Source organism: Aminobacter sp. DSM 101952 (assembly GCF_001424795.1).
GTDB lineage: Bacteria > Pseudomonadota > Alphaproteobacteria > Rhizobiales > Rhizobiaceae > Aminobacter > Aminobacter aganoensis.
On sequence record NZ_LMCL01000001.1, the window covers coordinates 224,832 to 280,164 of the forward strand.

Sequence of the window (55,333 nt, forward strand, 5' to 3'; positions counted from 1 at the left end):
GCGAGTTCGGCGCCATCATCTTCATCGCCGGCAACCAGCCGATGGAAACCGAGATCACCGCCCTCCTGGCCTTCATCCGGCTCGAGGAATACGACTACCAGGCTGCCGCAGCCATTGCCTCGGTGCTGCTCATTGCCGCCTTCCTGATGCTCGCCGTCACCAACATCCTGCAGGCGCGTGCCCTGCGCTACACGGCAAGAGGCTGAGATGAGCGCTCCCGTCAAAGGCCGCCCGCCCCGCGTCGGCGACGCTCCAGGCTTCCGCCGCGCCCTGATCGGCGTCGTGCTGACCTTGGTGGCGATCGTCATCATCGCGCCATTGGCGGTCATCGGCTACCAGGCCTTTTCGCAAGGACTGCAGGTCTATGCCGCGGCAATCGCTCATCCCGACACGCTGCACGCCATCGGGCTGACGGTGATCACCGCCCTGATCGCTGTGCCCATCAACACCGCCTTCGGCGTCGCCGCCGCCTGGGCGATCACGAAATTCGACTTCCGGGGCCGCCGCTTCCTGCTGGTCGTCATCGAAATCCCGTTCTCGATCTCGCCCATCGTCGCCGGCGTCGCCTATCTCTTCGTCTACGGCCTGCAGGGCCTGTTCGGCCCGGCGCTTGAATCGGCGGACATCAAGATCCTGTTCGCCCTGCCCGGCATCGTGCTCGCCTCGATGTTCGTCACCGCCCCTTTCGTCGCCCGCGAACTCATCCCGCTGATGCAGGCGCAGGGACGCGACCTCGAGGAAGCCGCCACCTCGCTCGGCGCTTCCGGCTGGCGCACCTTCTTCTCGGTCACGCTGCCCAACATCCGCTGGGCGCTGCTCTACGGCGTGGTGCTGTGCAATGCCCGCGTCATGGGGGAGTTCGGTGCCGTCTCGGTCGTATCGGGCAACATCCGCGGCCAGACCAACACGCTGCCGCTGCACATCGAACTGCTGTACCACGACTACCAGACCGCAGGCGCTTTCGCCGCCGCATCCATCCTCGCCCTGCTCGCCGTCGTCACCCTGGTGGCCAAGGTCCTGCTCGAACGCCAGGGCGCCGGGCGCGCGCGCCGCGGCCCGGCACTCGCGGCCCCGGCTGCCGCTCCCAAAACCGCTTCCGCAGAGGTTTCGTCATGAAAATCCGCCTCGACAACGTCGTGAAGACCTTCGAGACCTTCCGTGCCGTCCATGGCGTCTCGCTCGAAATCGAAAGCGGCGAACTGGTAGCCCTGCTCGGGCCCTCCGGCTCGGGCAAGACCACCATCCTGCGCATGGTCGCCGGCCTCGAATATGCCGATGCCGGCCACATCTATTTCGGCGCGGAAGATGCCACCGACATTCCGGTGCGCGACCGAGGCGTCGGTTTCGTCTTCCAGCACTATGCGCTATTCCCGCACATGACGGTGGCCGAAAACATCGCGTTCGGCATGAAGGTGTCGAAGGTCCGCCGCGACAAAGGCGCGATCGACACGCGCGTTGCCGAACTGCTGCGCCTCGTCCAGCTCGATGGCCTGGGCGAGCGCTTTCCCGGACAGATCTCCGGCGGCCAGCGTCAGCGCGTGGCTCTTGCGCGCGCGCTCGCCGTCGACCCCAAGGTCCTGCTGCTCGACGAACCGTTCGGCGCGCTCGATGCCAATGTCCGCCGCGACCTGCGCCGCTGGCTGCGCGAGATCCATCAGGAACTCGGCATCACCACCTTATTCGTCACCCACGACCAGGAAGAAGCGCTCGACCTCGCCGACCGCGTTGTCATCCTCGACAAGGGCCGTATCGTCCAGCAAGGCACCCCCGAAGAGGTCTGCCGCAACCCGGCATCCGCCTTCGTCATGAACTTCCTGGGCGACACCAACCGCTTTTCCGCCGCGGTCTCCGGCGGCGTCGCACGGCTCGGCGACGCCAGGATCCCCGCCCCCGGTTTTGCCGACGGACCGGTCGACATCTTCCTGCGCCCCAGCGATCTCGGCTGGAGCCAGTCGGGCGAAGGCATCGCGGCAACCGTCGCGCGCGTCATCGACAGGCCGGCCGGACGGCGCATCCTGGCACTGACGGCGACAGGCGAAGCGGTCGAACTCGACGTCGCCCCGGAGACGGTGGTCAGCGCCCAGCAGAAGGGCGTCATCACCATCGAGCGGGCCAAGGTCTACGCCACGGCTTGATTCTGGCCCAGAACACGCGAAACTTACGGAAAATCAACGCGTTTCGGCTTGTATATCAAGTCGCTGGAATTTATCTCTGACGAGAGCCGGAATGCGATGGGGACGAATCGTTATCCTCGGCATGCAACCCCATGCTGCGACAGGCAGCGGAAGCCGATGACACGCGTTCGCCATGCTGACTAAAAAAGGCAAATACGGGCTCAAGGCCCTCGTCCATCTGTCCCAACTCCCCGCAGGCCAGCTCGCCTTCGTCGGCGACATAGCCACCACCAACAAGATCCCGAAGAAATTTCTCGACGCCATTCTGGGCGAGTTGCGAAATGCCGGTTTCGTCCAGAGCCGCAAGGGCAAGGACGGCGGCTACCGGCTTGCCAGGCCGGCGACTGAGATCAAGATCGGCCATGTCGTGCGCGTGCTCGACGGCCCCCTGGCACCCATTCCCTGCGCCAGCCGGACCCAGTACCAGCCGTGCGACGACTGCGACGAGGCCACCTGCCAGATCAGGCACATGATGCTTGAGGTGCGCCAGGCGATTGCCGGCGTGCTCGACAACCGCAGCCTCGCGCAGGTCCGGGATGCCGCCAATGACGACATCCTGGCCGAGGCCCTGCACCACGCCTGAGGGTCAGACCACCTGGCGCAGCGCCACGGGCCGCTTGCGCGGGCTCGCCGGCGTCGGCCGCCTGAACACCTTGCGCACAACCGCCATGACCTGATGTCCGAACGAAGCAATAGCGTCGGCATCGTCGAGGCCGTGGACGATGAAGTCGCTGACGCCGAGTTCGACGAATCTTGCCAGCACCGCCACGGCTTGCTCCGGCACGATGCCGAGTTGCCAGGCCTGATCGCCTTCTCCGGCAAGCACAGGCAGCGAAAGGCGAATGCGCCGTGTCCGGCCGAATGGCTCGGCCGCCGCCCTCAGGCGCTCGATCAGCCGCCGCGTTTCGTCGAAGCTGCCAGCCGCCAGCTCGAACCGGTCAGCATGCCGGCCGGCGATCTTGAGCGCGGTGCCCGACAATCCGCCGAGTTGCAGCGAAATGGCGGCGCCATCTGCCGCCTTCATCGGCACGAAGCCACCATGGATGCGATAGAACAGGCCCTCGTGCTCGAAGGGTTGCGCATTGCTCCAGAGCCGCTTGAGCAGCGTCAGGTATTCGTCCGTCCGCCCCAGCGTGGCGACCAGGCTGCTATCGTCGTTGGTTTCGCGCAGGTCGCGGCTTGGCGGCACGCGCAGTGCCAGTCGGCCGGGCCCAAGCTGGTCGAGAGCCGCAAATTGCCGGGCCGCCACCACCGGCGCGACGATGCCCGGCCAGTGGGACACCAGGACGCCGATCGATTGCGTGCTGCGCAACGCCAGCGAAGCCAGGTCCATATTGGCGAGCAGGCCGCCGGCATCGTCGATCAGAACACCGCTGAAGCCCGCCTTTTCAAGCTGCCGCAGTCTCTGCACGGCCAGTGCCGTGTCGGAAAAGAAGGAAGGGTGAAGTTCGTCCTTGTCGGCAACGCCGCCCGGGCAATGGGTGAAGTCGATCTGCATTGCAAACTCCTTCATCTTGTCAGGAACAGTCTTTGGCGCCGCCCGCGCCGGTTCACGCGCTACTCGGATAACTTCATCACCGGGGTTGAGGATTGCGTCCGCCTCCGGACGCGCATTTGGGGTAGCCTAGTGGACCAGGCCAACCACGACGGCTGCGGTGAAGCCGAACGAAACCGCAAAGACAAGGTAGGAACCGAACCTGGCAAATGCTGCAGGCCGTGCGGTCGAGGCCGCGGCCTGCGCAGCGCGGCCGTTCGAGAGATACTGGGTCTGTGCCATCGCAATCTCCATCATGACCTTAGTCTATAAAATTAATAGACTTTGTCGATTGCTAATTTTGGCAAGATTGTGGAACGGCATTGCCGCGACATGCACTCCGCAGAGCATATTTTCCCGTCAGGCCAGCCACCGGCGAAGCGCGAAGAGATCGAAGATGCGGCTGATCACCTGATCTATTGCTAAAAAAGTCAAGTAATTACAGATAGATAAATTATCGCCACCATTGCCTTCACGCTGGTACGATCACGGGCCGCGGCCAAAAAACGATGTCCCGAAGGCGCATCGGCACCCTCGGGACATCGTGCATGAAAGATAGTCGGCTCAGTAATAGCCGCGCGGGCATTCCGCGAGATAGGTGCGGCCATAGCGGTCGCGATAGCGGCAGCGATTCGGCTCGTTCGCCCGACCGATCAGGGCACCGGCCACGGCACCCACGGCACCGCCGACAAGAGCACCTTCGGCGCGGTTTCCAGGCGCAGCAACGGCACTGCCGATCGCCGCGCCGCCGAGACCGCCGATCGCAGCCCCCTGTTCCGTCTGCGAGCAGGCCGCCAACGGCACCAACAGTGCCAGACACATCACCAGTTTCTTCATCACCATCACTCCGAAAAGGTTTAAACGCCCGTCCGAATCTAACAATGCGCAACGAGCGGAATCGATCCATCGCCTTCTGGACGGCGGATCGCACGAATCCCTTCAACTCCTGAGATGCATACGCACTGCGGCAGCAATCGGGCGACGTTGCCCCTATGTCGGTGAGCCGGTGCTCATCGGCCTATGCGGCCTTGCTCTTCTTTCGGGCCTGCGACGGACGCCGCACCTTCCTTTTGGCGGCTTTGAGGGGGACTGCGGGCGCATCGGTCAGGGCGCCGATCGCAGCACCAGTCATGCCGAACGCGGCAAAATCGGCGTTGAGGTCACCGGCCAGCTTCCCGGCATCCCCGCCAGCGGCATCGGTCCACAACACGACCCCGACCCTCAGCGACGGCTTGGCGCGCTTCAGGCGCCGCACCAGGAAGCGGCCATGGTTCAGCGAATCGGCGTTCAGGAACCCCACCACGGCCGTCTGGACGCCTTCGAGCGGCAGGCTCCTGATGTTGGACGGCTCCATGTCGGCATGGCTCGCCGTCGTTGCTGCCGCCCCCTGTACTGTCAGGACCTGTGCCAGCATGGCGGCAGCCGCATTGTCGAGTTCGCCGCGGCCGCCGATGCAGAGCACCGATTTTCCAGCCCCGTCCGGCAGTTCCTCTTCCTCCTCGCCATCGGCTTGAGCCGCGTCGTCCGAAGCATCGTCATCGTCTTCGTCGGCCTCTTCGTCGGCGATCTCGTTCAGATTGGCCACCAGCGTCACGGCGCTTGCCGCAACGCGTGTCCGCTGCTCGTCGGTCAAGGCACCTCGCGCCCGGTCCAGTTCGCCCAGCAGCAAGGCAGGAATGGCGACCTTGCCGTAGAAGTCGACCAGATATTCGGTCTCGAGCATCTCCTCGGCATGATCGGTCGCCTCGTCCGGATCGCCCGCCAGCAGGCGCTGGTACAGCCGCTCCTTGGGGTCGAGCACCGGTTCGTTGCCGAACAGCACCTCCAGGAACTCGAACTGCGGCACATGCTTGCCGAGCACCACGAGGCACACGGTCAGCGGCGTCGACAGCACCAGGCCCACCGGTCCCCACAGCCACGTCCAGAAGATCGCGGCAACGATGATGGCGAGCGGCGAGAGCCCGGTCCGCGAACCGTATAGCCAGGGCTCGATGACATTGTTGATGACGAGTTCCATGGCGATGAACAGCGCCGCCGCCCACAGCACCAGCGACCAGCCAGGCGCCACGGCAAGTGCCAGAAACAGCGGCAGGATCATCGCGATCGCCGGGCCGATATAGGGCACGAAGCGCAACACGATGGCCAGCAGGCCCCACAGGATCGCGTTGGGTATCCCCAGTAGCCAGAGGCCCATGCCGATGGGAACGCCATAGGCCACGTTCACCACCAGCTGCATCAGCAAGTACTGCCCCACCCTTCGGCCGGCATCCTGCAGCGCTTCGGTCGTTCGGTGCAGGTCGCCATAGCCGACAAGGCGGATGAACCGGTCGCGCAGGTCCTCGCGCTCCAGAAGCATGAAGATGACGACGACAATGACCAGGCCTGCCGTGGCGAGCGGCCCGATCAACGGTCCGATCAGGTTTTTCAACGTCTCGATCGGCCTCTGCGGCGTGAATATCTCGACCAGCAGCGGGTCGGGACGCGATGGCTGCGCTGCGGGCACTGTCGCCGATTCAGGCTTTTCGATCTCCTGGCCGACGCGTTCGATGACGCCGCTCAGCCTGTCGATGATTCCGCCGCCGCTGCCGCTTTCCTTGAGAGAGCGCACCTTCTCCAGGATGTTGGCCTGGTAGGTCGGTACGTTGCGGGCAACCTCGCCGACCTGGGAAACGACGACAAAACTGAACACCGCGACCACGCCGAACGCGGCCAGCACGCAGGCAATCACCGAGACCAGCCTGGGAACGCCGATCCGCCTCAACCAGGCGACGATGGGCGCCAGGGCGAAAGTCAGCAGCACGGCGATCGCCAGTGGCAGGAATACGTCGCGGGCGAAGTAGAGGATCGCGACCACCGCCGCGGTGGCGGCAAATGTCGGCAAGGCCGTCCTGGAATGCGGTTGCAGCGACAGCTGGTTGCCGGAACTCAGGCTTCGGCCCTTCGAAATTGCCTCGACCACCCGCGACCTCCTGCCCTGAATTGCCGCGTGCCGACGACGCGCACTCCATAGTCGCGGAAGAGCGGCGGCTTTTGCAATGGGCAAGCCTAACCGTTGAAGGTTTGCTGCCTGTCAGACGCAGCCGGAAGCCGCGGCAGAAGCCTAAAACGTGACGGATCAGGCTGGTTTCGGCGAAAAGATCGACCAGTTCATCCTTTTGGTCAGTTGCTCCAGCGCGATCGAGCCAAGCATCGAATTGCCGCGCGCATTCAGCCCCGGCGACCAGACGGCGATCGACGCGACACCGGGCACGATCGCCAGGATGCCGCCGCCGACACCGCTCTTCCCCGGAATGCCGACACGGAAGGCAAACTCGCCCGAACCGTCATAGTGGCCGCAGGTCAGCATCAGCGCATTGATGCGCTTGGCCCGTTCGCTCGAAATGACCGTGTGCCCCGACGAGGGAACGCGCCCGGCGTTGGCCAGGAACCGGCCGGCATTGGCCAGTTGCTGGCAGTTCATCGCGATGGCGCAATGATGGAAATAGACGCCCAGGGTCAATTCCGGCGCATGATTGAGGTTGCCAAAGCCCTTGAGGTAATTTGCCAGGGCAAAGTTGCGGTAGCCTGTGACGCGCTCGGAACCGGCGACATCGCCATCGACCACGATCGTGTCGTCATCGGCCAGCGAGCGCACGAAACTCACGATCTCGCCGATCGCTTCGCGCGGCTGATGGCCTGCCAGGAGCACGTCGGAAACGACGATTGCACCGGCATTGATGAACGGGTTGCGCGGGATGCCCTCCTCCCGCTCCAACTGGACGATGGAATTGAAAGGTGTGCCGGACGGCTCCCTGCCGACACGCTTCCACAAGGTGTCGCCGACACGGCCCAGCGCCAGGGCCAGGGTGAACACCTTGGAGATGCTCTGGATCGAAAACGGTTCGTCGGCGTCGCCCGCGACCAGCACCTCGCCATTGGTCAAGGTGACGGCGATGCCGAACTTGTTCGGATCGATCTTGCCGAGTTGGGGAATGTAGGATGCGACTGCGCCGCGGTCCGAATGTCCTGCCATCTCCGCGACGATCTCGTCGAGGACATCTCTCAAACTAGGCATATTTTATCCCGAAATCTTCCCGGCCCGAATCGCGCTTGCGTTCGACAATCGGCGCTCCGCTAAAGCAAGACAAGCTTACCGGCGCCAGCCGGCCGGACAGGAAACGCGTTTGCGACGATGGAAAAGACAGAGGCTCTTGCCGGAAGCCGGCACCAGAATTTCGTATCATCTTGCATGAAGAATTCAGCGGAAGTCTTTGAGAAGACTTGGTGGGTGCGACAGGGATCGAACCTGTGACCCGCTGATTAAGAGTCAGCTGCTCTACCAACTGAGCTACGCACCCACTCGACCGGTAAACCGACCGTGGCCGGCATATAGCCAAGCCATTTTGCGCTGTCCACCCCACCAGTCGTTTTTTCTTCAAGTCGGCAAAAATTCCTTCGCTTCAGACCAAGAGAACGCCTTCTGCGGTCCTCACGGCATGCCCGCCGATGCGCGCGGCGACGAGATTTCCACCCGAGACGTCCAGTTCGAGCCTGATTCTCGACGGCCGGCCCATTTCGATTCCCTGTTCGATCCAGAATCGCTGCCCGCCATCGGTCGGCCTGTCGAAGTTCATGATCGCACCGGCAAAGGCGGCCGCCGCCGAACCCGTGGCCGGATCTTCGTAAGACGGGCTGCCCGGCACCATCATGCGGGCATGGAAGGCGCTGGTGTGGTCGATCGTCTCGCGGCAGTAGACATAGGCGCTGGCGACAGCGAATTCGCTCTTCTTCGGCGAAAACTCGAACCAGGCCTCGTTGTTGAACCGGATCTTCGATGCAGCCTGAAGGTCGGCGACCGGCACCGTGATGTAGGGTACGCCCGCCGACCACAGCGACACGCGATGGTTCTCGAAGCCGATTTCATGCGGCCCGAGCCCGAGTGCCGCCCCGATCGCCTCGGCATCGGCCGACAGCGGCAGTTGTTCCGGCAGCTTCGGCAGGTCGAATTCGGCGAACAGTCCGGAACCGACCTTGTCGACCGCGCATCGCACCAGGCCGATGTTCTCTTCGAGCACGAAAATGCCGGCGAGATCGCCACTCTTCTCCATCTCCGACAAGGCGATGGCCGTGCCGACCGTCGGATGGCCGGCAAAGGGCATCTCGTAGTCGGGCGTGAAGATGCGTACCCGCGCCTTGTGCTTGGGATTGTCGGGCGGCAGAACGAACGCCGTTTCCGACAGGTTGAATTGCCGGGCGATCGCCTGCATCCCAGCCGAATCGAGCCCCTTCGAATCGACGACGACGGCCAGCGGGTTGCCCGCAAGCCTGTCCTGGGTGAAGACGTCGTAAATAAAATACTTGCGTCCGATCGTCATGTTTGCTCCTTCTGCTGCCGGCAACATGAGCGAAATTTAATTTGAATTCCGGGACAACACGGCCGATCTGTGATCCTAGAGCATGACCCCGAACGGTGGGAAACGGTTTCGGAAAGATCATGCTCGAGCAACAGGCTCTAAGTGGGTTTTCTCGAGCCATCAAAGGGGTCTGGCTTGGACCAGTTGGTAAATCGTCAGGATCAGGCGAGCACGCCATCCATCGAGACGGCACTCGGCCTCGATGGCAATGGCCGCACAACGCGTCGGCGCAAGGGCTGGCTCTGGCTGATTCTGGCTGTGATTGTCGTCGCCTTGGCCTATGCCGCCTTCTCCTGGCTCGGCACACCTTCCGAGCGCATCGTCTACACCAGCCAGCCGGCCGAGGTCGGCGACATCACCGTCGAGGTCTCCGCGACAGGTAACCTGCAGCCCCTGACCCAGGTCGACATTTCGAGCGAACTTTCGGGCGTCGTCCGTTCGGTCGCCGTCGTCGAAAACCAGCAGGTCAGGAAAGGCGACGTGCTGGCCGCGCTCGACACCACCCGGCTTTCCGCCCAGATCGAACGTGCCCAGGCTTCGGCAAAGGCGGCTGCCGCCAAGGTCGAGGATACGCGCACGACATTGTCGCAGAATGCGCAGGCCTTGACCCGGGCGCAGGAACTGACACGCCGCGGCATGGCCACCACCCAGGCGCTCGAAGCAGCCACCGCCGAACGCGACCGCGCCCAGAGCGCGCTCGACATGGCGGAGGCCAACCTCGCCATCGCCGAGGCCGACCTCAAGCTGCAGCAGGCCGACCTTGCCAAGAGCAGCATCTATGCCCCCATCGACGGTGTCGTGCTGACGCGTTCGGTCAACCCGGGCCAGACAGTCGCCTCCTCCATGCAGGCGCCGGTGCTGTTCGTGCTCGCCGCCGACCTGTCCAAGATGGAGCTCAAGGCGGCGGTCGATGAGGCCGACATCGGCACGGTCGCCAAGGGTCAGCACGCGCGCTTCACCGTAGATGCCTTCCCCGACCGCAGTTTCGACGCCTCGATCCGCGACATCGCCTATGCCTCGGTCACCACCGATGGCGTGGTCACCTACAATGCGTGGCTCGATGTCGACAATGACGAACTGTTGCTGCGCCCGGGCATGACCGCCACCGTCTCGATCGTCACGCGCGAGGCCAAGGACGTCCTCACGGTGCCGGCGACGGCATTCCGCTACCGACCCACCCCCGCCGCACGCAACTCCGGCTTCAGCCTGCAGAACGTGTTCCTGGGCCGGCCATCGCGCGGACCGACCGATCGCAGCCGTCCAGCCTCGACCCCTGCCGACGGCTCGCGCACGCTCTATGTCCTCAAGGACGGCGCACCGGTTGCGGTCCGGGTCAAGACCGGGGCCACCGACGGCGACCGCACGGAGATCGTCTCCGGCCTCAATGCCGGCGACCAGGTCGTCACCGCCTCGAATTCGTCGCGGGCGAATTGAGAACCGACATGAGCCCGGCTCCGCTCATCGTCTTCGACAAGGTCTGGAAGACCTACGGCCAGGGCGAGGCTGAGGTGCGCGCGCTTGCCGGCATCGATCTTGCCATCGGCCAGGGCGAGTTCGTCGCCATCATGGGTCCGTCCGGCTCGGGCAAGTCGACGGCGATGAACATCGTCGGCTGCCTCGATACCCCGACCTCCGGGCGCTACGGCTTCATGGGCGTCGACGCCGGCCGGCTCGATCGCAACCGGCGTGCGGAACTGCGCAATCTCTACATCGGCTTTGTCTTCCAGGGCTACAATCTGCTGCCGCGCACCACGGCGGTGGAAAATGTCGAGCTGCCGCTGATCTATCGCGGCGTTCCGGCCCAGGACCGGCGCGCTTTGGCCATGAAGGCACTGGCCGAAGTCGGCCTCGAGGACCGCGAACACCACACCCCGGCCGAACTGTCCGGCGGCCAGCAGCAGCGCGTCGCGATCGCGCGTGCCATCGTCACGCGGCCGACGCTGCTCGTCGCCGACGAACCCACCGGCAATCTCGACACCGCCCGCAGCCACGAGATCATGCAACTGCTCACCCGCCTCAACGAGGAGTACGGGCTGACCATCGTCATGGTCACGCACGAATCCGACATCGCCGCCTATGCCGGCCGGACCATCGCCTTCCGCGACGGCCACGTCGCCTCCGACACCAAGAAGCTCGAGGCGGCATAGGCGATGATCTGGGAAACCGTCCGCCTTGCCCTTCGCTCGGTCCGCCGCAACGCGCTGCGCTCGTTTCTGACCCTGCTCGGCATCGTCATCGGCGTCGCGGCCGTCATCGCCATGCTGACCATCGGCAGCGGCACGACGCAGAAGGTGAAGGCGGACATCTCGCAACTCGGCAGCAACCTGCTCATCGTCCGCTCCGGCCGCCCCGCCGCCCCCGGTTCGGGGCCGCAGCAGACGATCCGGCCGCTCGGCGAAAAGGAAGTCGCCGCCCTGGCGGCCCATCTCGAAGGCGCCCGCGCGGTCTCGCCGGCGTCGCAGAAGCAGGTGCGCGTCGTGTTCGGTACCGAGAGCCTGACCTCCTCGATCACCGGCACCGACAACGCCTATCTCGACGCGCGTGACTGGAAGGTCACCTCGGGCCGTTCGTTCAGCGAATCGGAAGTGCGCGGCGGCATCAATGCCTGCCTGATCGGTGAAACCGTGCGCCGGCAGTTTTTCGGCGCCGGCGACCCCGACGGCGCCAGCATCCGCATCGGCCGCATGAGCTGCAAGGTCGTCGGCCTGCTCGAACCCAAGGGTTATTCCGGTTTCGGCCAGGACCAGGACAATGTCGTGTTGATGCCGCTGTCGGCCTTCCAGCGCCGCATCGCCGGCAATCGCGACATCGAAACGATCTATGTCGCTGCCGACGACGCCACGCCGACCCAGGTGGTGCAGACCCGCATCGAAGACATCATGCGCGACGTCAGGCGCGTCACCGCCGACCGCGAGGACGATTTCTCGGTGCGCGACATGACCCAGATTGCCGACGCCATGGCCAGCGCCACCGCCACGATGACCGGCATGCTCGGTGCCGTGGCCGGGGTAAGCCTGCTCGTCGGCGGCATCGGCATCATGAACATCATGCTGGTGTCGGTCACCGAGCGTACGCGCGAGATCGGCATCAGGCTGGCCATCGGCGCGCATGAAAAGCACATCTTGATCCAGTTCCTGGTCGAAGCGACGGTGCTGTCGCTGCTCGGCGGGCTGATCGGCATCGCCATCGGCCTGGCACTGGCAGGTGCCGCGTCGCTGGCGCTGTCGATCCCGTTCGTGCCCAGCCTGGCCGTGGTGCTGCTCGCCGTCGGCTTCTCCGCGCTGATCGGAATGGTGTTCGGCTTCTTCCCGGCATTGCGAGGCGCCCGCCTCGATCCGATCGAGGCCCTGCGCCACGAATAGGGCTACTGCTTCAGCACCGTGTTGGACGTGCCTTCCTCGACCTGGTCGATGACGAGCAACTGGACTGGCTCCGCGCCGACATTCGCGCCCTGGTGCCACTCGCCGATCATTTCGACGATGAAGTCGCCCTTCTTGTAGCTGGTGCTCTTGCCGGTCTCGACGTTCGTGACCTCGAGGTTCCCGGCCAGCACGTAGGCGTAGCGCGCGGACGGGTGCTCATGCACGGGCAGCTTGGCGCCTGGCGGTATCTCGAAGGATGACACCAGCACCTGCACGTTCTTCTGCGGCAGCACGATCGGCTGTCCGCTCGCCGTCGTGGTCACCGACGCCAATGGCGTCACGACGACCTTTGCGCCTGGATTGCCGCTGTCGAGCGCTTGCAACCCGCTGCTGGACAACAGCATCGCCGTCGAAACCACGATCGCCGCGTAGCCGCTGCGAAGCATCGATGTGACCATGAAATCCCCCCTTGGAATATCACCGACAGTGCGCCTGGCGCGCACCGTCAGCAAGAGGGTGTGGGTGAGACGGCTAGCGCCGGGAGAAATGCCATTCCACCAGAGGGCGCATATGCGGCATCAGGCCCTCGGGCAGGTCGTCCATGCCGCGAATGATCACCGGCCCTTCGATCTCGGGGGCGGGATCGTCGGCAACGAACCTGGCTATCTGCGCCGCCACCTCGTCGGCCGTTGCCGCCAGGCGGTAGCAACGCACGATGGCCGTGCCGCTTTCCACCGAAAGCGCATGGCAGCGTTCCTCACGGCTGGCCGTGCCAAGGTCGAGGCCGGTCTCCTCGCGCACCTCGCGCGCCATGTTGTAGTCGAGGTCGACGAGGCCGTCGCGAAAGTCCTCCGGCTCAAAGGAGCCAGCGGCAAAGTACACCTTGCCGGCATTGGCCGTATGCGCGCCCATGCGGATCGCCACCAGCTTATCGTCGCTCGAAATCAGCATGGCATGCGCGAAAGCGTGCTCGGCGCTCGTCACCGGCTTCAGTCTGCGCCACAGCATGAAGGTCGAGTAGCGGATGGCATGGCATCGGCCGGTCAGCCGGTTGTCGCCGTAGGCGAGTTCCGACAGGAGCACCACCGTGCCGTCGAAAAGCGCTGGCCGCGCCGCTTTCTCCGCCGCCCAGTTTGCGGCGATGGCTTCGGCATTGTCGCGCTCGAAGGGATGCGGCTCCGCATCGAGGCGCACGTCGACCACGTCGACCGGCAGGATCTGGTTGCGCGGAATGTCGAATGCCAAGGCTTGGCCTCTCAGGTGATGTCGAGGGTCACGGCCACCGGACAGTGGTCGGAGGCCTTGGGCCTGTCCCAGCCGGCGCGCGGATAACGTTCCACCTCCTGCCCCGGCGGGAAGATGGTGCGCCAGGGCTGTCCGCGTCTGACGATGTCGGGTACGGCTTGGCCGTTTGCCTTCGCCAGCGCCGGCGACAACAGGATGTAGTCGAGCTGGCACAGGTGCCGCTCGAGCGGCCCGCGCGTATGGTAGAGCGTCCAGCGCTCCATCTCGGGTCGTCTCTCGACGACATTTTCGGCAAAACCGTCGGCCAGGAACACGTCGAGGCATGAGGTGGTCTCTTGGACCGGCGTGAAACTGTAGCCCTGATAGGCATCGCCGCTGATGACCACCCGCTCGCGGTAGTCGTTCATGTCGCCGCAGATCACCCAGCGCCGCTCGCCGACATGGTCCTTGCCGAAGCGGTCCTCGATGATCCGCCGCACCGCCTTGGCCTCGGCGATGCGGATCGGCATCGTCGCATCACGGCCGTTCAGCCCGTTTCGCGGCGAGCCCATCGACTTGAAGTGCACCGAATAGATGGTCAGCGGCTTGCCGCCGATCTTGACGTCGATCTCGAGGCAATCGCGCCGGAAGATGCGCTCGAACGGCTCCTGCCCGAGTGCTGCGAGCTCAGGCGTATGCAGCCCGAACTGCTCAAAGGTGACATGGGCGTGGCTGGTCATGCGCACGAATTCGATCGGCTGGCCGTGCGCCGTTTCGGCCCGCATCATCACCGCCACGTCGATGCCGCGCGAATCATTGCCCGAGGTGGTGTATTTGTGCTGGTAGCCCTGCCCCACCATCTTGAAGAGATAGCCGTACTCGAACGCCTTCAGCGCTTCGATGTTGTCGACCTCCTGCAGGCAGATGATGTCGGCGCGGGTCTCGGCGATCGCGAGCGCCGTCAGCTGGCGCATGTCGTCGGCGTGCGCGATGGCCCGCGCCTGCTCCAGCAACCGGTACTCGGCCTCGCTGCGGATCTCGAACAGCGCAAGCGTTCGATCCTCGTTGAGCTGGTTGCGGTAGCCGGAATAATCGAACCTGTTCATCAGGTTCTCGACATTGAAGGTGGCAAGGCGCAGCGACATGGCGCGAGCATTGCCTTCATGTCGGCCCAAACACAAGAGCGCAAACAACGGGACGGCGGGAACCCTCGCCGTTCATTGCACGTTCAGGCTGAGAAGCCGAACATGTGTGATCTCCATCGAAGATTGGGGGCATGGGGCCTTTGACATTCGAACGTCAGGAGACGACGAAAATGAAACTCTCATCCTTCTTGCGCTCAGGTATGCTCGCATTCGGCCTTGTTGCCGGCCTGCCGCTGGCAGCGTCGGCCGGTCCGATTGGTCTTGGTCAGCTGCCGGCGGCTCCCCGGGCGGCCACGAACATCATCCCCGTCGCCAGTCAGCTCTGCGAAATCCGTGGTGACTGCCGTCGCTATGGCCGCCGCGACGGCTGGCGTGGCGACAATTGGCGCCACAACAACTGGCGCGGTGATCGCTGGCGCGACGACCGGCGCTGGCGGCATCGTCCGCACCGGCGTAATTGGGGCGGCACCGGGATCTATCTGAATTTCGGCATCCCGGCCTACCGCTACGACGAGCCGCGCTACTACCAGCCGCGCTACGTGCAGCCTCGCCGTGTCTATCGCGGCGGCCTGTCGTCGGTGCATGTCAGGTGGTGCTACGACCGCTATCGCTCGTACCGCGCCTGGGACAACACGTTCCAGCCCTACAACGGGCCGCGCCAACAGTGCTGGTCGCCCTATAGCTGACGCTCAGGCGGCGCCGGCAAGGTGGGCGCCGCCCCAAAAACCTCGTGTTTACATGTCCACGCTAGGACCCTCCGCAGCGTGCGGTCGTTTGCCTGCACGCGCATGGACCGAGCGAATGAGCGACGACGCAGAAATCAACAACCGGCGCGAGCACCGCAATCGCGTGCTCAAGGGCGCCACCATCATCACCGGTGTCGCCAATTCGGAAATCAGCGTCACGGTGCGCAACATGCACCAGAACGGCGCCGAGCTGCGCGTCAGCGCCGACGCGCGCGTGCCCGAGCGCTTCCTGCTCTATGTTCCGGTCGATGGCATCGGCTACCGCTGCGTCGTGCGCTGGCGCAAGAACGACCGCGTCGGCGTGCAGTTCGAAGGCACCGAGCCGAAACCGGCCTGGCACTACGGCTGATCCCCCCGCAACGACAAAGGCCGACGGACTGCCCCGCCGGCCTTTTTTGAGTCTGGCGCCGAACGCCATGGAAATCCGGAGCAATTCGCCACTGCCGCGCTGAAGGCTGCGGCAGGAGCGAATTGAGACGGGCTTCTTAGTTCTTGGTCTTGTCGACCAGCTGGTTCTTGGCGATCCAGGGCATCATCGCGCGCAGCTTGGCGCCGACTTCCTCGATCTGGTGGCTGTCGTTGTTGCGGCGGATGCCCTTGAAGCGGGCCGCACCCGAACGGTACTCCTGCATCCAGTCCGAGGTGAACTTGCCGGTCTGGATGTCCTTGAGGACGCGCTTCATCTCGGCCTTGGTCTCGTCGGTGATGATGCGCGGACCGGTCACGTACTCGCCCCACTCGGCGGTGTTCGAGATCGAGTAGTTCATGTTGGCGATGCCGCCCTCATAGATCAGGTCGACGATCAGCTTCACTTCGTGCAGGCATTCGAAATAGGCCATTTCGGGGGCATAGCCGCCCTCGACGAGCGTCTCGAAGCCGGCGCGGATCAGCTCGACCAGGCCGCCGCAAAGCACGACCTGCTCGCCAAACAGATCGGTTTCGCACTCTTCCTTGAAGTTGGTCTCGATGATGCCCGAACGGCCGCCGCCAACGCCGCAGGCGTAGGACAGGCCGAGATCGAGCGCGTTGCCCGAGGCGTCCTGGTGAACGGCGACCAGGCACGGCACGCCGCCGCCCTTCTGGTACTCGCCGCGCACGGTGTGGCCCGGGCCCTTCGGCGCAACCATCAGCACGTCGACGGTCTTCTTCGGCTCGATCAGGCCGAAATGCACGTTGAGGCCGTGCGCGAAAGCGATGGCGGCGCCGTCGCGGATGTTCGGAGCGATCTCGTCGCGATAGATGTCGGCCTGCAGTTCGTCAGGCGTCGCCATCATCATCAGGTCGGCCCACTTGGCAGCTTCCGCAACCGTCATGACCTTGAGGCCGTCGGCTTCGACCTTCTTGGCGGTCGCCGAGCCGGCCTTGAGGCCAACGACGAGTTCCTTGGCGCCCGAATCCTTGAGGTTCAGCGCGTGCGCGCGGCCCTGGCTGCCGTAGCCGATGATGGCAACCTTCTTGCCCTTGATCAGGTTGAGATCGGCATCACGATCGTAATAGACACGCATTGGTGGGTTCCTTCCCGGTTTAGATTAGAGGGCCCTGGGCCCGGTTTTCGCTCCGTGGAGAGCAAGAAACTGCTGCGTTGCACGCGCGGCATCGCCGTCGATCCCCGCAGCAGTCAATTCCAGCCGGTCGCCGAGCAGCAGACGTATCTGCACGTCCCGCGCGACCAGCCCGAAAAAGGTTCGGAACGCCTCCTCGGCGTCGTCGAATTCGAGAAGCCCCGCCTCGCGGCCCGCTTCCAGCACCGGCTTGAGCCTGCGGCCGAGAGCAAAACGGCCACGCTCGAGCACGATAGCGCCAAGGTCGCGTTTGTCCGAGCCGGCATGCACGACCCCCACGCGGTTGAGCGCGATCGACGTGTCGCTTGAGATCACCCTAAGCCAATCGGAGGCGAAGCGCTCGAGAATTGCCGTCAGCGAGACCAGGTCCAGTCCCTTGCGGTCGACCGGTGGCACCCGCACCTTCGAGGCCTGCCACTGCACAGTGGCCGTCAGCAAGCCGTCGCGGTCGCCGAACCATTTGTACAGCGTCTCCTTGGAGCAGCTGGCGCGCCGGGCAACGGCGGTCATGGTCAGCCGGTCACCTTCTTCGACGAGCAGGCGCAGCACCGCGTCAAGCACGTCCTGCTGACGCGCCGTCGGCCCCTCGCCTTCCATCATCTCGGTGACTGCCTGCAGCATCTTCGCCTGCCGTGGATCGTGGCCCGGCGCGCCCTGCGGCACCGTACCGTACGTTACGGTTCGGCTTATGCCGCAAATTTCATGGCCTCGCAATGGGCAAGTTCGCCTTGCCGGAATTTAGTCGTCAGGGCCGCGAAATCGGAAAACGCCTATGCCGCCCTCAGTCCGACGAAAACGCCCGGCAACCGCGCAATCGCACACACCTGCGTTGCCGCGCGAACGCCGCTTCCGTGTTGGCCAGATGCGCCGGAGGCTAGTTCAACTTGACCAGCGCAACGCGCCGGTTCTTGGCCCGCCCCTCGTCATTGTCGTTGCTGGCGACCGGTGCCATCATCCCGGCCCCTGCCGCCGTCAGGCGCCCACCGTCGATGCCGAATTGCGAAACGAGGGCGGATTTCACCGCAGCGGCGCGGCGATTGGAGAGGTCGACGTTGTAGTCGAACTTGCCCTGGTTGTCGGTGTGGCCGACGACAGCCACCGCAAGTGCCGGATTGTCCCCCAGCAGCTTGGCGATCTCCTTCAGCGTCGGATCCGATTCGGGCTTGATGTCGGCCTTGTCGATGTCGAAAAAGATGCCGTAGAGCGAGATGGCGCCGCTCGCAGACAATGAATCCGCCATCTTGGCCGCTTCCACCAGAACCATCCTCTTGTCACGCGCCTTGGGCTCCAGCACATGCACGATGGCGATCGTGCGCGCATTCAGCTCCTTGCAGTAGAGATCGTCGAGCAACTGGAACGTCTGCATCGTGACATATGCGTCGCCGCCGTCGCGTGGAACCTTGGCGGTGAAATAGCGCTGGTCAGCGACCCCTGACGAGGCCACGCACGCGGCATTCGAAAATGCCTCCACCCCGAGTTCGCTGTCATAGAAGAAGTTCATCATCAGGCTCATGTCACCGCCGCCGCTCGAAGCCGAGCGCGAGGCGTCGCCGCCGCACTCCTCCTTCTTGCATTCGAAGACGACTTCGCCGCCGGCAGCCTGCACCACGTCCTGGTAGTTGCGCAGCACTTCGAGCGGCGAACGGCCGTCCGGCAGCACATAAAAGAGGCGGGTGAGCGAACCCTCGACCTCTTCCGCTTTTTCCGGCTTGAACACGGAATTGTTGTTCTTGTCGCGTTTGTCGGTGTCGGGATCCGCCTTCAGCGGCGCCAGTGGCACGCTGAAATCTGTGTAGTCGAGCTTCTGGTAGTAGACGATGAACGCGCCTTCATAGCGCTTGGCGAGCGCATTGTCGGCAGCACCCTCGATGTCGGCAGTGGGAATTGTCGCATCCGCCAGCGCCGGCATGCAGCCCAGGGCAAGCAGGACTGCCGCCGCCACCACCTTGCGAATTCCGCGCAGCATGAACCCCGACATCACAGCCCCTCGGTTGAATGTGACGCAACGTAGCCACAACCGCAGCATGGCTCAAGCCGGGATTCGAGCAGCCCCCTCTTCGCCGCGGCTCGTCCAATCCGCCTCCTCGAGCCCCGCCGGCGCGAACGGATCGATCAGCGTGCCGGCGACGATGGAAGCAAGAAGCTGTGGCATCGGCGGGATCCTGGCGACGGTCGCAACGAGACTGTCCCGCAGAAACGGCAAAAGCATCGAGTCCGACTGGTAGAACGGCGTGAAGACCAGCGAGAGCGCCTGGAACAGCGCCACGCCCGGAGATAGCTGGCAAGCGCCGCGTCCACATCGCTTGCCTGCCTCAGGGCATAGGCGAGCGATGCCGCGTCGAGCAGAGCCATGTTTGCGCCCTGCCCCAGTTGCGGGCTGGTCGAATGCGCGGCATCGCCAATGACGGCAAAGCCCCGCGCTGCCGGTTGCGCCAAGGTGAAGTGGCCATAGCGGGCCAGCGTCAGTTGCTCGAAATCCTCGATCTGGTCGAGATAGGCCTGACTCTCCGGCCACAGCCTTGCCACCTGGGCCTTCCAGGCAGCCAGGCCGTCGGCTTGCACGCGTTCGGCGTCGGTCGGCTTCAGGCTCCAGAAGAACGCCGCCATCTTGCGCCCCTCCGCTTCCGCGCGTCCGATCGGCAGGACACCGATCATCACGCTGGCGCGGCGATAGCGCTGGGCCAGCGCATGTTCGTCGAAGCCTTCGCCGTGCCAGTCGAGCGAGGTCCAGAATGCACCATAAGCGAGCGGCTTTGGCTCCCCAGCGAGGCCGGCACTACGGCGCAGCTTGGAGCGCGAACCAGTGGCGTCCACGACGAGATCGAATGACCCGAGGCCGCGCCCCTTGTCGTCGACAAGCCGGGTTCGCCCGCCAGGCTCCACCGCATCGAGTTCAACGTCGGTGACAACCTCGATGCCCACCCGTTGGGCCGCGCGATAAAGCGTGCCGAACAGAACCGCACGATGCACGGCGACGCCGAAGCGTCCGCCCGGACGCGCATCGTAGCGGACGTCGAGCACGGTCCGCCCGCTCGCCGCATCCGTGCCATGCAGCCGGTCGATCCGGCTGCCAAGCATGCGAATTTCATCGATCAGGCCCATATCGTCGAGCACCGTCAATCCGGTCGGCTGCAGGATAAGCCCAGACCCTAATGGCCTCGGCTCGGCAAAGCGTTCGAAAACGGTAACGCGATTGCCATCCCGCTGCAGGTAGAGGGCCGCGGCAAGCCCGGCCGGCCCGGCGCCGGCAATTGCTATGTGAAGATTTCGACCGTTCATGCGCACCCCATCCGCGGCAAAATTCACGGATGGCCGCGCTTTGGCAATGCTACACTTCGCCCTAGCCAAGGTCCGGCAAGGACGTCAGATCGAGACCTGGGTGCCGACCTCGACCACACGCCCGGTCGGAATCTGGAAATATTCGGTCGCATCTGCCGCAGTACGCGCCAGCCCGATGAACAGCCTGTCCTGCCATGCCGGCATGCCCGAATTGGGTGACGCCTTGAGCGAGCGGCGCGACAGGAAGAACGACGTCGTCATGATGTCGAACTTCCAGCCCTGCTTGCGGCAGATGGCCAGCGCCTTGGGAATGTTTGGCTGCTCCATGTAGCCGAACTTCAGCTTCACGCGCATGAACAGCTCGTTGACCTGCTCCATCTTGACGCGTTCGCTATCAGGCACGATCGGCTGCTGCGCCGTCACCACCGACAGGATGACGTTCTGCTCGTGCAGCACCTTGTAATGCTTGAGGCTGTGCATCAGCGCGGTCGGCGCGCTGTCGGGGTCGCTGGTCAGGAACACTGCGGTGCCGGGCACCAGGTGCGGCTTCTTCTTGATCAGGCTGCCCGCCAGGAAGTCGAGCGGGATTTCGTTCTTGCGGGTCTTGTCGAAGAGATAGCGGCTACCGCGCACCCAGGTCCACATGATCAGGACGATGGTGAAGGCGACGGCCAGCGATGCCCAGCCGCCGTCAAACACCTTGACGATGTTGGACGCGAAGAAGCCGATGTCGATCAGGCCGAAGATCGAGATCGCCACGACGACGACGGCGGCCTTCCAGCGCCAGATGCGTAGCATCACCACCGACAGCAGCAGCGTCGTGACCAGCATGTTGCCGGTCACCGAAATGCCATAGGCCGAGGCGAGCGCGCTCGACTCGCCGAAACCGACGACCAGCAGCATCACCACCAGGGCCAAAAGCAGGTTGACGCGCGGCATGTAGATCTGGCCCTGCGTCGTCTCCGACGTGTGCTGGATGACCAGGCGTGGCAGCATGTTGAGCTGCACGGCCTGGCGCGTCAACGAATAGGCGCCGGTGATCACCGCCTGGCTGGCGATGACGGTCGCAGCCGTCGCCAGCACCACCATCGGCACCAGCATCCAGCCCTCGTTCATCTCGAAGAACGGATGGCCCACCGTGCCGTTGTGCGAGAGCACGAAAGCGCCCTGCCCGACATAGTTGAGCAGCAGGCAGGGAAAGACGATGCACAGCCAGGCCAGCACGATCGGCCGGCGGCCGAAATGGCCGAGGTCGGCATAAAGCGCCTCGGCGCCGGTCACGGCGAGGAAGATGGCGCCGATGGTGACGAACGACACCTCCGGCTGGTTGACCAGGAACTTCACGATGTAGATCGGGTTGACCGCCAGCAGGATTTCGGGGTCGTCGGCGATGTGGACGATGCCGGAATAGCCGATGGCCAGGAACCAGACCAGGGTGATCGGCCCGAACACGGTTGCCACGCCGCCGCTGCCGAAGCGCTGGACCGAAAACAGCGCCGCCAGGATCACCAGCGTCAGCGGCACGACATAGGGCTGGAACGCCGGCGTCACGACATTCATGCCCTCCACCGCCGAAAGGACGGAAATCGCGGGCGTGATCACCGCATCGCCATAAAACAGCGCAGCGCCGACCATGCCGAGCGCCAGGATGATACCCGACCGCTTGGGCAGGCTGCGCCGCGCCAGCGCCATCAGCGACAGCGTTCCGCCCTCGCCCCGGTTGTGCGCCCGGAGCACGAACATGACGTATTTGACGGTGACGATGATGGTCAGCGCCCAGATGATCAGCGACAGCACGCCGAGAATGTCTTCGCGGGAAGCGACCTCGCCGCCGGCCGACGCCACCAGGGCCTCGCGGAAGGCGTAGATCGGGCTCGTGCCAATATCGCCGAAGACGACGCCGAGCGCACCAAGCACGAGAATCCTGATGTCGTGGGAATGGCCGTCCGTCTGGACCGCCTGCCCGCTCGTGTTCGCCTTGTCAGGGCCGGCATCGGTCATGGACGACTCTCCGTGAAGCCGCGGGGCTCTACGCTTGCTGCAATGCAAAAGCAACAGCTGTTTTGCGACAGCTAATGTTCAACCCTTGCAGCCGGCGCATGCGTTCTACCACCCGCAGGCCTTCAGATATCGCTTGATCGTACCGGTCATGCCGTATTCCAGCGCATCTGCCGTCAGGCCATGGCCGATCGACACTTCCGCCAGCTTCGGGATGCCGCGCATCAGCAGTGGCAGGTTGTCCACGACCAGGTCGTGGCCGGCATTGACCGCGAGGCCGGCAGCGATGGCGGCATCCGCGGTTTTACCGAGCATTTCCAATTGCTTCTCTGCCCCGGCGGGATCGTCGTGGCAGGCGCCATAGGGCCCGGTGAACAGCTCGATCCGATCCGCGCCGGTATCGCGCGCAGCGTTGACACCGGAAGGATCGGCGTCGGCAAACAGGGAGACACGGAACCCGCCCTTCTTGAGCCGCGCCACCACCGGCTTCAGCAGCCCCGCCTGGGCGGCAAAGTCCCAGCCGTGGTCGGAAGTCGCCTGCGACGGATCGTCCGGCACCAGCGTCACCTGTTCCGGCTGGTGCTTCTCGACCAGTTGGAGGAAATCCTCGCTCGGATAGCCTTCGATGTTGAATTCTGCCTTCGGAAACTCGTCGTCGATCAGCGCCCGCAGCTCAGGCACGTCGGAAAAGCGGATGTGCCGCTGGTCCGGACGCGGATGCACGGTCAGCCCATGCGCGCCGGCGGCAAGTGCCAGCCGGCCCAGGCCGGTCACGCTGGGCCATGGCAGGTCGCGCCGGTTGCGCAGCATGGCGATGGCATTGACGTTCACGGAGAGCTTGGCGGGCATCGGCAACTCACGGCAAATCTTGAGACGAACGCACCTAACACGCCTTGGCCGGGAACAGAGAGCGCTTTTATGTGTTCCAATGTCGTTGCAGCCAAAAACCGCCAGAAGGCCAGCGAGGAGGACACCAATGAAATCCATGGATGCCCCACCGCCTTTCCGGCGCATCGACACCGACAACAGCGAGGTTTTTGCCTTTGAGATCGTCGGCCATTTCACCCAGGCCGACATCGAAAACGCCTATGGCCTGCTCGACGCGGCCTACGAAGGCCATGAAAAGATCGACGTTTTGCTGCGAGCATCGGGTTATGACGGCTTCGACTGGTCGGCGCTTTTCGATCCTCTTACCTTCAAGGGCAAGATGAAGGCACTGCACCATATCAGGCGCTATGCGCTGGTCGGCGGCCCCGCCTGGATGGGCCCGGTCGTCGGCCTGTTTGCGCCGCTCACTTCGATCGAAACCAGGCATTTCGGCGATGCCGACGAGGCCGAGGCATGGCAATGGCTTGGCGCAAGGCCAGTCGAATAGCCTGCGGTCACACTCCGGTCACGGCCGCGCGCCAGACAGCTCCATCATGCCCAGCATCCGCATCATAGATTCGATCACCGCCCCCGGCTCCATCAACCGCCCGAACGAGGACAGCGCCGGCGGCAACGCCACCTGCGCCTTCGTCATCGACGGCGCCACCGGCCTCGGCGGCGCCAGCCTCGTCGGCCTGCATGGCTCGGACGCCGCCTGGCTGGCCCGTTTTGCCCGGAGCACCTTCGAAGAACTGGCTCGCAACGGCCGCCCGATGGCCGATGTCGTGCGCGAACTCAACCAGCGCGCCGCCAATGTCGTGCACGAGGCCGCGCCGGCGCTGCCGATCGAGCCGTGGAACCTGCCGGTGGCAAGCTTCCAGATGGTCCGGATCGAAGGCGACGAGATCGTCACCCACGGCCTTGGCGACTGCCGGCTGTTCCTGCTCGGCGCGAACGGCAGCACCCTCAGCACCTGCGCCATCAAGGGGGCGTCCGCCCAGGAGCGCGACGGCGCACGCGCGGCCATCGCTCATGCCGGCGGATTTGCCACCCATCAGGCCTTGGCCGATGCTCCGGGCGTGCGCGAGGAACTGCGCCGCCACCGCGCCGGCTACAACCGCGTCGGCGGCTCGGTCTGGACGCTTGGCATCGAGCCGTCTGCCGCCGAGCATCTCGTCACCGAAACGCTCGCGTCCTCCCTTCCGGCCAGGGGTCTTCTCTGCAGCGACGGCTTCGCCGCCCTCGTCGATCAATACGGCCGCTACGACGCCGCCGGATTTGTAGCTGCCGCAAGCACCGCCGGCCTTGCTCCGCTGCTTGAGGAATTGCGCCACATCGAGCTGACCGAAGACCCCGACGGCAAGCAGTTTCCCCGCTTCAAGGTCTCGGACGACGCGACGGCGGTTCTGTTCGAGATCGTAACCTGACGGCGAGCGGGCGCTCAGCTCCACCCGACGGCAACGACGCATTTCGACAGCCGAACGGGCCTTGCAGTCGAGCAGCGGAAGCGCAGGCAACGGCCCTTTTCGTGCGGCCGTATCCCTACCGGACGACGGTCAGCCGTTCGGCCGCACGGGTAATCGCCGTATAGAGCCAGCGCTGGCGCGTGTCCTTGAAGGCCCAGCTCTCGTCAAACAGCACGACATTGTTCCACTGCGAGCCCTGCGCCTTGTGCACCGTCAGTGCGTAGCCATAGTCGAAGTCGTCGTATCGCTTCTTGGTGCCCCAGGGGATTTCCTCGTCCGGGCTCTCGAACACCTGCTTCAACAGCTTGATCTTGGCGACGCCGCGGTCGGGATCGTCTTCCTCCGGCGCCACCAGAAGATTGATGCCGGGCTTCACCGTCTCGCGCGACGAGGTCATCACCTTCCACAGCGAGCCGTTGAGCAGGCCCTTGGCCGGGTCGTTGCGCAGGCACACCAGCTTGTCGCCGGCCTGCGGATAACCGGCGGTGAAGCCCTTGAGCTCGCGCAGCCGCTGGTTGTAGCGCCGGCGCGTCCGGTTGGTGCCCACGAGCACCTGGTCGGCGCCCAGCACCAGATCCTGGTTCACGTCTTCCTTGCCGATCACCTGCGCGGTGCCGTAGTCGCCGCGCATGAACTCACGGCCCTCGCGCACGTCCAGCGCCAGACGGAGGATCGGGTTGTCGCGTGCCTGGCGATGGATCTCAGTGAGCAGGAAGTCCGGCTCGTGTTCGGTGAAGAAGCCGCCGCCCGAAATCGGCGGCAGCTGCGCCGGGTCGCCGAGCACCAGCACTGGCGTGCCGAATGTCAGGAGATCGCGGCCGAGTTGTTCGTCGACCATCGAGCATTCGTCGATGACCACGAGCTTGGCCTTGGCGATCGGGCTCTGGCGGTTGAGCGAGAAGGTCGGCGACATCGAGGTCTTGCCGGTCGCTTCGTCGGCAATCGCCTCCTCGCCCTTCGGCCGATAGATCAGCGAATGGATGGTGCGCGCATTGGTGGCGCCCTTCGAGCGCAGCACCTGGGCGGCCTTGCCGGTGAAGGCGGCGAACTGCACCTGGCCATCGACATGCTCGGCGAAATAGCGCGCCAACGTCGTCTTGCCGGTGCCGGCATAGCCGAACAGGCGGAAAACCTGCGGCTTTCCCGATTTGAGCCACCGCGCCACGGCCTGCAGCGCATCATCCTGCTGAGGTGAGAATTCCATGGGCTTGACTGACAGGATTCGGACGCGAAGGGCAAGGGATTTGCCGATCAGGCGAGATCGGTTTGGGCGAAATCATTGCCCTTGTAAATCAACGGAACGCCAGAGCGGATTGCTGCAGCATAGGAAAAACAATCGCCGAAATTCAGCCGTGCCGGATGGCCGGAACCTTTACCGTAGCGCTCATATACTTGAAGGGCTGTGATGTAGGTGTCGGCCTCTACCGGCTCAATTGCGATGCGGGCGCGCGCCAAAAAGTCATGAACGACAAACGTAATCTGGTCTATCGGCACCCGCCGAATGCGGCAGAGCGCCACCACTGTTTCGAACATCACAAGTGGAGACGTGAAATGCGGCGGTTGCTTTTCAAGCTGCGCAGCAATTGCCTCGCCCTCGGGTTCGGCAGCAATCAGCGCCACAAGAGCGGAGCTGTCCACGAAGCTCACTCGGCGTCCTCCTCGCCCCAAAGACTGTCATAAAATTGCTTGTCGGCAACCTCGCCGGTCAACGGGTATGCGCTAACCTTGGCCCGCAAGTCGGCCGTACGCTCCCACAGTGACTGCTTGCTGTTTTCAGCGGCCAAGGCCTCTTCGACAGCTTCCCGTATCGCCTCGGTAATCCCTATCCCTCGCCGGTTGGCGAGATCGCGGACAAGTCGATCCGTCTCTTCATCTCTTACGTGCAAAATCATATCAACACAACCTTACGGTGTCAACACATCGATTGTATCGTATATACCATCGGAACACAATAAGAACATCCAACCTTCCAGAACGCCTCATCGAGCGGCGTGCTAGCGTCTCCGTGGCGCGCCCCGTCTGGCATTGTAGTGAGGCGGAAAGGCCAACCTCTGCGTGACGGAGGCCTCGCCAGCCGACGGCAAGCGGACTTTCAGCGCTCGGCAAAGGGCTTAATCGTTGCCCCTCCCAGAGGGATTTATACCCTCCGATACCATGGCTTCAGAATTCTTCACCAATGCCCGGGGCAACGATCTTGCCAAATCGCAGAAGCTCGCCGGCAATCAACTGGTAGCAATTGCCGACATGGCTTTCGGCTGTCGTTACAAACCGGAATGCTTTTTCGGATCGTTCTCCAGCAGGATCGGCTGGCCATGCGGCGTGGCATGCGCAGCCCGCTCCCAGGCGGCGGCGACCGCATCGACCTCGTCGCGCCCGGCGAACCCCTTCTCCGCCATCAACCGCTCGAGCGCGGCAAGCCATCGCTCGTAGTAGTCGCTTCCGTCGGCGGCAGCACCGGGTTTTTTCACTTCTGCCGACAACCGCTCGGCCCATTCCGCCCAGGTGAACAGGCCTCGCTCGTGCAAGGCGACCACAATGGCGAAAGCTTCGGCCTGCCACGGCTCGGCGAAGACCGGTGCGTCGACGCCCTCTGGCCCGACTGGCAAACCCGCCTCATGCCGGCTCAAGATAACTCTCCCAGGCGTCGATGCTGACTTCGAGTGTCGGGTCGGCACCCTCGCCCCACAATTCGCTTGCTGCGAACACCACCGTGTAGAGCCACTGCGGGTTCTCGCCCTTGCCATGCGCATTGGTGTCGGGGAACACATAGCCCTCGCGCACCGCGTCGATCACGCCTTCCTTGCCACGGGCATAACGCGGCAGGCGGGTGTGGCCGGCGGGGTGAAAGTTCCTGGTCCGCACGCGTTGCCCGACAGCAAAAATCACCGGTGCGGCGACCGGCCGGTCGCAGGGTCCGCCCTTTGCCAAAGCGGCCGGCACGTTTTCCGCCTTCAGCACCCGCTTGGGTGTCGCCGCCGGATCGACGGCATCGCCGACCGCGAAGTCGTTGGCTGTCACGAAGTTGTGCCGCTTGAGCAGCGTTTCCAGCCCCTTGATCCAGATTTCGTAGTAGCTCGACGCATAATAGTCGACGGGGTGCAGCGATTCCCGCGCATGCCGGCTTTCGTCGATGTTCCAGGCACCCATGGCACCGGCCGTCAGCGTCACGCCGAGCGCGCGCTTTTCCCATTCGGCATGAAAACAGGGCTCGTCCTTTTCAGGTGCCACCGGGCCAAAGCCCATCTGGCCGCCGAGATCCTGGGGGCCGTTCATGCAGCCCCCCGCGCAACGCCGGTGCCGATCATCGAGTCCCGCGTCACCAGTTCGGCCAATTGCGCCTCGCTCCAGCCTTCGGTGCCGTCGGGACGCTGCGGCACGACGAGGTAACGCAGCTCCGCGGTCGAATCCCAGACGCGGATCTTTTTGTCCCTGGGCAGCGTCAGGCCGAATTCCTCGAGCACGCCCCGCGGATCGATCACCGCCCGCGAACGGTACGGCGGCGCCTTGTACCAGACCGGCGGCAGACCAAGCACCGGCCACGGGTAACAGGAGCACAGCGTACAGACGACCAGATTGTGGGTCTCGTCGGTGTTGAACACCGCCTGCATGTGCTCGCCCTGGCGGCCGGTGAAACCGAGCGAGGCGATCGCGGCGGTCGCATCCCGCTTCAGCCAGTCGGCGAAGTCGGGCTCGTTCCAGGCCCTCGCCACCACGGCAGCGCCGTTGCGTGGGCCGACCTTGGTCTCATAGGTGTCGACGATGACGTCGATCGCTGCCGGGTCGATCAGCCCCTTGCGGGTCAGGATCGTCTCCAGCGCCCGCACCCGGGCAGCCATCGGGTCCAGTTCATTGTCATGATGGTCGTGGTCATGATCGTGTGACATGGTCGAAAGCTAAGCCCACGCGCGGTGCTGCACAAGCCTCCGCCCCTTGGTCCAGCCCTGTGTTTGCGCCACTGGCCCGACGCCCGCTATCGTCGCCGTATGCGGGTTCTGATTCTGGGCGGCAACGGTTTCATCGGGGCGGAAGTGGCGCGGTCGCTGGCGGCACGCGGACTGTCCGTCACGGCACTTGCGCGAGACACGGCGACTGCCGCCCGCCGCCATCAGGGGATCCAATGGGTCAAGGCCGACCTGGCGCACTTTCTGCGACCAGAAGATTGGCGCCCGTTGCTGAAGGAAATCGACGCCGTGGTCAATTGTGCCGGAGCGTTGCAGGACGGTCCGCGTGACAATGTCGCCGCAGTCCAGTTCGACGCCATGAGCGCGCTCTATGGCGCCGCCGCACCTTCGCTGCGTATCTTCGTCCAGGTCTCGGCGCGCACCGACGACGTCGCCACTGACACTCCGTTCTTCGCCACCAAACGCCGGGCCGACGCGGCCCTTCGCGCTTCCGGCCTGCCATTTGCCATCCTGCGCCCGGCCGTCGTCATCGGCCGGACGGCGCATGGCGGTTCCGCGCTCCTGCGCGCACTGGCCGCATTCCCGGTCATCACCCCGCTGGTCTTTGGCCAGAGCCGGATGCAGTTCGTGTCCCTCGACGATGTCACTGACGCCGTGTTCGATGCCCTGTCAGGCGACATCGCGCCAGGCAGCGACATCGACCTTGCAAGCGATCAGACGCTCTCGCTCGCCGAGGCCGTGGCCGTCCACCGCCGCTGGCTCGGCCTGACTGAAACGCGGACCGTGCGCTTGCCCGGCCTGTTCGCCCGCCTCACCGCACATATTGCCGATCTTCTCGGCCGTCTTGGCTGGCGCTCGCCCTTGCGTTCGACCGCCCTCGAAGTGGCAGCCGGTGGCATAAGCGGCCACGCACGGGATTCCGGCCGACGCCTCCTTACGCTGGCCGCAGCACTCGACCTCTACCCCGCCGGGGTGCAAGACCTCTGGTTTGCCAGGCTCTATCTGCTCAAGCCGGCGATGTTTGCAACGTTGAGCCTGTTCTGGCTGCTGTCGGGCATCATCGCTCTGCTGCGCTTCGACGTTTCGGCGGCACATCTGGTTTCAGCCGGCGCGACGCCCACACTCGCAGCCATCGCCACGGTGGGCACCAGCCTTGCCGATATCGCTCTGGGAATGGGTGTTGCCATCCGCCGCCACGCCAGGGCAGCGCTGATCGGCATGGTAACCGTGTCGCTCGGCTATCTCGCGGCTGCCACCGTGCTGGCGCCAAGCCTCTGGGCAGACCCGCTCGGGCCCCTGGTCAAGGTCCTGCCGTCGATCGCGCTGACACTCGCAGCGCTTGCCATCCTGGAAGAGCGCTGAGTCATGGAAGAGCTGCTGCGCCTTGTCCATGTCGTCGGCGCTGCGGTGCTCCTGGGAACCGGTGCCGGCATCGCCTTCTTCATGGTGATGGCCCATCGCACCCGGGACCCCGCAATCATCGCCCATGTCGCAGGAACCGTTGTTATCGCCGACTTCCTGTTCACAACGACGGCCGTCGTCCTGCAACCGGTCTCGGGAGCCTGGCTGGCACATGAGGTCGGATGGTCGCTCAGCGAAGGCTGGCTGCTTTGGTCGCTGGCGCTTTACGTCTTCACCGGCCTGTTCTGGCTGCCGGTCGTGTTCATCCAGATCGAGCTGCGCAAGCTTGCCCGCCAGTCCGCCGCCACCGGCAGGCCGCTGCCGGAACGCTATGACAGGCTTTACCGCATCTGGTTTGCCTGCGGCTTTCCGGCCTTCCTCGCCGTCATCGCCATATTCTGGCTGATGCTGACGCGGCCGGCGATCGAATTGTTCTGACTATTTCAGCATCGGCCACAACGTCGCCGCCAATAGCAGGCCCATGCCGATGTTGAACCATTTCAGCCGTACCGGATCGGCAAGAAACCCGCGCAACACCATGCCAAATCCGGCCCAGCTCGACACGCTTGGCAGGTTGACCAGGGCAAAGGCTCCGGAAATCAGGAGGACGGAGAGAAACGGCGATTCCGGGCTGGTGTAGACGGCCATGGCAGTCACGGCCATCACCCATGCCTTGGGATTGACCCACTGGAACGCTGCGGCCTCGAGAAATGTCATCGGCCGCGCCTGCGCCTCGCCATCCTTGCCGAGCGAACGCGACATGCCGATGCGCCAGGCGAGATAGAGCAGATAGGCGCCGCCGGCAATCTTGAGGCCACCATGCAGCATCGGAAAGGCAGACAGCACCGCTCCGAGGCCGAAACCGACGCCAAGCAGCAGTGTCAGGAAGCCTATGCCGATGCCCAGCATGTGCGGGATGGTACGCACGAAGCCAAAATTCACGCCCGAGGCAAGCAGCATGAAGTTGTTCGGCCCCGGCGTGATCGAGGTCACGAAGGCATAAACGAGCAGTGCCAGAAACGCTTCGGACGACATACGGCCTCCTCTGAATACGTCAGCAGTATTGTCTCTTTTTTAGGGGCGCGGAAAAACCAGGTCCGGGCGGATCTTTGTACCAGCTGCTGTCTGCAAGAAAGGTTGGCGGCGACCGAAGTCGCCGACCCCGATCACATTCCCTGCGGGCCGCGGTTCATCGCCGCCACGCCGGTGCGGCAGACCTCGACCAGGCCGAGCGGCTTCATGATGGCGATGAACTGCTCGATCTTCGACACCTTGCCGGTCAGCTCGAAGATGAAATGCTCGGTATTGGCGTCGATCACCTTGGCGCGGAAGGCGTCGGCCAATCTGAGCGCTTCGACGCGGGCGTCGCCGGTGCCGGAGACCTTGACCAGCGCCAGTTCGCGCTCCAGCGCGCCGCCGGTACCCAGTTCCTGCGCCGTGACGGTCAGGTCGACGACCCGGTGCACCGGCACGATGCGCTCGAGCTGGTGCTTGATCTGCTCCAGCACGTGCGGGGTGCCGCGCGTCACGATGGTGATGCGCGACAGGTGCTTCTCATGCTCGGTTTCGGAGACGGTCAGGCTCTCGATGTTGTAGCCGCGGCCGGAAAACAGGCCGATGACGCGGGCAAGCACGCCCGGTTCGTTGTCGACCAGCACCGATAGGGTGTGGATTTCCGGCTTCTCGGTTTCCTTGGCGATGAAATAGGCCGAACCGGTGGGTTGTAGCTGTGCGTTCATAGAATGATTCTCGATCTCAGGCGGTTGCGCCAACTCGTTGATTGTGCGGCCTTCTTCGGAAGGCCGCACGCGATCCGTCAGACCAGTTCGCGGCCCTTGGCGTCGATGGCGTTGGCCACCGCCTCATCGGTCGCCTCGTCCGGCAGCAGCATCTCGTTATGCGCCTTGCCCGACGGGATCATCGGGAAGCAGTTGGCGAGCGTGGCCACGCGGCAGTCGAAGATCACCGGTTTCTTCACCGAAATCATCTCCTTGATGGCATCGTCGAGCTCATCGGGCTTTTCGCAGCGGATGCCGTGGCCGCCATAGGCTTCCGCCAGCTTGACGAAGTCGGGCATCGCCTCGGTGTAGGAATGCGACAGCCGGTTGCCGTGCAGCAGCTGCTGCCACTGGCGCACCATGCCCATGTAGGAGTTGTTGAGGATGAACACCTTGATGGGCGCATCGTACTGGAGTGCCGCACTCATCTCCTGGATGCACATCTGGACCGAAGCGTCGCCGGCAATGTCGATGACCAGCGCCTCGGGATGCGCGATCTGCACGCCGAGTGCCGCCGGCAGGCCATAGCCCATCGTGCCCAGGCCGCCGGAGGTCATCCAGCGGTTCGGCTTCTCGAAGCCGTAATGCTGGGCAGCCCACATCTGGTGCTGGCCGACTTCCGTGGTGATGTAGGTATCCAGGTGCTTCGTGTTCTCGTAGAGCCGCTGGATGGCATATTGCGGCATGATCACGTCGCTGTTGGGCTTATAGGCATAGCTGTCGCGCGCGCGCCACTTGGCGATCTGTTCCCACCATGGATAGAGCGTCTTCTTGTCCGCCTTGGCGGTCGCCCGCCACAGCCGCACCATGTCTTCCAGCACCCGACCGACATCGCCCAGGATCGGCACATCGGCGCGCACGTTCTTGTTGATCGACGACGGGTCGATGTCGATGTGGATCTTCTTCGAGTTCGGCGAGAACGCGTTGAGACGGCCGGTGATACGGTCGTCGAAGCGCGCACCGACGCAGATCATCACGTCGCAATCATGCATCGCCATGTTGGCTTCGTAGCTGCCGTGCATGCCCAGCATGCCGAGCCAGTTCTTGCCCGAAGCCGGATAGGCGCCCAGGCCCATCAGCGTCGAGGTGATCGGGAAACCGGTCAGGTCAACCAGTTCGCGCAGCAGGTGGCTGGCCTCGGGACCGGAATTCACCACGCCGCCGCCGGTATAGATGATCGGCCGCTTGGCCCCCGCCATCAGTGCGACCGCTTCCTTGATCTTTTCCAGGTCGCCCTGGACCTTGGGCTGGTAGGACGTGCGCGGCGCGGTCTGCGGCGGCGTATAGATGCCCTTAGCGAACTGCACGTCCTTGGGAATGTCGACCACGACCGGGCCGGGGCGGCCGGTGGTGGCGACATGGAAAGCCTCGTGCAGGATGCCGGCCAGGTCATTGACGTCCTTCACCAGCCAGTTGTGCTTGGTGCACGGCCGGGTGATGCCGACCGTATCGCACTCCTGGAAGGCGTCGGAGCCGATCAGCGAGGTCGGAACCTGGCCGGTGATGCACACCAGTGGGATCGAATCCATCAAGGCGTCCTGCAGCGGCGTCACCGCATTGGTGGCGCCCGGCCCCGAGGTCACCAACATCACGCCTGCCTTGCCGGTCGAGCGGGCATAACCCTCGGCGGCGTGGCCGGCGCCCTGCTCGTGGCGCACCAGGATGTGCTGGACGTCGTCCTGCTGGAACAACTCGTCATAGATCGGAAGGACGGCGCCACCGGGATAGCCGAAGAGGTGCTGGACGCCGTTGTCCTTCAGCGCCTGCACCACCATCTCGGCGCCGGTCATTTCGCGTCGTCCGCTGTCACTATGTCCGCTCATCGGTCCGTCCCGTCTTCCTTTTCGCCGTTCTCGGCGGTTGCTGCTCGTTTAGTCCTGTTTCGGGCAATAAAAAAGGCCCCCGAGGGAGCCTTCACATTTGCGCATGGGGGATTTCGCCCGGCGGTTACACCGCCTTGCCCATGCGCAATCCTACTACGAGAATGAGTATCGTGTTCATGGGCGCGGACGTTAATGCGCATGACCGCGAACTGTCAACCTGACCTGAGCAAATTTTCCGCAGCGTCAGCTGCCGGCACAACGGTCGAATTGCAGCTTTCCGGTTAACCCCGGCTATACCATTCGCCATCACCCGACCTTAACCGCGCAGCGCTAGCCTTGCGGCTTGGGGAATAAGGGACGTGGCATCAATGTACATCGAACGTCAGGCGGCTGGTGGCGAGACCACCTCGCAGGAGCGGCGCGATCCGAAACAGGATGACGCCCGCATCCTCGGCAACGTCGTGCAGTGCGACGGTGCGCGCGCGGTGATCAGTGCCTATGCCGAGACCGGCAGCGCAAGCATGGTCGGCCTCTGGACGGTCGGGCGCATGATCTGCATCAATCTCGGCGAGACCCGGACGATCGGACTGGTCTATTCCATCGCCAAGTCGGATCGTTCCTGGAGCAGCGAGGGCGACAATCCCATCGAGGTCAATGTCGAGCTGATCGGCGAAGTCCGTGACGTCGGCGCGGACAAGAAGCCTGTCTTCGACCGCGGCATCACCGCCTATCCCTATATAGGTGCCATTGCCCACCGCATCCGCAGCCGCGACCTTCAGGCCGTCTACGACCTTGCCGGCCGCCACACCGTGACCATCGGGCAATTGTCGCAGGACGACAGCATCGATGCCTGCATCGCCATCGATGAGACATTGGCCCGCCATTTCGCCGTCGTCGGCACCACCGGCGTCGGCAAGTCGACTGCCGTCTCGCTGTTGCTGCGCAAGGCCATCGCCGCGCGGCCGGACCTGCGCGTGCTGATCATGGACCCGCACAACGAGTTCGCCGGCTCGCTGCCCGAATACTGCGTCAAGGTCGACAGCAACACGCTCGACCTGCCGTTCTGGCTGTTCCGCCTCGAAGAATTCGCCGAAGTGCTGTTTCGCGGACGCGAGACCGACGCCGACGAGATCGACGTGCTGCGCGACCTCATTCCGGTGGCGAAAAACCTCTACCGCAGCCCGCAGGGCGGCGCCTTCCTGCGGCGCGGCGTCGATGCGCTGACCGCCGACACGCCGGTCCCCTACCGCATGGCTGACCTCATCAAGCAGATCGACGAGCGCATGGGCCTGCTCGAATCCAAGAACGAGCGGCCGATCCTGAAATCGCTCAGGACGCGCATCGAATCCGCCCTCGCCGACCCGCGCTATCGCTTCATGTTCCATTCCAGGCTGATCGAGGACACCATCCACGAGACGATCGGCAACATCTTCCGCGTCCCCACCCATGGCCGCCCGGTCACATGCTTCGAGATGGCCGGCATGCCGTCGGAAGTGGTCAATTCGGTCTGCTCGGTGCTGGCCCGCCTCGCCTTCGATCTTGCCCTGTGGAGCGAAGGCCGGCTCAAGCTGCTGCTTCTGTGCGAGGAAGCCCATCGCTACATGCCCGCCGACCACCGCCTCGGCTTCGCGCCGACCCGGCACGCCCTGTCGCGCATCGCCAAGGAAGGCCGCAAGTATGGCTGCTATCTCGGCGTCGTGACCCAGCGGCCTGGCGAACTCGACCCGACGATCCTTTCGCAGTGCTCGACCGTTTTTGCCATGCGGCTCGCCAACGAGCAGGACCAGGCGATCATCCGTTCGGCGATTGCCGACTCGTCCGCTTCCAGCCTGTCATTCCTGTCCTCGATGGGCCAGCGCGAAGCCATCGCCTTCGGCGAAGGCGTTGCCACCACCATGCGGCTGAAGTTCGAAAAGCTCTCGGCCGAACTCATTCCCGGCACCGGCAAGCGGGCCGCGGAGGCCCCGTCCGGCAGTGGCGACGACGTCGATCTTGTGGCAGTGGTCGAGCGCCTGCGCAACGTGCCCAAGCCGCAGGCAGCAGCCATGGGTTTCACCGAGGTCGTCGACAGCCAGCGCCAGGCTGGCGACAGCGACTATCAGAAGCCTCCGGCCAAGCCGCAGCCCGACGACGATTTCGACACCCGCTTCGGCTTGCGTCCGTCGACGTTTGGCGGACGCCCGCCAAATGGCTGAGATTTCTGAGGAAGGCTGCCGGTGCAGGCGGCAGGCCAAGCCGGCTATAGCGCCTCAGATTCCCGAGCCGTCCAGTTGCTCCTCGTCCTCGCCTTCCCAGGGCGTCGGCATCAAGGGCGAATTCTTGCTCAGATTGGCCTTCGGCAACGGCATCCAGCACTTCAGTTCCGGGTCGGCGTAGCCGATCACGCAACCCGGATAGGAGTCTGCGGCACGCCAGCCTTCGATGCCGAACGCGTCGGGCCTTGCCCAATAGGCGACATCGACCTCGGCCGGTCCCTGTTCCGACGAACGCACCGTCACCAGGATGCGGCTGCCGTCCTTCGGCGCGCTCGCCATGTTTCGCCACCGATCGGGTTCGTCCATCGCATTCCTCCTATGCACTCGGGCACCCGCAGCCTTGGCCGGCAAGCGGACAAGCCAGTGTTGCTGCGATGAAGAAGGACGTCCAGCGGCAAGTTCAGGGAAAAAGCCGGCATGGCGAGATCGGGGATGGCGAAAGTCAGGCGCAGACGCGGTTGCGGCCCTGCCGCTTGGCCTCGTAGAGCTGCTTGTCGGCGCGGCGGTAGAATTCCTCGGCGGTCTCTTCCTTGTCCCACAAGGCTAGGCCGACGCTGGAAGTCACGTTGAGCTGGGCACCACCGGTCTCGATGGCGAGCGAGGCTATCGCCTTGCGCATGCGCTCGGCAACGCGTTGCAGCAGCTCCAGGTCCATGTTGGGTGCGACGATGGCAAATTCCTCGCCGCCGAGCCGCGCCACCACGTCGTGGTAACGCGTCATGCTCTGCAGGCACTTGGCGACGGAGCGCAACACCTCGTCGCCGGCATCATGGCCGTAGGTGTCGTTGACCTGCTTGAAATGATCGAGATCGAGGATCATCAATCCGACCGGCTTGTCGATGCGGCCGAACTCGCCGAGATACTCCCTCAGCGCGTCGTCGAAATAGCGCCTGTTCTGCATGCCGGTGAGCCCGTCGGTCAGGGCCGCCTGTTCGAGATTGCGCGAGCGCGCGCTCAGCGAAGCCGTCATCTCGCGCAGCTTGCCGCCTTCCTTCACCTGGGTTCGTATCTCGGGGAAAATGAAGAACAGCCCATAGACCAGCGTGCCAGCCAGGAGCACGGCGATGGCCAAAAGCAGCTTCTGGAGAATTTCGATGCTCTCGACGCGCCCGGGCATGTACAGCGCATCAGCCGGACCCTCGACAAGCGTCCAGGCATAGAAGGTCGCCAGCGCTGCGGTCAAAATCAGCGCTATGAAGACGAAAAACGCGGTTTCAGCCTTGTGAAAGCGCATGGCTACCCTGATTGATCCCCAAGGGCCTTATGCCATGCCGCGACTTACGGAGGGTTAATCCGTCGCACGCAAATGGCTATGTCGCTGCGGTTTCGTCCGCTCTGCCGGCCTCGCCGCCGATCCTTTGCCATTCCGGTCCGAACTGATTGCGGAACCATGTCGACTGCCGCTTGGCATATTGCCGGGTCGCGATCTTGGCCCGTTCGATCGCCTCGTCGAAGCTCGTTTCGCCGGCGAGTGCGGCAGCAAGCTCGCGCACGCCAATGGCCTTCATCGCCGGCAGTTCAGGCGCAAGCCTCATCGCCGTGATCGCCTTAACCTCGTCCAGCGCACCATTGTCGAGCATCCTGTCGAAGCGCATGTCGATGCGCTTGACCAGCAGGTCGCGCTCCGGCTCGATGACGATGAACCGCGCTGTTGCCAGGTCGATCATTGGATGGCCGCGATCGGCCTGCCACTTCAGGATCGAGCGCCCCGATGCCTCGAGTACCTCCAGCGCGCGCACGATACGCTGGCCGTCGCTGGCCTTGAGCCGCATCGCCACCTCGCTGTCGACCCGCATCAGCAGCCGGTGCAGCCTGGGTGCGCCTTCCTCGTTCAGCCGCCAGCGCCAGCGGTCGCGGATTTCGGTCGGAATTTCTGGCATCTCCGAGATGCCTTCTGCCAGCGCCCGGAAATAGAGTCCGGTCCCGCCGACGAAGATCGGCGGCCTGTCGTCGAACAGGCCGCTGTCCGCCAGAACCGCCACGTCGCGCAGCCATGTCCCCGTGGAATAGGCCGTCGCCGGCGACACGTGGCCGTAGAGGAAATGCCGCGCGCGGCGGAGATCATCGGTGCCCGGCCGGGCCGTCAGCACGCTGAGCACGTCATAGACCTGCATCGAATCGGCATTGACGATCACGCCGCCGTCGCGCTCGGCAAGCTTAAGCGCCAGCGCCGACTTGCCGCTGGCCGTCGGCCCGGCTATCAGGGTCGCGTTCTTGATGCGCCCCTCGCTTGTTCCGGAATTTTCGATGCCGCTCGTCGCCACGCTCATGTCCCATCCCGACCGCGCTCTGCTGCTGCCGTCCCTTGCCGATAAGGCCTCCCGCGCCCTCGGTGCAAGCGCCATTGTGTGGCTCGACGCCAACATCGCCTGCGACATGGCCTTGCCATCGGGGCTTTCGGTCGACGACGCGAACGCAGCGCTGGCTGCCTCCCTTGCCGGCGAAGCCATCGACTTCGCCGTCCAGGACAACGCGACGCGTAGGAAAAAGATCCTGATTGCTGACATGGATTCGACCATGATCGACCAGGAATGCATCGACGAACTGGCCGACGAGATCGGCGTCAAGGATCGTGTTGCCGACATCACCGCACGCTCGATGAATGGCGAAATCGCCTTCGAGCCGGCACTGCGCGAGCGCGTGGCCCTGCTTGCCGGCCTCGACGCCTCCGTCATCGACCGCATTATCGACACCCGCCTGACCCTCGCCTCGGGTGGCCAGGCGCTGGTCGCAACCATGAAGGCGCACGGCGCCTACTCAGCGCTGGTCTCCGGCGGCTTCGACGTGTTCACCTCGCGCATCGCGGCCAAGCTTGGCTTCGACGAAAACCGCGCCAACCACCTGATCGAAGCCGACGGCCGCCTCACCGGCAAGGTTTCCGAGCCGATCCTCGGCCGCGCCGCCAAGGCCGATGCGCTGAACGAGATTTCCCGGCGCCTCGGCCTCACCGTGGACGATGCCATCGCCGTCGGCGACGGCGCCAACGACCTCGACATGATCCGCTTGGCCGGCAGCGGCGTTGCTCTCCACGCCAAGCCCTCCGTGGCCGCTGAAGCCAGGATCCGCATCGACCACGCGGATCTCACCGCCCTGCTCTATCTCCAGGGCTACAGCCGCAGCGACTTCGCCTGATGGAACCGCTCCGCACCCACCGCCTGATCCTGCGCAACTGGGAGGAGCGCGACCGCGAACTTTTCCATCGCATCAACGCCGACGACACGGTGATGGAGTTCTTCCCGATGCGCCGCAACCGTGCCGACAGCGACGCGCTGCTCGACAGGCTGGCGAGCGGCATCGATCGAGACGGCTTCGGTTTCGCCGCCGCCGAGATTGCTGGGACCGGTGAATGCATCGGCTTCGTCGGCATCACTCGTACCGATCTGGAGCCCTTCATCCCACAGGGAACGATGGAGATCGGCTGGCGGCTTGCCCCCGAATTCTGGGGCAAGGGTTATGTCACCGAAGCGTCCGAGGCCTGGCTCGCTCACGCCTTCGACGTGATCGGCGAAGACGAGGTCGTTTCCTTTGCCGTCTGGAACAACCATCGTTCGACCGCCGTCATGCAGCGGCTCGGCATGCGCCACGACCCGTCTGGCGATTTCGACCACCCGCGCGTGCCCGAGACACATCCCGAATTGAAGCGGCACCTGCTCTACAGATTACCGCGCAGCCTGTGGCAGGAACGAAAAAAGGCGGCCAGATAGCCGCCTTTTTCTTTTGTTTCAGTGAGTTGTCGCCGTTTTCGGACTCAGTCCATGCGGATCGTCACGAACCGCAGCTCGCCGGTCTTGGAGGCGAGCATCAGCAGTGCGTTCTTGCGGCCCTGTTCCTTCAGCGCGGTGATGCGGTCCATCACCTCCTTGGGCGTCGACACCGATTCCTGGGCGATCTCGGTGATCACCTCGCCGGCGACGATGCCGCGCTCCGCAGCAGCCGAATCCTTGGCGACCGCCGTCACCACCACGCCCGACACGTCGGCCGCGATGCCGAATTTGGCGCGCGTATCGTCGTTGAGCTCGCCGATGGTCATGCCGAGCATGCTTGCGGTTGCGACTTCGGCGCCCTTGTCGGCGCCCTCGTCCGGCTTGGCCGCTTCGCCTTCGGCCAGCTTCTCGCCATCCTCCAGCCTTCCGAGCGTGACCTTTACCGTCTGCTCGACGCCTTTGCGCACGATCACCACATCGACCGCCTTGCCCACCGGGCTCTCGGCGACGACGCGCGGCAGGTCGCGCATCTCGACGACATCCTTGCCGTCGAACTTGATGACCACGTCGCCCGGCTGGATGACGCCGTTGTCGACAGGTCCGCCCTTGATGATGCCGGCCACCAGGGCGCCCTTGGCGGTCGTCATGCCGAGGCTTTCGGCGATATCGTCGGTCACCGGCTGGATGCGCACGCCAAGCCAGCCGCGGCGCGTCTCCCCGAACTCGGTCAGCTGCTGCACCACGCCCGTCGCGATTTCGGCCGGGATCGAGAAGCCGATGCCGATCGAGCCGCCCGACGGCGAAATGATCGCCGTATTGATGCCGATCACCTCGCCTTCCATATTGAACAGCGGTCCGCCCGAATTGCCACGGTTGATCGCAGCGTCGGTCTGGATGAAATCATCATAGGGGCCGGAATTGATGTCGCGGTTGCGCGCCGAGATGATGCCGACCGTCACCGTACCACCGAGGCCGAACGGGTTGCCGATGGCCATCACCCAGTCGCCGATCCGCATCTTGTTGGAATCACCGAACTTCACCGCCGTCAGCTTTTTTGCCTTCGGGTCGATCTTGAGCACGGCAATGTCGGTCTTGGTGTCGGTTCCGACCAATTCGGCCTTCAGCTTCGAACCGTCCGAGAAATTCACCTCGATCTCATCGGCGTCGGCAATGACGTGGTTGTTGGTCACCACGATGCCTTGTTCGGCATCAACGACAAAACCGGAGCCGAGCGACTGCACCTTCTGCGAGCCGCCATTGTTCTGGCCTTCGCGGTCCTTGAAGAAATCGTCGAAGAAGTCCTGGAACGGCGAGCCCTCGGGCAATTGCGGCATCGGGACAGCATTCTCGCCCTCCCCGCCCTTCACCGTCTGAGAGGTCGAGATGTTGACCACCGCGCCCAGCAGGCCCTCGGCGAGATTGGCGACCGATTCCGGCCCTTGCGCGAATGCAGGTGTCACGAAGGACGGGGCGGCGGTCGCACCGATCATCAGCGCCGTCGTGGCGGCCAGAGAGGCCTTTCGCATGGCGCGCAAAAGGGGCGTGGAAATCATCGATGAAGCCTCCCGGGCTGTCTTGGCTTTCAGCGCGCCGGGCCGTCCGGACGCGAAGCGCCATGATCAAAATAAATAAGGCCTGTTTGCGGCTATTGCCATCGGCGCGGAATAAATCATCCGTTATCCCCGGATGAGCCAGACAATGCCGACGCCGATGGCGATTGCGGCAAGGCCGACGGTCCTAAGGACGGCGTCGGGCATGTCGGTCACCTGCGCCGCCATCTTCCTGGCGGCGGCAGGAAAGCCACCATAGACCAGGCCCTCCAATACGAGGACCAGGCCTATGGCGACGATAAAGTCCCGCACCTGCTTAGTTGCTGGTGCTGGGGGCTGCAGCGCCGGCGGCGGGAGCCGGCGTTGCGTTGTTGCTGCTGTCAGGGCTGCGGAAGTAGCGGAAGAATTCCGATTCCGGCGACAGCACCATGGTCGTGCCGTCTGCATTCAGCGCGGTGCCATAGGCGCTCATCGAGCGGTAGAAATCGAAGAACTCCGGATCGCGGTTGAACGCATTGGCAAACACCGCGGAGCGTTGGGCTTCGCCCTCACCGCGCAGGATTTCCGATTCCTTCTGCGCCTCGGCGACGATCTCGACCACTTCGCGGTCGGCACGGGCGCGGATACGCTGTGCCGCTTCGCGGCCGCGTGCCCTCAGCCTTTCGGCCTCGGCCAGACGCTCGGCCTTCATGCGGTCGAAGGTCTGCTGCGACACCTCCTGCGTAAGGTCGGTGCGACGAATGCGGACGTCCTGGATTTCGAGACCCAGCGACGTCGCGTCCGGCTGCAGCTGGTCGCGAACCTCGCGCATCATTGCCGCGCGCTCTTCCGAAAGTGCCGCTTCGAAGCCACGCACGCCGTAGACACGGCGCAAGGCCGCATCGAAGCGGGTGCGCAGGCGCTGTTCAGCCAGTTCCACGCTACCCGAAACTGTCGAGCGGAACCGGCGGGCGTCGTTGATGCGATAGGCAATGAAGGCATCGACGTCGTAGAACTTGCCGCCCGAGACCTGGACGCGGATGTCGTCGAGGTCGAGACGCAGCACACGGTCCTCGATGACCTGCACATTGTCGGCTTCGAACATCGAGAACGGCGCCTTGAAGTAGATCCCCGGCTCGGTCTTGACGTCGACGATCTCGCCGAAACGCAGCACGATGGCTTGCTGGCGCTCGTTGACCACGAAGATCGACGACCAGATCAGGAACAGGATGATCGCGGCGAAAACGCCGATGATGGGAAGACGATTGGACATTAGTTGCCTCCCGCCGCCGGAGCGCGCTTCTGCAGTTCGGGCAACGGCAGATAGGGCACCACGCCCTGTCCGTTACCCTGCTCGACGATCACCTTGCCGGAGCCCTGGAGCACCTTTTCCATCGTTTCGAGATAGAGGCGCTTGCGGGTCACGTCGGGCGCCTTGGCATATTCGTCATAGACCGAGATGAAGCGCTGGGCCTCACCTTCGGCTTCCTGCACGACACGGTTCTTGTAGGCGGCGGCGTCTTCACGGACTTGCGCCGCCTCGCCTCGCGCCTGGCCGAGCTTCTGGTTCGAATACTGGTTGGATTCCTCGACGAAGCGGTCTTCGTCCTGTTCGGCACGCTGCACCTCGTCGAATGCATCGGCCACTTCGCGCGGCGGCGCAGCATCCTCGATCGAGATCGCGTTGACGGCGAGGCCCGCGCCATACTGGTCGAGCGTCGCCTGGATGATGTCGCGAACGCCGGCGGCAATGCCCTGGCGGTCGTCGCGGAAGATGTCCTGAGCCGGACGGCGCCCGACCACTTCGCGCATCGCGCTTTCGGCAATCTGGCGAACCATCACGTCGGGTTCGGAAACCTTGAACAGATAGGCTTGCGGGTCGGAGACCTGGTAGGCAACGGAGAACTTCACGTCGACGATGTTCTGGTCGCCCGAAAGCATCAGGCCGGACGAGGTGCTGCCGCGTACTTCGCCGATATTGACCAGCTTTTCAGCCGTGTTGACCTTCTCGACGGTTTCGATCGGCCACCAATGGAAATGCAGGCCCGGCTGCGACAGTTCTTGCTTCGGCTTGCCGAAGCGCAGTTCGACGGCCAATTCGTCAGGCTGGACGGTGTAGATCGACTGGAATGCCCACAGCGCCAGCAAGCCCGCGCCAATCAGGCCGAACACCATGGCGCTCGAACCGCCGCCGCCCGGAAGCGCACGCTTCAGCCGGTCCTGCCCCTTGCGGATGATGTCTTCGAGATCGGGAGGCGAGCCCTGCGGTCCACCTGGCCGCGGTCCCTGCCCCCAGGGGCCACCGCCGCCGCCGCCACCGCTGCCGCCGCCCCATGGGCCGCCGCCGCCTCCATTTTGATTGTTCCAGGGCATGAAAGTCCTTTCGACTACGTATTATTGGCGGCCGCGCCTGAAACGGCCGGATATTTCCTACCACCATCTATAGGCATGCGATCAAGCGCTTTCAACGCAATGGGCCGTAAGCGCTTCTGATTTCACTACATATGTATGAAACCACGACCTCAATGCACCTCGTGGCGCTTCTCGTAAACTGTATAGCGTGTCGCATGGCTGTCTTTTTCGCCGGCGGGCAATTCCTCCGAACGGACAACCGTCCAGACCGCCGGGTCGATCGTCGGGAAGCGTGTGTCGCCGTCGGGGCTGGCCAGCACATGCGTGACATGCAGCCGGTCGGCGAGCGGAAGCGCCTGGCGATAGATCTCGCCGCCGCCGATCACGCAGATTTCGGTGACGCCCGGCTTCAGGCGTCCCTTCGCGGTGGCCAACGTGATCGCGTCTTCGACCGATTGTACCGTCTCTGCGCCCCCAACCCGGTAGGCCGGATCGCGGCTGACGACGATGTTGAGCCGGCCCGGCAAAGGCTTGCCGATGCTCTCATAGGTTTTTCGCCCCATGATGATCGGTTTGCCCATCGTGTCGGCCTTGAAGCGCTTGAGATCGCTCGACAGCTTCCACGGCAGGCCGTTGTCGCGCCCGATCACCCCGTTTTCGGCAATCGCCACATAGATCGCTACGTCCATCAGCCGCCGCTCCCTTTGCCCGCGGCCTTGGCCTTGGCACGTTCGAACCCTCGTCAGGGCAATTTCGCTGCTCCCGCCACAATATGGACGGTCGCTTGCCATGACAGGCAAACTGTATGTTGCCCCCCGGCCATAGTCCAGATTCAGCCAAGGTTGTCCGCACCTTGAGACTGCGGCAATTGTGCAGGCCCGGGCCGTCGGCTTGCACAGATACGGTTGATGCTAGGAGTACAGGTAACCCACGCCGCGTATCGTCTTGATCACTTCCGGCTTGGAGGGATCGTTCTCGATCTTCTTTCGCAACCGGGAGATCCGGATGTCGATGCTGCGGTCGAAGGGATCCCAGCCGCGATCGTGGGCGAGTTCCAGCAACTGGTCGCGATTGAGCGTCTTTCCGCGATTGTCGGCGAAGACTTTCAGCAGCCGGAACTCCATCGGCGTGATGGCGATGTCGGCGCCCTCGGGATCGGACAGCTTGTGGGTTTCCAGATCGAGTCGGCAATTGCCGAACCTGACGACATGCGGGCCCAGATGGTCGCCCAGGCCAATCGCCTGCTCGTGCCCCGATGTGCGCCGCAGCACGGCCTTGACGCGCGCAAGCAGTTCCCTGAGGTCCACGGGCTTGGCGATGTAGTCATCCGCGCCGACCTCCAGGCCGACCACCCGGTCGATGATCTCAGCCGAGCCGGTCAGCATGATGATGGCGACCTTCGAATGCTCGCGCATGTAGCGGGCCAATGACAGGCCGTCTTCGCCCGGCATCCGGATGTCGAGGATGACGACGTCGATGGACTGGGTGTCGACGAGCTCGCGCAGCGCCGGCCCGGCGTCGGCGGTCGTCACGGCGTAGCCATTGCGTTCCAGATACTCCGCGACCGTGTCGCGTAAATCCGGCTCGTCGTCGCAGACAACGATGTGCGGGTTAGCGGTCAACGATTCCTCATCTCTGCTAAAAATAGCCTTCTTCGCAAGGGCAGGCAAACGCTGGCTTTCAGGCGTCACGGTTGACCAGCCTGGAGACGAAGTTCCGGAGTTCGAACGGCTTGACGGGCTTTTCCAGGTAAGGCCGTTTCGTCGCGCGCAAGAACACCTGAGCGTCCGGACTGATCGTGTCTCCGGTCAGGAAAGCCAGTCTGTCAGCCTCCGCCGGATGGAAATCGGAGACATGATTGTAGAACCTGCGGCCATCCATGTCGGGCATCTTCAGATCGCTAAGAATAACATCGAATGTCCGCGATTTCAGCTGTTTCAACGCCTCCTTGCCGGATCCGGCAACGATGACGGTGAACCCATCCTGGGTCAGGATCTCGGCGATCAGTTCGCGGACGTCCTTTTCATCGTCCACCACCAGGCAGACGCGTCCCGTCGACTTCGGCAGTTCGATGGCCTCGGCCTCGGAACGCTCGGCAAGCCGGTCGGACGCGGGCAGCGAGACCACGAAGGTCGACCCGCCACCTTCCGCCGTCTCCACCTGGATGGTGCCCTGGTGGGATTGGATGATGCGATGGCAGAAAGACAGTCCTATTCCGGTGCCGGCCCCGACCTCCTTGGTGGTGAAGAACGGTTCGAAGATGCGCGGCAGGATCTCGCTCGGGATCCCGGGACCGGTGTCCGCCACCTTGACGAGAATGTTGCCGCTCTCCGGCTGCAGTTCGGTCGACACCATGATCTGCCTTTGCCCCTCCCAGCCATGCACCGCATGCTCGGCATTGACCAAGAGGTTGATCAGCACCTGGGTCAGTTGGTCGGGGTCGGCCCAAATCGCCGGCAGGTCCGGCGCGCGCCGGACCGAAAGCGATATGTCGGACGACTTGATCGAATAGCCCACGACCTCGACCGCTGCCGTAACGATGTCGTCGATGACGACGTTCGAGGTTCTGGTCGGCTGCTGCCTCGCCATCGCCAGGAACGTCCTGACGATGCGCGCGCAGCGCTCCGCGGCCCTGCTGATCTTGTCGGCCCGTTCGACCGTCTTGGGATCGGACGCCGTCTCCTTCAGAGTAAGGGACATGCCGAGGACCACCGACAGCGGGTTGTTCAATTCGTGCGCCACGCCGGCCAGCAAGCCGCCGAGCGCGGAAAGCTTCTCGTTCTGGTGCAGGGTCTCGCGCTGGCGCTCCAGCTGTTGCTGCATCTCGATACGGTCGGAAAGGTCATAGGTGTGGGAAACAATGACCTTGTCGCCGTGAAAATCGATCAGCCTGGCCGAGAGCGAGCACCAGCACGCGTCTCCGTTCTTGCGCTTGAGCTGCGTTTCGAAGTCATCGACCTCTCCCATCAGCAGCAGCCGTTCGACGAACTGCTTGCGATGCGCAGGATGGAGGTAGCTGTCGAAGGCGTTGTCGACGTCGCCGAGCAACTCATCCGAGGCCGGACTCCGGTAAAGCAGCTTTCCATCGTCAGCGCGGGTCATCTGGATGCTGGCCGGGCAGGCCTCCAGCACCCTGCGAACCAGTTCATCGGCCTCCTTCGCAGCCAGTTCGGCGCGCTTGCGTTCCGTGATGTCGACGCGCGTGACCACGAAGCCGCCCTCGCGGGTCGGACAGTTCGAAACGAAGAACCAGCCACCATCGGTATGCTGGAACTCCTGCTGCCGAAACTCGCGCCGATCCTTGGCCCGCTCGACCAGCCAATCGTCGATCCTGTCCTGTGAAACCGGAAACTGGTTGCGCTGTGCGGTGACGCGCAGGAAGTCGAACCAGTTGACACCGGGAACCAGCACATCCGCGCTGAGGGCGTGCATCTTCCGGTACTGGCTGTTGGCCAGGACAAGGCGGTCGTCCTTGTCATAGAGCGCAAAACCTTCGGCAAGGGATTCGATGGCATCGATCAGGCGCTCGCTCGCCTGTCGGGTCTGGGTCTGGGCTTCGATGATGTCGGTGATATTGGACGCGTTGGAAACGATCACCGGCCGCCCCTGGAAATCGATCAGCCGCGCCGAGATCGAGCCCCAGAAGACATTGTCGTTGCTATCGTACTGCCGCACCCGAAAATCATCGATGCAGCCCTTGTCGAGAAGGACGCCGACCAGCGTCTTGCGATCGTCGGGATTGACGTAGTAGCCGCCGATCTGGCCGCGGTCGCCGTAAAGTTCCCTGCTGGCAGGGTTGCGGTAGAGCGTTTCGCCCTCGATCGTCGACATCCGCGTCGGCACCGGGCAGGCGTCGAGCACCTTTTGCATAAGGGCTGTGGCTTCATGCTTGATGGCTTCCGCCTTCTTGCGCTCTGTGATGTCGAGAACGCCGATGACCAGCGACGGCCGGCCGCGATAGTGGCTGCGGCGGCAATTCGTCGAACACCAGACGCTGGAGCCATTCGGCCGCCTGAGCTCGATTTCGTGATCGCGCAGGATGTCGTCATGGCCCACGCGTTCCGTGATCTTCTCGAAGTCGTCGGGGTCGGCGAAATGATCGATGATGAACTGTGGCTCGTTCGGCCGCCACTTGCGCCCCAGTAGGCGCGAACCGTCGAGGCTCTCGTAGACGATCTGCTTGCTTTCCTCGTCGACGACCCAGACCGGAAGCGGATGGCTGTCGGTGATGCAGCGAAAGATTTCGGCACTGTCGAGATGTGCGATCTGGATACGCTTCATCTCGGTTATGTCGGTGCTGATGAGAGCGACGCCGCCATTGGGCCTGGGATGGCTGGTCAGCAGCCGCCAGCCGCCATCGACCGTCTGCGCTTCGAACGGGGGCACATTGTCCTGGCGCCAGCGCGTCGCAACGTGGCGCGCAAATTCGTCCGTCGGCTCGACCTCGATGCCGTCGAAACTCTTCAAATTCCGGAGAACCTTGCCGACGACGCCACCGACATCGGCCGGCCCGTCCTCTCCGGCAATGCTGGCACAGCTGTCGCCGTAGATTGCGGCATTGGCGTCCTCGAGCACGTCGTGGATATCGAACAGCGCGTAGCCTGTTCGCGCATCCGCAACTCGGCATTCAGCTTGCATAGGTCGTCTCCTCGACGGAAGCCCGGCATCGTCTTCACGGCGGCGTGATCGCCGATCGCTGAATAGTCGCGCTTTGTTTCGGCTTGAGGTCGAACCAAACCGATTTGTTTCAGTCTTTCCGGCATCCGGACCGCCTGGGTGAACAAACGAAACTTTTTTCCCGCGACGCCGAGAACGAACTGAAACACGCGCGCGCTACGCTCAATTGCATCGACTTCGCTGGAAACAGTCTGCGCAGCGGACCCGACAGCCTACCAAAAAACCGGCAGGCTGTTGATGCCGTTGGCCGCAGGGCTCGAACGAGGTCAATCGACCATCCCAAGAGGAGAATTGAGATGAGACGGACCCTGATGGCGTTGTCCGCCATTGTTTCGGCATGCAGCGTGGCGGATGCCACCGACCTCGCATCGATCATGCAGTTTCCAAGCTTCCAGGGCATCGCATCGTATCAGCTCCGCCAGGCGCCACGCTCGAATGGCACCGAGCCGAAGTCCGCGGCAACGGCGTCGCTCGGAGCCCCGTTCGTGCCAGGGCGATTGCGCTACATGTTCAAGGGCGCGCCGATGCGCTCCACCATTCAGGGCGCGCCCGGTCTTTCACCCGAGATGATGGCACCCCGCGGCGCCAATCGGCTCATTCCGTGCCCGGCCATGCACCCGCCTGGCAATTGAGCGGCAAGCGGCGGCGCCCCTGGCCATGGCCAGATTGAAACAAACGAAACACTTCCATCGCCTCCCTGAAAACGAGCTGAAATGAAAATGAACTATTCCTGAAGTGTCGCCGGTCGCTGGCGTCGCCAATTGACGGAGTCCTCCCAAATGTCTGCCCTTGCCATTCGGTCCCCCGCTGTTGCTTTCGTCCTCTCCCAGGGGGCAAGAATTCGCCTCGTCATCGAGGCATATCTCGCCCGCCGGGCCCATCACCGCGCCCTTCGCAACCTGTCCGAGCTGGACGACTACCTGCTCAAGGACATTGGTGTCGCGCGCTGCGAGATCGACTCGCTTGCCTACGGTTCGTCGGAACGGAAGCGTGGCCATGAACACGACATGGGCTGAGTTGAGCAGGTCGACCTTCACCGAGGTCGAGTTTCGGCTGCCCGTACTTGCGTTGCATGGCGCAGCCAGCAGCAGCACGCAATGGCATGGCCTGTCGGACTATCTCCGGGGCAGCTACCATGTCGTTGCGCCCGATCTGTCCGCCTTTGCCAGTTCCGATTCCGCAAAAAGCGCGATCGAGGCGATGGTCGACGAGCCCGTGCATCTCGTCGGCCATTTGCACGGCGCTGCGCTCGCGCTCGAGATCGCCCTGGAGCGGCCCGAGCTGGTGCGCAGCCTGACGCTGATCGAACCGACGGCTTTTCACCTGCTGCGGGACGGCGCCCCGTCCGACCGGGCACTGTTCGCCGAGCTTGTCGGGCTGGCCAACAGGATGAAAATTGCCGTCGAGGCGCATGACCCGGCAAGCGGCATGAGCGCCTATGTCGACTTCTGGTACGGCCGCGGCGCCTGGCAGCGAACCAGCCCGGGCCTGCGGCAGATGCTCGCCTCCCATCTGCCCCGGACTGCCGCGGATCTGGCCGCTTCCCTTGTCGCCTCCTGGCCGGCCGGCGGTTGTGCCCGGATCCGATGCCCGACGCTCGTGGTGATGGCGCTGGAAAGCCCGGCGGTCAGCCTGCGCGTAACCGAGATCGTCGCCGAAACGATCCCCGGCGCGCGCCTTGCCATGATTGCGGATGCCGGACACATGGCTCCGCTGACCGATCCGCACATCGTCGACCCCATGATCGGCGCGCATCTGAAGGCGGTGGACCGCCCAAGGCGCAAGCGCCGGCCATGGCACAAAGCCAGCCCGCGCAGCCCCGCGACCTGCCTGCCGGCGATCTGACTTTCCCGCCTTCGACACGTTCAATCTCCACCTGTTGCCTGCAAGGCGACAGGTGGAGATTTGCGTTTCGGCACTGCCAGCCTGCCCAAGGAGCCGAAGCCGGCGCCGCTGCCGAAGATTCCCTGCTGTTTCCCTGTCGCTCGCCCTGCCTGCTGCTCCAGCCGCCGCCAGGCGACATCTTTCGCGGCCATTCCAGGCGGCCGCTGTGGCGGTCGATCCCTCCATATTTCCGCACTCGACGCAGATCTGAAACAAACGAAACACTTCTCCCCGGCGACAGAAAACGCCCCGCAACAGGAGACCGCTAGAAATGGGACGTCGCCGACATTGGCGTCACTCCCAAGAAAGGAATACTCGATGAAGACTCTGGTTCTCGCCGCCGCCTCACTCGCCATGATGTCCGGCGTCGCACTCGCCTCCTCGCAGAACGGCATGATCGCCAAGTTCAATTCGTCCGCTCGCGTCATCACTCTCGAGAGCGGCAAGAGCTTCACCATCCCGCGTGACGTTGCCCTTCCGCCCGTCCAGGTCGGCGAGCAGGTCTCGATCCAGCTCAACGACGAAGGCGACAAGGTCACCACCGTCCTGCGTTAATTCGAATCTCGACTGCCGCAGGCGGCCGGACTAGCCGCCACAAAAGCCATGGACGCTGACGCGCTCCATGGCTTTCTTGTTCAGGCCGACAATGTCGCCGCGCACATGTCCGGTTTGGGCTGCCGTCAGACGGCCACGTCCGCAAGGATCGGTGGATAAGGATCGTAACCGCTCACCTCGAAGTCTTCGATCCTGTAGCCGTCGATGCTGTCCGGCTTCCGGAGCAACTTCAGGGTTGGGAACGGCCTCGGCTCCCTCGTCATCTGTTCGCGGGCCTGGTCGAGGTGGTTGAGGTAGAGGTGGATATCACCGCCCATCCAGACGAGGTCGCCGAGTTGCAGCCCCACCTGCTGCGCAACCATCGCCTGCAATGCCGCTCCACCGATGCAATTGAACGGCGCGCCGAGCAGCAGGTCGCAGGACCTCTGGAAGATCAGCATGTTCAGCCGCCCGGCGCTGGTGACATGGAACTGATACACCATGTGGCAGGGCGGCAGCGCCATCTGCCCGATCTCGGGCACGTTCCATCCATGGAAGAGCATCCGCCGGCTCGAGGGGTTCGTCTTCAGCGTCTCGATGACACTGGCGATCTGGTCGTGCTCGACCCCGTTGGCGTCCTGCCAGCGGCGCCACTGCTTGCCGTAGACCGGGCCGAGCTCACCCCATTTGAGCGCAAACGCCTGGTCTTCGACGATCCGCTGTTCGAAATCCTGCTGGGAAATGCTCTCGCCCGTCTCCTTCCGGTACTTGGCCAGCGGCCAGTCCGTCCAGATGCGTACCTTCTCCTGCAGCAGTGGCCGGATGTTGGTTTCGCCAGTCAGGAACCAGAGCATCTCCTTCACCGCCAGCTTCCAGTAGACCTTCTTGGTCGTGAGGATCGGCACAGTGCCATCGGACAGGTCGAAGCGCAGCATCGCGCCGAATGTCGACAAGGTGCCGACGCCCGTGCGGTCGATCCGCTTGTCCCCCTTTTCGAGGATGTGGGACATCAGGTCGAGATACTGGAATTCCGGATGGCGCAAGTTCGCTCCTTTGGACGGAGTTAGGCCCGCGTGCTCGGGCAGGAAGCGGCTACGGCATTCCTTGGAAAGCCTCTAGCCATGTGGACGGAACTACTGGCTGCCGTCCGCTGCGCCCATGTCGGCAAAGTCGAGATCAAGGCGCAATCGGTCGGGCTCGATTCGGGAGTTCCCGATCATAGCTGAGCTGCCGGGCCTGAGGCAACGAATACGAGGCTGGCTTACCGCGCTGCCGCGCAGGCACGTTGCCCACACGTCAAAACAACCAACGCCGGGCGGCAAGGCCCGGCGCTGTACGATCGACTTGAAGCAATGCGGCTTAGAGCGCGCCGAGCTTCCCCAGTTCCTTGGCCACCAGATAGTAGAAGGTGACGCGGTTCTTGGTGTTGTCGGCCGACATCGCCTTGCAGACCTTCTCGAGCGCGCCGTCGGCCTTCTTGGCATCCTCGACGCCCAGCTTCTTGGCGATCCAGCCTGCCTTCACGCGGTCCAGTTCTTTGGGATCGGTGCACGAGACCAGCGAGGAATCGCGGTTCCGGAGCGCGATGCCCAGGTGCTTGACGATCTTGCTCACCACCTCTTCCTTGGCGCCGGCATCGTATTTCTTCACGTCTGCAAGATAGTCGCTCATGTGAATTCCCCTCGTCGACGAATTGGACTCATCTCATGGGGACGGCCGGCCTTGACCGGTTCACGCAACGCAGGCTCCCCCAGCGCCGGGAGCTTCGGTTCGCGCAACGCGCGAGTCAACCCTGCGCCTTCGCGTGGTCTGATAAAACTGTTGCATATGGCTGCCTTGACTGGCCGTTCGACCTTTTCTTTTGCGCCGAGCCTCCCTATATTCGACGCGTCAGCTTGACTGACTATGGCGATAAACTGCCGATGAAATAAGCCATTCGGACCCGGGGGCGGTACCCGGCGCCTCCACCAAAAGCCGCCGCGCAATGAGCGACGGTTTTTGCTGGGGGCGAAATAGGATCGACGAGGGTGTAAAGATCGGACTTTTGCTCGGCATTGTACCACCGTTATCGGGCTAAACTTGTAGTTGCAAACGACAACTATGCGGAAGCACGTCTCGCTGCTTAATGCGGCGCGATAGCTTCAAATCAAGTCCTAGCGGTTCGCACTGCTAGGCGGGGTTCGGAGGTACCTGGCAACAGAAACCTCCACTTCCCTCCCATCTGCTTTCCCTAAGATATGAATTGCCGGCCTGCGCTGGCTTGCCGTTACGTGGTTGATCCCGCAACGCCAGCCATCCTGTGCATGGCGGTCCCCTTTTGCCTGGAGACCTTTCGATGACCCTGGATACCGATCGCTTTTTCGTGCTCACCGGCGGCCCCGGCTCGGGCAAGACCACGCTCGTCTCGGCACTGACCGAAGCCGGCCATGCCACGTCGGTCGAGGCGGGCCGCGGTGTCATCAAGGATCAGGCCGCGATCGGTGGAACCGGCCTGCCCTGGCACGATCGCGCGCTCTTTGCCGAACTCATGCTGTCATGGGAAATGCGCTCACACGCGATTGCCGGCGAGACATCCGGGCCGGTCTGGTTCGACCGTGGCGTGCCCGACGTCATTGGCTATGCCAGCCTCGTCGCACTGCCTGTTCCGGCACATTTCGAGCGCGCCGCTCGGGAGTTCCGCTACAATCGCCAGGTCTTCATCCTGCCGCACTGGCCCGAAATCTTCACCCAGGACAGCGAGCGCAGGCAGGACGAGGATGAGGCCCGGCGCACCCACGCAGCGATGGTCGAAAGCTATGCGGCGTGCGGCTACGATCTCGTCGAAGTGCCGAGGGCACCGGTCGCGGAACGGCTCGCCTTCGTCCTGGAATGCTCGCGCCAGCCCTGAACCTGGCTCATGCAGCACTTGGCAGTTGCAACCCTTCCGCGAACGTCCGGTTGCGGCCGGCGCGCTTGGCGGCATAGAGGATCTTGTCGGCACGGCCGATCACATCCCACAGCCCCTCGCCGGGATGGGCCTTGGCGATGCCGAAGCTGCAGGTCACCGCGAAATCCTGGGGCAACCCGGAAAAATGGGCGCTTGCGATCTCGCGGCGCAATTTCTCGGTCAGGCTGTATGCCTGGTCCAGGGAACAGTTCAGCACCATGATGAACTCTTCGCCGCCCGTCCGCGCGGCGACGTCGCCGGCCCGCAGCCTTTTCCTCATGATCCCGGCGAAGGTCGTCAGCACGAGGTCGCCAGCGGCATGGCCGAACCGGTCATTGATGTCCTTGAAACGATCGATGTCGCAGGCAACGACGCCGAGCGGCTTGCCCCGCCTGGCCGACAGCAGGCGTGCTTCCCGCCCCTGCAGGCCGCGGCGGTTCAGCAATCCCGTCAGCGGATCGGTGTCGCGTTCGCTCTTCAGCGCCAGCACGATGTCGGCGCAGGCGACCACCAGCAGCCCGAGACCTAGCGCTGCGCCAATCAGGGACATGCTGAACTGCGCCCAGATCCAGAACTTGGATTCGAAGAATGCATCGACATCATCGGTCGGAACCGAATTGCCGTCGAGCAGGACGCGCGCGAAAAAAGTCAGCCCCAGTCCAAGAAGCAGCCAGACCATGGCGCGGTCGATGACGTTGCCGCGCATCAAGTCCTTCAGTTTCCACGCGCCGCTCAGGATGATGCTGCCCATGCCGATGTTGAGGGCGTAGACCCGGACCTGGAGATTGTTGTCGACGAAATAGAAATAGCACAGCAGGCCAACGATTGCCGCGAACCAGGCCGCATGCAGGGCCGCCGGCATCGACCTGCTTGAGCGCGCCAGCGCGCCTTCGACCAACAGCAGCGGCCCCGCGGCATAAAGCATGGCCGAGACGATGGTGTTGTAGCCGATATCGGGCGGCCAAAGGGCGAACTGCACGATAGTCGCGCTTCCGACTGCCGCAAAGGCAAGCGAAAAGAACAGCAGATGCCGCCGGCGTCGCTCAAGCAGCCACACGCAAAAGAACGTTGCCGCAAACAGCAGCAGCAAGGCGGAGGGGATAAACTTCAAGATTTTCGATGGCCTCGGCGTCGTCGCTCTACTTCCGGTGGTCTTGGCAATGACTTACCGACCCATAGGTAAATAAGACGATATCAAGGCTGCATGAAGGTAGGCGCGACATTTCGGCTCGATCCCGACAGTCATCGCACGACCATCGGCACTGACGATTGCGGGGTCGGACGACCATCGTCCGGCCCCGCAAAGTTCATTCGGCCGGCGCCTCCATCGCCACGTCGCGATGACGGCCGAGCGTCACCTGGGCAAGCGCGAAGGCGATGACCGCCGACGTCGTGATGCCCACCACCATTGGCAGCGGCGTGCCATCGAAGAACAGGCCGGCTACCGCCATTGCGACCGCGCCGGTGGCAAAATGCAACGTTCCCATCAGTGCCGACGCCGTTCCGGCAATCTCGCCATGCTCTTCCATCGCCAGCACCGAAGTCGTCGGGATGACCAGGCCGAGGAAGCCGTAACCGATGAACAGAAGGACAGCCAGCACATCGAGCCGGTCAACGCCCGAGGCGAATACGGCGAGCAGCACCACCATCATCGTGGCATAGCCGACCACCGCGACCCGCACCACGCGCCGCAGCCCGAATCGTTCGGTTAGGTATCCCGTCAGCTGCGACATGCCGATGAAAGCCACGGCATTGATCGAGAAGAACACGCTGTAGACCGACGGCGACAGGCCGTAATGGTCGATCAGGATGAACGAC

58 protein-coding genes, 1 tRNA gene, 1 other RNA gene and 1 pseudogene (2 of these 61 only partly in view) are annotated in these 55,333 nt (G+C 63.8%); 22 read left to right on the forward strand and 39 right to left on the reverse strand.

The annotated features are described in order from the left end of the window. The 4 genes from cysT to ASC75_RS01105 all read left to right on the forward strand — a co-directional run. Window positions 1–206 carry the final stretch of a sulfate ABC transporter permease subunit CysT gene (gene cysT, locus ASC75_RS01090; RefSeq protein WP_055969448.1) on the forward strand. It extends 616 nt beyond the left edge of the window, so only the last 206 of its 822 coding nucleotides appear in the window; the start codon falls outside the window, past its left edge; it ends in the stop codon at window positions 204–206. Between the two features lies 1 nt (window position 207). After that, window positions 208–1,116, forward strand: coding sequence for a sulfate ABC transporter permease subunit CysW (gene cysW, locus ASC75_RS01095; protein ID WP_055969452.1), 909 nt, complete (start codon window positions 208–210; stop codon window positions 1,114–1,116). Continuing rightward, window positions 1,113–2,135: a sulfate/molybdate ABC transporter ATP-binding protein gene (locus ASC75_RS01100; RefSeq protein WP_055969455.1), complete on the forward strand. Its 1,023-nt coding sequence runs from the start codon at window positions 1,113–1,115 to the stop codon at window positions 2,133–2,135. The genes cysW and ASC75_RS01100 overlap by 4 nt, the downstream gene beginning before the upstream one ends. Window positions 2,136–2,307: 172 nt before the next feature. After that, entirely contained in the window at window positions 2,308–2,757 is a 450-nt protein-coding gene (locus ASC75_RS01105) for an Rrf2 family transcriptional regulator (RefSeq protein WP_055969460.1), read from the forward strand. Window positions 2,758–2,760: 3 nt separating this feature from the next. Here the strand turns inward: ASC75_RS01105 and ASC75_RS01110 are convergent, their stop codons facing one another. The 7 genes from ASC75_RS01110 to ASC75_RS01135 all read right to left on the reverse strand — a co-directional run bounded on the left by ASC75_RS01110 (window position 2,761) and on the right by ASC75_RS01135 (window position 9,062). Continuing rightward, complete coding sequence (locus ASC75_RS01110) at window positions 2,761–3,672, reverse strand: LLM class flavin-dependent oxidoreductase (RefSeq protein ID WP_055969463.1); 912 nt, start codon at window positions 3,670–3,672, stop codon at window positions 2,761–2,763. A 126-nt stretch (window positions 3,673–3,798) separates the two neighbouring features. After that, window positions 3,799–3,951 (reverse strand): hypothetical protein, encoded by a 153-nt coding sequence (locus ASC75_RS26250; RefSeq protein ID WP_162244879.1) that lies wholly within the window; start codon window positions 3,949–3,951, stop codon window positions 3,799–3,801. A gap of 321 nt (window positions 3,952–4,272) precedes the next feature. After that, complete coding sequence (locus tag ASC75_RS01115; protein WP_156381056.1) at window positions 4,273–4,545, reverse strand: glycine zipper domain-containing protein; 273 nt, start codon at window positions 4,543–4,545, stop codon at window positions 4,273–4,275. A 181-nt stretch (window positions 4,546–4,726) separates the two neighbouring features. Then, window positions 4,727–6,667, reverse strand: coding sequence for an AI-2E family transporter (locus tag ASC75_RS01120; RefSeq protein ID WP_055969465.1), 1,941 nt, complete (start codon window positions 6,665–6,667; stop codon window positions 4,727–4,729). Window positions 6,668–6,823: 156 nt separating this feature from the next. Continuing rightward, a complete protein-coding gene (locus ASC75_RS01125; protein ID WP_055969468.1) occupies window positions 6,824–7,762 on the reverse strand; it encodes a glutaminase in 939 nt (312 codons plus the stop codon). 207 nt (window positions 7,763–7,969) lie between these two features. After that, window positions 7,970–8,045 (reverse strand) — tRNA-Lys (locus tag ASC75_RS01130). A 102-nt stretch (window positions 8,046–8,147) separates the two neighbouring features. Further along, window positions 8,148–9,062, reverse strand: a complete 915-nt coding sequence (locus ASC75_RS01135) for a PhzF family phenazine biosynthesis protein (RefSeq protein WP_055969470.1) — start codon at window positions 9,060–9,062, stop codon at window positions 8,148–8,150. A gap of 174 nt (window positions 9,063–9,236) precedes the next feature. Here ASC75_RS01135 and ASC75_RS01140 point away from each other — a divergent pair, with 174 nt between their 5' ends. The 3 genes from ASC75_RS01140 to ASC75_RS01150 are packed head-to-tail and all read left to right on the forward strand — an operon-like array spanning window position 9,237 to window position 12,463. Next, window positions 9,237–10,535 carry an efflux RND transporter periplasmic adaptor subunit gene (locus ASC75_RS01140; protein WP_055969473.1) on the forward strand — a complete coding sequence of 433 codons (1,299 nt, stop codon included), beginning with the start codon at window positions 9,237–9,239 and terminating at the stop codon, window positions 10,533–10,535. Window positions 10,536–10,543: 8 nt separating this feature from the next. Beyond that, window positions 10,544–11,248 (forward strand): ABC transporter ATP-binding protein, encoded by a 705-nt coding sequence (locus ASC75_RS01145; RefSeq protein WP_055969475.1) that lies wholly within the window; start codon window positions 10,544–10,546, stop codon window positions 11,246–11,248. Window positions 11,249–11,251: 3 nt separating this feature from the next. Beyond that, a complete protein-coding gene (locus tag ASC75_RS01150; protein ID WP_055969478.1) occupies window positions 11,252–12,463 on the forward strand; it encodes an ABC transporter permease in 1,212 nt (403 codons plus the stop codon). 2 nt (window positions 12,464–12,465) lie between these two features. On the opposite strand, the gene ASC75_RS01155 is transcribed toward ASC75_RS01150, so the two are convergent. From ASC75_RS01155 to ASC75_RS01165, 3 genes are all read right to left on the reverse strand, one after another. After that, entirely contained in the window at window positions 12,466–12,921 is a 456-nt protein-coding gene (locus tag ASC75_RS01155; RefSeq protein ID WP_244487726.1) for a cupin domain-containing protein, read from the reverse strand. Window positions 12,922–12,994: 73 nt separating this feature from the next. Then, window positions 12,995–13,708: a hypothetical protein gene (locus ASC75_RS01160; protein ID WP_055969483.1), complete on the reverse strand. Its 714-nt coding sequence runs from the start codon at window positions 13,706–13,708 to the stop codon at window positions 12,995–12,997. An 11-nt stretch (window positions 13,709–13,719) separates the two neighbouring features. Then, window positions 13,720–14,832 (reverse strand): endonuclease/exonuclease/phosphatase family protein, encoded by a 1,113-nt coding sequence (locus ASC75_RS01165; protein ID WP_055969486.1) that lies wholly within the window; start codon window positions 14,830–14,832, stop codon window positions 13,720–13,722. Window positions 14,833–15,002: 170 nt separating this feature from the next. On the opposite strand from ASC75_RS01165, the gene ASC75_RS01170 reads away from it, so the two are divergent. Further along, the gene (locus ASC75_RS01170) at window positions 15,003–15,518 is read left to right on the forward strand and encodes a BA14K family protein (RefSeq protein ID WP_082496338.1); all 516 of its coding nucleotides are present in this window, start codon (window positions 15,003–15,005) and stop codon (window positions 15,516–15,518) included. A 115-nt stretch (window positions 15,519–15,633) separates the two neighbouring features. After that, window positions 15,634–15,927, forward strand: coding sequence for a PilZ domain-containing protein (locus ASC75_RS01175; RefSeq protein WP_055969492.1), 294 nt, complete (start codon window positions 15,634–15,636; stop codon window positions 15,925–15,927). Window positions 15,928–16,063: 136 nt separating this feature from the next. Here the strand turns inward: ASC75_RS01175 and ilvC are convergent, their stop codons facing one another. The 6 genes and pseudogenes from ilvC to ASC75_RS01205 form a co-directional block, all read right to left on the reverse strand. Then, window positions 16,064–17,083, reverse strand: coding sequence for a ketol-acid reductoisomerase (ilvC, locus tag ASC75_RS01180; protein WP_055969494.1), 1,020 nt, complete (start codon window positions 17,081–17,083; stop codon window positions 16,064–16,066). A gap of 24 nt (window positions 17,084–17,107) precedes the next feature. Continuing rightward, a complete protein-coding gene (locus tag ASC75_RS01185) occupies window positions 17,108–17,761 on the reverse strand; it encodes a TetR/AcrR family transcriptional regulator (RefSeq protein WP_055970605.1) in 654 nt (217 codons plus the stop codon). Window positions 17,762–18,014: 253 nt separating this feature from the next. After that, complete coding sequence (locus tag ASC75_RS01190) at window positions 18,015–19,118, reverse strand: OmpA family protein (RefSeq protein ID WP_244487727.1); 1,104 nt, start codon at window positions 19,116–19,118, stop codon at window positions 18,015–18,017. Window positions 19,119–19,169: 51 nt separating this feature from the next. Beyond that, window positions 19,170–20,419: pseudogene (locus tag ASC75_RS01195) on the reverse strand (NAD(P)/FAD-dependent oxidoreductase). 84 nt (window positions 20,420–20,503) lie between these two features. Continuing rightward, window positions 20,504–22,420, reverse strand: coding sequence for a potassium transporter Kup (locus tag ASC75_RS01200; protein WP_055969497.1), 1,917 nt, complete (start codon window positions 22,418–22,420; stop codon window positions 20,504–20,506). Window positions 22,421–22,525: 105 nt separating this feature from the next. Beyond that, window positions 22,526–23,266: a pyridoxine 5'-phosphate synthase gene (locus ASC75_RS01205; RefSeq protein ID WP_055969500.1), complete on the reverse strand. Its 741-nt coding sequence runs from the start codon at window positions 23,264–23,266 to the stop codon at window positions 22,526–22,528. A gap of 127 nt (window positions 23,267–23,393) precedes the next feature. Between ASC75_RS01205 and ASC75_RS01210 the strand changes: the two genes are divergently transcribed. Continuing rightward, a complete protein-coding gene (locus ASC75_RS01210; RefSeq protein ID WP_055969501.1) occupies window positions 23,394–23,792 on the forward strand; it encodes an STAS/SEC14 domain-containing protein in 399 nt (132 codons plus the stop codon). 46 nt (window positions 23,793–23,838) lie between these two features. Then, window positions 23,839–24,711, forward strand: coding sequence for a hypothetical protein (locus ASC75_RS01215; protein ID WP_055969503.1), 873 nt, complete (start codon window positions 23,839–23,841; stop codon window positions 24,709–24,711). Window positions 24,712–24,826: 115 nt separating this feature from the next. Here ASC75_RS01215 and ASC75_RS01220 read toward each other — a convergent pair whose 3' ends face one another. From ASC75_RS01220 to nthA, 6 genes are all read right to left on the reverse strand, one after another. After that, window positions 24,827–25,954, reverse strand: coding sequence for an ATP-dependent RecD-like DNA helicase (locus tag ASC75_RS01220; protein WP_055969505.1), 1,128 nt, complete (start codon window positions 25,952–25,954; stop codon window positions 24,827–24,829). A gap of 47 nt (window positions 25,955–26,001) precedes the next feature. After that, window positions 26,002–26,397 (reverse strand): type II toxin-antitoxin system VapC family toxin, encoded by a 396-nt coding sequence (locus ASC75_RS01225; protein WP_055969507.1) that lies wholly within the window; start codon window positions 26,395–26,397, stop codon window positions 26,002–26,004. Continuing rightward, window positions 26,394–26,642: a type II toxin-antitoxin system VapB family antitoxin gene (locus ASC75_RS01230; protein ID WP_055969510.1), complete on the reverse strand. Its 249-nt coding sequence runs from the start codon at window positions 26,640–26,642 to the stop codon at window positions 26,394–26,396. The genes ASC75_RS01225 and ASC75_RS01230 overlap by 4 nt, the downstream gene beginning before the upstream one ends. Window positions 26,643–27,011: 369 nt before the next feature. Next, window positions 27,012–27,377 carry a nitrile hydratase accessory protein gene (locus ASC75_RS01235; protein ID WP_055969514.1) on the reverse strand — a complete coding sequence of 122 codons (366 nt, stop codon included), beginning with the start codon at window positions 27,375–27,377 and terminating at the stop codon, window positions 27,012–27,014. Beyond that, a complete protein-coding gene (gene nthB / locus ASC75_RS01240; RefSeq protein ID WP_055969517.1) occupies window positions 27,364–28,023 on the reverse strand; it encodes a nitrile hydratase subunit beta in 660 nt (219 codons plus the stop codon). Before nthB ends, ASC75_RS01235 begins: the two co-directional genes overlap by 14 nt. Continuing rightward, window positions 28,020–28,634: a nitrile hydratase subunit alpha gene (gene nthA / locus ASC75_RS01245; RefSeq protein ID WP_055969520.1), complete on the reverse strand. Its 615-nt coding sequence runs from the start codon at window positions 28,632–28,634 to the stop codon at window positions 28,020–28,022. Before nthA ends, nthB begins: the two co-directional genes overlap by 4 nt. A gap of 99 nt (window positions 28,635–28,733) precedes the next feature. Here nthA and ASC75_RS01250 point away from each other — a divergent pair, with 99 nt between their 5' ends. Then, the gene (locus ASC75_RS01250) at window positions 28,734–30,014 is read left to right on the forward strand and encodes an SDR family oxidoreductase (protein WP_055969524.1); all 1,281 of its coding nucleotides are present in this window, start codon (window positions 28,734–28,736) and stop codon (window positions 30,012–30,014) included. 3 nt (window positions 30,015–30,017) lie between these two features. Beyond that, window positions 30,018–30,491 (forward strand): DUF2269 domain-containing protein, encoded by a 474-nt coding sequence (locus ASC75_RS01255; protein WP_055969526.1) that lies wholly within the window; start codon window positions 30,018–30,020, stop codon window positions 30,489–30,491. Here the strand turns inward: ASC75_RS01255 and ASC75_RS01260 are convergent, their stop codons facing one another. The 3 genes from ASC75_RS01260 to ASC75_RS01270 form a co-directional block, all read right to left on the reverse strand. Next, window positions 30,492–31,088, reverse strand: coding sequence for a LysE family translocator (locus ASC75_RS01260; protein WP_055969529.1), 597 nt, complete (start codon window positions 31,086–31,088; stop codon window positions 30,492–30,494). A gap of 131 nt (window positions 31,089–31,219) precedes the next feature. Further along, window positions 31,220–31,792 (reverse strand): acetolactate synthase small subunit, encoded by a 573-nt coding sequence (gene ilvN, locus ASC75_RS01265; RefSeq protein ID WP_055969532.1) that lies wholly within the window; start codon window positions 31,790–31,792, stop codon window positions 31,220–31,222. A gap of 77 nt (window positions 31,793–31,869) precedes the next feature. After that, complete coding sequence (locus ASC75_RS01270) at window positions 31,870–33,654, reverse strand: acetolactate synthase 3 large subunit (protein ID WP_280137921.1); 1,785 nt, start codon at window positions 33,652–33,654, stop codon at window positions 31,870–31,872. A gap of 368 nt (window positions 33,655–34,022) precedes the next feature. On the opposite strand from ASC75_RS01270, the gene ASC75_RS01275 reads away from it, so the two are divergent. Further along, window positions 34,023–35,849, forward strand: coding sequence for an ATP-binding protein (locus ASC75_RS01275; RefSeq protein WP_055969538.1), 1,827 nt, complete (start codon window positions 34,023–34,025; stop codon window positions 35,847–35,849). 54 nt (window positions 35,850–35,903) lie between these two features. Here ASC75_RS01275 and ASC75_RS01280 read toward each other — a convergent pair whose 3' ends face one another. The 3 genes from ASC75_RS01280 to miaA all read right to left on the reverse strand — a co-directional run bounded on the left by ASC75_RS01280 (window position 35,904) and on the right by miaA (window position 38,179). After that, the gene (locus ASC75_RS01280) at window positions 35,904–36,215 is read right to left on the reverse strand and encodes a hypothetical protein (protein ID WP_055969541.1); all 312 of its coding nucleotides are present in this window, start codon (window positions 36,213–36,215) and stop codon (window positions 35,904–35,906) included. Window positions 36,216–36,351: 136 nt separating this feature from the next. Beyond that, window positions 36,352–37,143, reverse strand: a complete 792-nt coding sequence (locus ASC75_RS01285; protein ID WP_055969543.1) for a GGDEF domain-containing protein — start codon at window positions 37,141–37,143, stop codon at window positions 36,352–36,354. Between the two features lie 76 nt (window positions 37,144–37,219). Then, window positions 37,220–38,179: a tRNA (adenosine(37)-N6)-dimethylallyltransferase MiaA gene (gene miaA / locus ASC75_RS01290; RefSeq protein ID WP_055970607.1), complete on the reverse strand. Its 960-nt coding sequence runs from the start codon at window positions 38,177–38,179 to the stop codon at window positions 37,220–37,222. Between miaA and serB the strand changes: the two genes are divergently transcribed. After that, the gene (gene serB / locus ASC75_RS01295; protein ID WP_055970608.1) at window positions 38,157–39,041 is read left to right on the forward strand and encodes a phosphoserine phosphatase SerB; all 885 of its coding nucleotides are present in this window, start codon (window positions 38,157–38,159) and stop codon (window positions 39,039–39,041) included. The two genes, miaA and serB, sit on opposite strands and share 23 nt — an antisense overlap. Next, window positions 39,041–39,613: a GNAT family N-acetyltransferase gene (locus ASC75_RS01300; RefSeq protein WP_055969546.1), complete on the forward strand. Its 573-nt coding sequence runs from the start codon at window positions 39,041–39,043 to the stop codon at window positions 39,611–39,613. Before serB ends, ASC75_RS01300 begins: the two co-directional genes overlap by 1 nt. A 44-nt stretch (window positions 39,614–39,657) precedes the next feature. Here the strand turns inward: ASC75_RS01300 and ASC75_RS01305 are convergent, their stop codons facing one another. From ASC75_RS01305 to ASC75_RS01335, 7 genes are all read right to left on the reverse strand, one after another. After that, entirely contained in the window at window positions 39,658–41,166 is a 1,509-nt protein-coding gene (locus ASC75_RS01305; protein ID WP_055969548.1) for a DegQ family serine endoprotease, read from the reverse strand. Between the two features lie 123 nt (window positions 41,167–41,289). Next, entirely contained in the window at window positions 41,290–41,475 is a 186-nt protein-coding gene (locus ASC75_RS01310; protein WP_055969551.1) for a DUF2065 domain-containing protein, read from the reverse strand. 4 nt (window positions 41,476–41,479) lie between these two features. After that, complete coding sequence (locus ASC75_RS01315) at window positions 41,480–42,415, reverse strand: protease modulator HflC (RefSeq protein ID WP_055969554.1); 936 nt, start codon at window positions 42,413–42,415, stop codon at window positions 41,480–41,482. Then, entirely contained in the window at window positions 42,415–43,515 is a 1,101-nt protein-coding gene (hflK, locus tag ASC75_RS01320; protein ID WP_055969559.1) for an FtsH protease activity modulator HflK, read from the reverse strand. Before hflK ends, ASC75_RS01315 begins: the two co-directional genes overlap by 1 nt. Before the next feature lie 149 nt (window positions 43,516–43,664). Beyond that, window positions 43,665–44,183: a dihydrofolate reductase gene (locus ASC75_RS01325; RefSeq protein ID WP_055969561.1), complete on the reverse strand. Its 519-nt coding sequence runs from the start codon at window positions 44,181–44,183 to the stop codon at window positions 43,665–43,667. Window positions 44,184–44,405: 222 nt separating this feature from the next. Next, the gene (locus tag ASC75_RS01330; protein WP_348271275.1) at window positions 44,406–45,185 is read right to left on the reverse strand and encodes a response regulator transcription factor; all 780 of its coding nucleotides are present in this window, start codon (window positions 45,183–45,185) and stop codon (window positions 44,406–44,408) included. After that, on the reverse strand, window positions 45,175–48,132 hold the full coding sequence (locus tag ASC75_RS01335; RefSeq protein ID WP_055969569.1) for a PAS-domain containing protein: 2,958 nt from the start codon (window positions 48,130–48,132) through the stop codon (window positions 45,175–45,177). Before ASC75_RS01335 ends, ASC75_RS01330 begins: the two co-directional genes overlap by 11 nt. 335 nt (window positions 48,133–48,467) lie before the next feature. On the opposite strand from ASC75_RS01335, the gene ASC75_RS01340 reads away from it, so the two are divergent. The 4 genes from ASC75_RS01340 (at window position 48,468) to ASC75_RS01355 (ending at window position 50,610) form a co-directional block, all read left to right on the forward strand. Beyond that, on the forward strand, window positions 48,468–48,803 hold the full coding sequence (locus ASC75_RS01340) for a hypothetical protein (protein WP_156381057.1): 336 nt from the start codon (window positions 48,468–48,470) through the stop codon (window positions 48,801–48,803). Window positions 48,804–49,022: 219 nt separating this feature from the next. After that, window positions 49,023–49,187 carry a DUF1127 domain-containing protein gene (locus ASC75_RS01345; protein ID WP_348271278.1) on the forward strand — a complete coding sequence of 55 codons (165 nt, stop codon included), beginning with the start codon at window positions 49,023–49,025 and terminating at the stop codon, window positions 49,185–49,187. Next, window positions 49,168–50,016 (forward strand): alpha/beta fold hydrolase, encoded by an 849-nt coding sequence (locus ASC75_RS01350; protein ID WP_244487740.1) that lies wholly within the window; start codon window positions 49,168–49,170, stop codon window positions 50,014–50,016. The genes ASC75_RS01345 and ASC75_RS01350 overlap by 20 nt, the downstream gene beginning before the upstream one ends. A 357-nt stretch (window positions 50,017–50,373) precedes the next feature. Further along, on the forward strand, window positions 50,374–50,610 hold the full coding sequence (locus ASC75_RS01355) for a DUF1344 domain-containing protein (RefSeq protein WP_055969581.1): 237 nt from the start codon (window positions 50,374–50,376) through the stop codon (window positions 50,608–50,610). Between the two features lie 125 nt (window positions 50,611–50,735). Here the strand turns inward: ASC75_RS01355 and thyA are convergent, their stop codons facing one another. Continuing rightward, window positions 50,736–51,632 (reverse strand): thymidylate synthase, encoded by an 897-nt coding sequence (gene thyA / locus ASC75_RS01360; protein WP_156381058.1) that lies wholly within the window; start codon window positions 51,630–51,632, stop codon window positions 50,736–50,738. Window positions 51,633–51,948: 316 nt separating this feature from the next. Further along, window positions 51,949–52,260, reverse strand: coding sequence for a DUF2853 family protein (locus ASC75_RS01365; RefSeq protein WP_055969586.1), 312 nt, complete (start codon window positions 52,258–52,260; stop codon window positions 51,949–51,951). A gap of 179 nt (window positions 52,261–52,439) precedes the next feature. Between ASC75_RS01365 and ssrA the strand changes: the two genes are divergently transcribed. Both ssrA and ASC75_RS01375 read left to right on the forward strand, forming a co-directional pair. Next, window positions 52,440–52,800, forward strand: a transfer-messenger RNA (tmRNA) gene (ssrA, locus tag ASC75_RS25040). Window positions 52,801–52,924: 124 nt separating this feature from the next. After that, a complete protein-coding gene (locus ASC75_RS01375) occupies window positions 52,925–53,476 on the forward strand; it encodes an AAA family ATPase (RefSeq protein WP_055969593.1) in 552 nt (183 codons plus the stop codon). A 7-nt stretch (window positions 53,477–53,483) separates the two neighbouring features. Here the strand turns inward: ASC75_RS01375 and ASC75_RS01380 are convergent, their stop codons facing one another. Together ASC75_RS01380 and ASC75_RS01385 are read right to left on the reverse strand one after the other, a co-directional pair. After that, the gene (locus ASC75_RS01380) at window positions 53,484–54,626 is read right to left on the reverse strand and encodes a GGDEF domain-containing protein (RefSeq protein ID WP_156381059.1); all 1,143 of its coding nucleotides are present in this window, start codon (window positions 54,624–54,626) and stop codon (window positions 53,484–53,486) included. A gap of 196 nt (window positions 54,627–54,822) precedes the next feature. Next, on the reverse strand, window positions 54,823–55,333 hold the 3' portion of the coding sequence (locus tag ASC75_RS01385; RefSeq protein ID WP_055969597.1) for a multidrug effflux MFS transporter. It continues 698 nt past the right edge of the window; only the last 511 of its 1,209 coding nucleotides appear in the window; its start codon lies beyond the right edge, outside the window; the stop codon is at window positions 54,823–54,825.

Excerpts from the sequence above, each read along its gene's own strand:
- ASC75_RS01190 (WP_244487727.1), bottom strand. The coding sequence starts at position 19,118 with ATGTCGGGGTTCATGCTGCGCGGAATTCGCAAGGTGGTGGCGGCGGCA.
- ASC75_RS01200 (WP_055969497.1), bottom strand. The coding sequence starts at position 22,420 with ATGACCGATGCCGGCCCTGACAAGGCGAACACGAGCGGGCAGGCGGTC.
- ASC75_RS01280 (WP_055969541.1), bottom strand. The coding sequence starts at position 36,215 with ATGGACGAACCCGATCGGTGGCGAAACATGGCGAGCGCGCCGAAGGAC.
- ASC75_RS01145 (WP_055969475.1), top strand. The coding sequence starts at position 10,544 with ATGAGCCCGGCTCCGCTCATCGTCTTCGACAAGGTCTGGAAGACCTAC.
- ASC75_RS01175 (WP_055969492.1), top strand. The coding sequence starts at position 15,634 with ATGAGCGACGACGCAGAAATCAACAACCGGCGCGAGCACCGCAATCGC.
- ASC75_RS01340 (WP_156381057.1), top strand. The coding sequence starts at position 48,468 with ATGAGACGGACCCTGATGGCGTTGTCCGCCATTGTTTCGGCATGCAGC.
- ASC75_RS01170 (WP_082496338.1), top strand. The coding sequence starts at position 15,003 with ATGAAACTCTCATCCTTCTTGCGCTCAGGTATGCTCGCATTCGGCCTT.
- ASC75_RS01100 (WP_055969455.1), top strand. The coding sequence starts at position 1,113 with ATGAAAATCCGCCTCGACAACGTCGTGAAGACCTTCGAGACCTTCCGT.
- ASC75_RS01115 (WP_156381056.1), bottom strand. The coding sequence starts at position 4,545 with ATGAAGAAACTGGTGATGTGTCTGGCACTGTTGGTGCCGTTGGCGGCC.
- ASC75_RS01275 (WP_055969538.1), top strand. The coding sequence starts at position 34,023 with ATGTACATCGAACGTCAGGCGGCTGGTGGCGAGACCACCTCGCAGGAG.
- serB (WP_055970608.1), top strand. The coding sequence starts at position 38,157 with ATGCCGCTCGTCGCCACGCTCATGTCCCATCCCGACCGCGCTCTGCTG.
- ASC75_RS01300 (WP_055969546.1), top strand. The coding sequence starts at position 39,041 with ATGGAACCGCTCCGCACCCACCGCCTGATCCTGCGCAACTGGGAGGAG.
- cysW (WP_055969452.1), top strand. The coding sequence starts at position 208 with ATGAGCGCTCCCGTCAAAGGCCGCCCGCCCCGCGTCGGCGACGCTCCA.
- ASC75_RS01270 (WP_280137921.1), bottom strand. The coding sequence starts at position 33,654 with ATGAGCGGACATAGTGACAGCGGACGACGCGAAATGACCGGCGCCGAG.
- ASC75_RS01220 (WP_055969505.1), bottom strand. The coding sequence starts at position 25,954 with ATGGAATTCTCACCTCAGCAGGATGATGCGCTGCAGGCCGTGGCGCGG.
- miaA (WP_055970607.1), bottom strand. The coding sequence starts at position 38,179 with ATGAGCGTGGCGACGAGCGGCATCGAAAATTCCGGAACAAGCGAGGGG.
- ASC75_RS01125 (WP_055969468.1), bottom strand. The coding sequence starts at position 7,762 with ATGCCTAGTTTGAGAGATGTCCTCGACGAGATCGTCGCGGAGATGGCA.
- ASC75_RS01110 (WP_055969463.1), bottom strand. The coding sequence starts at position 3,672 with ATGCAGATCGACTTCACCCATTGCCCGGGCGGCGTTGCCGACAAGGAC.
- ASC75_RS01155 (WP_244487726.1), bottom strand. The coding sequence starts at position 12,921 with ATGGTCACATCGATGCTTCGCAGCGGCTACGCGGCGATCGTGGTTTCG.
- ASC75_RS01135 (WP_055969470.1), bottom strand. The coding sequence starts at position 9,062 with ATGACGATCGGACGCAAGTATTTTATTTACGACGTCTTCACCCAGGAC.
- ASC75_RS01185 (WP_055970605.1), bottom strand. The coding sequence starts at position 17,761 with ATGCTGCAGGCAGTCACCGAGATGATGGAAGGCGAGGGGCCGACGGCG.
- ASC75_RS01105 (WP_055969460.1), top strand. The coding sequence starts at position 2,308 with ATGCTGACTAAAAAAGGCAAATACGGGCTCAAGGCCCTCGTCCATCTG.
- ASC75_RS01250 (WP_055969524.1), top strand. The coding sequence starts at position 28,734 with ATGCGGGTTCTGATTCTGGGCGGCAACGGTTTCATCGGGGCGGAAGTG.
- ASC75_RS01335 (WP_055969569.1), bottom strand. The coding sequence starts at position 48,132 with ATGCAAGCTGAATGCCGAGTTGCGGATGCGCGAACAGGCTACGCGCTG.
- ASC75_RS01355 (WP_055969581.1), top strand. The coding sequence starts at position 50,374 with ATGAAGACTCTGGTTCTCGCCGCCGCCTCACTCGCCATGATGTCCGGC.
- ilvC (WP_055969494.1), bottom strand. The coding sequence starts at position 17,083 with ATGCGTGTCTATTACGATCGTGATGCCGATCTCAACCTGATCAAGGGC.
- ASC75_RS01165 (WP_055969486.1), bottom strand. The coding sequence starts at position 14,832 with ATGTCGCTGCGCCTTGCCACCTTCAATGTCGAGAACCTGATGAACAGG.
- hflK (WP_055969559.1), bottom strand. The coding sequence starts at position 43,515 with ATGCCCTGGAACAATCAAAATGGAGGCGGCGGCGGCCCATGGGGCGGC.
- ASC75_RS01210 (WP_055969501.1), top strand. The coding sequence starts at position 23,394 with ATGAAATCCATGGATGCCCCACCGCCTTTCCGGCGCATCGACACCGAC.
- ASC75_RS01150 (WP_055969478.1), top strand. The coding sequence starts at position 11,252 with ATGATCTGGGAAACCGTCCGCCTTGCCCTTCGCTCGGTCCGCCGCAAC.
- ASC75_RS01285 (WP_055969543.1), bottom strand. The coding sequence starts at position 37,143 with ATGCGCTTTCACAAGGCTGAAACCGCGTTTTTCGTCTTCATAGCGCTG.
- nthB (WP_055969517.1), bottom strand. The coding sequence starts at position 28,023 with ATGAACGGCCCCCAGGATCTCGGCGGCCAGATGGGCTTTGGCCCGGTG.
- ASC75_RS01205 (WP_055969500.1), bottom strand. The coding sequence starts at position 23,266 with ATGCCCGCCAAGCTCTCCGTGAACGTCAATGCCATCGCCATGCTGCGC.
- ASC75_RS01305 (WP_055969548.1), bottom strand. The coding sequence starts at position 41,166 with ATGATTTCCACGCCCCTTTTGCGCGCCATGCGAAAGGCCTCTCTGGCC.
- ASC75_RS01350 (WP_244487740.1), top strand. The coding sequence starts at position 49,168 with ATGAACACGACATGGGCTGAGTTGAGCAGGTCGACCTTCACCGAGGTC.
- ASC75_RS01260 (WP_055969529.1), bottom strand. The coding sequence starts at position 31,088 with ATGTCGTCCGAAGCGTTTCTGGCACTGCTCGTTTATGCCTTCGTGACC.
- ASC75_RS01365 (WP_055969586.1), bottom strand. The coding sequence starts at position 52,260 with ATGAGCGACTATCTTGCAGACGTGAAGAAATACGATGCCGGCGCCAAG.
- ASC75_RS01215 (WP_055969503.1), top strand. The coding sequence starts at position 23,839 with ATGCCCAGCATCCGCATCATAGATTCGATCACCGCCCCCGGCTCCATC.
- ASC75_RS01255 (WP_055969526.1), top strand. The coding sequence starts at position 30,018 with ATGGAAGAGCTGCTGCGCCTTGTCCATGTCGTCGGCGCTGCGGTGCTC.
- nthA (WP_055969520.1), bottom strand. The coding sequence starts at position 28,634 with ATGTCACACGATCATGACCACGACCATCATGACAATGAACTGGACCCG.
- ASC75_RS01325 (WP_055969561.1), bottom strand. The coding sequence starts at position 44,183 with ATGGACGTAGCGATCTATGTGGCGATTGCCGAAAACGGGGTGATCGGG.
- ASC75_RS26250 (WP_162244879.1), bottom strand. The coding sequence starts at position 3,951 with ATGGCACAGACCCAGTATCTCTCGAACGGCCGCGCTGCGCAGGCCGCG.
- ASC75_RS01375 (WP_055969593.1), top strand. The coding sequence starts at position 52,925 with ATGACCCTGGATACCGATCGCTTTTTCGTGCTCACCGGCGGCCCCGGC.
- ilvN (WP_055969532.1), bottom strand. The coding sequence starts at position 31,792 with ATGAACGCACAGCTACAACCCACCGGTTCGGCCTATTTCATCGCCAAG.
- ASC75_RS01315 (WP_055969554.1), bottom strand. The coding sequence starts at position 42,415 with ATGTCCAATCGTCTTCCCATCATCGGCGTTTTCGCCGCGATCATCCTG.
- ASC75_RS01230 (WP_055969510.1), bottom strand. The coding sequence starts at position 26,642 with ATGATTTTGCACGTAAGAGATGAAGAGACGGATCGACTTGTCCGCGAT.